Source organism: Streptomyces sp. NPDC046379 (assembly GCF_055587785.1).
Map to the genome: position 1 here is coordinate 112,485 of NZ_JBVJFP010000010.1, position 56,269 is coordinate 168,753.

The 56,269-nt window shown below is 71.6% G+C and carries 54 protein-coding genes and 1 pseudogene (1 of these 55 running past the window's edge); 10 read left to right on the top strand and 45 right to left on the bottom strand.

Features of this window, described 5'->3' with window-relative positions:
• The first annotated feature begins 214 nt into the window (after positions 1–214).
• A complete protein-coding gene (locus ACZ6KF_RS18960; protein ID WP_469239316.1) occupies positions 215–550 on the top strand; it encodes a hypothetical protein in 336 nt (111 codons plus the stop codon).
• Between the two features lie 250 nt (positions 551–800).
• Here the strand turns inward: ACZ6KF_RS18960 and ACZ6KF_RS18965 are convergent, their stop codons facing one another.
• The 6 genes from ACZ6KF_RS18965 to rpsB form a co-directional block, all read right to left on the bottom strand.
• Positions 801–947 (bottom strand): hypothetical protein, encoded by a 147-nt coding sequence (locus tag ACZ6KF_RS18965; RefSeq protein WP_356630024.1) that lies wholly within the window; start codon positions 945–947, stop codon positions 801–803.
• Positions 948–1,064: 117 nt separating this feature from the next.
• Entirely contained in the window at positions 1,065–2,189 is a 1,125-nt protein-coding gene (locus tag ACZ6KF_RS18970; RefSeq protein WP_356630026.1) for a phosphatidate cytidylyltransferase, read from the bottom strand.
• Positions 2,189–2,746, bottom strand: coding sequence for a ribosome recycling factor (gene frr / locus ACZ6KF_RS18975; protein WP_044388432.1), 558 nt, complete (start codon positions 2,744–2,746; stop codon positions 2,189–2,191). The genes ACZ6KF_RS18970 and frr overlap by 1 nt, the downstream gene beginning before the upstream one ends.
• Before the next feature lie 143 nt (positions 2,747–2,889).
• Positions 2,890–3,648 carry a UMP kinase gene (pyrH, locus tag ACZ6KF_RS18980; protein WP_356630029.1) on the bottom strand — a complete coding sequence of 253 codons (759 nt, stop codon included), beginning with the start codon at positions 3,646–3,648 and terminating at the stop codon, positions 2,890–2,892.
• A gap of 215 nt (positions 3,649–3,863) precedes the next feature.
• The gene (gene tsf, locus ACZ6KF_RS18985; protein WP_469239318.1) at positions 3,864–4,700 is read right to left on the bottom strand and encodes a translation elongation factor Ts; all 837 of its coding nucleotides are present in this window, start codon (positions 4,698–4,700) and stop codon (positions 3,864–3,866) included.
• Between the two features lie 157 nt (positions 4,701–4,857).
• The gene (gene rpsB / locus ACZ6KF_RS18990; RefSeq protein WP_356630033.1) at positions 4,858–5,775 is read right to left on the bottom strand and encodes a 30S ribosomal protein S2; all 918 of its coding nucleotides are present in this window, start codon (positions 5,773–5,775) and stop codon (positions 4,858–4,860) included.
• Positions 5,776–6,039: 264 nt separating this feature from the next.
• On the opposite strand from rpsB, the pseudogene ACZ6KF_RS18995 reads away from it, so the two are divergent.
• Positions 6,040–6,687, top strand: a pseudogene (locus ACZ6KF_RS18995) (M23 family metallopeptidase); the annotation flags it as partial.
• A gap of 142 nt (positions 6,688–6,829) precedes the next feature.
• Here ACZ6KF_RS18995 and ACZ6KF_RS19000 read toward each other — a convergent pair.
• The 17 genes from ACZ6KF_RS19000 to ACZ6KF_RS19080 all read right to left on the bottom strand — a co-directional run bounded on the left by ACZ6KF_RS19000 (position 6,830) and on the right by ACZ6KF_RS19080 (position 20,113).
• Positions 6,830–7,387, bottom strand: coding sequence for a TetR/AcrR family transcriptional regulator (locus tag ACZ6KF_RS19000; RefSeq protein WP_469159065.1), 558 nt, complete (start codon positions 7,385–7,387; stop codon positions 6,830–6,832).
• A 100-nt stretch (positions 7,388–7,487) separates the two neighbouring features.
• Positions 7,488–8,330, bottom strand: a complete 843-nt coding sequence (gene whiG, locus ACZ6KF_RS19005; protein ID WP_356630037.1) for an RNA polymerase sigma factor WhiG — start codon at positions 8,328–8,330, stop codon at positions 7,488–7,490.
• Between the two features lie 345 nt (positions 8,331–8,675).
• The gene (gene dprA, locus ACZ6KF_RS19010; RefSeq protein WP_469239418.1) at positions 8,676–9,806 is read right to left on the bottom strand and encodes a DNA-processing protein DprA; all 1,131 of its coding nucleotides are present in this window, start codon (positions 9,804–9,806) and stop codon (positions 8,676–8,678) included.
• 326 nt (positions 9,807–10,132) lie between these two features.
• Positions 10,133–11,755, bottom strand: coding sequence for a YifB family Mg chelatase-like AAA ATPase (locus ACZ6KF_RS19015; protein WP_469239320.1), 1,623 nt, complete (start codon positions 11,753–11,755; stop codon positions 10,133–10,135).
• A complete protein-coding gene (locus ACZ6KF_RS19020; protein ID WP_356630041.1) occupies positions 11,755–12,117 on the bottom strand; it encodes a YraN family protein in 363 nt (120 codons plus the stop codon). Before ACZ6KF_RS19020 ends, ACZ6KF_RS19015 begins: the two co-directional genes overlap by 1 nt.
• 107 nt (positions 12,118–12,224) lie before the next feature.
• Complete coding sequence (locus ACZ6KF_RS19025) at positions 12,225–12,533, bottom strand: DUF2469 domain-containing protein (RefSeq protein WP_005311352.1); 309 nt, start codon at positions 12,531–12,533, stop codon at positions 12,225–12,227.
• A gap of 56 nt (positions 12,534–12,589) precedes the next feature.
• Positions 12,590–13,117 (bottom strand): NUDIX hydrolase, encoded by a 528-nt coding sequence (locus ACZ6KF_RS19030; RefSeq protein ID WP_356630043.1) that lies wholly within the window; start codon positions 13,115–13,117, stop codon positions 12,590–12,592.
• Entirely contained in the window at positions 13,107–13,883 is a 777-nt protein-coding gene (lepB, locus tag ACZ6KF_RS19035; RefSeq protein WP_356630045.1) for a signal peptidase I, read from the bottom strand. The genes ACZ6KF_RS19030 and lepB (ACZ6KF_RS19035) overlap by 11 nt, the downstream gene beginning before the upstream one ends.
• Before the next feature lie 66 nt (positions 13,884–13,949).
• Complete coding sequence (lepB, locus tag ACZ6KF_RS19040) at positions 13,950–14,813, bottom strand: signal peptidase I (protein WP_469177188.1); 864 nt, start codon at positions 14,811–14,813, stop codon at positions 13,950–13,952.
• Entirely contained in the window at positions 14,755–15,891 is a 1,137-nt protein-coding gene (gene lepB / locus ACZ6KF_RS19045; protein ID WP_356630049.1) for a signal peptidase I, read from the bottom strand. The genes lepB (ACZ6KF_RS19040) and lepB (ACZ6KF_RS19045) overlap by 59 nt, the downstream gene beginning before the upstream one ends.
• Positions 15,884–16,600: a signal peptidase I gene (gene lepB / locus ACZ6KF_RS19050; RefSeq protein ID WP_469239323.1), complete on the bottom strand. Its 717-nt coding sequence runs from the start codon at positions 16,598–16,600 to the stop codon at positions 15,884–15,886. Before lepB (ACZ6KF_RS19050) ends, lepB (ACZ6KF_RS19045) begins: the two co-directional genes overlap by 8 nt.
• Before the next feature lie 45 nt (positions 16,601–16,645).
• Complete coding sequence (gene rplS, locus ACZ6KF_RS19055) at positions 16,646–16,996, bottom strand: 50S ribosomal protein L19 (RefSeq protein WP_143636014.1); 351 nt, start codon at positions 16,994–16,996, stop codon at positions 16,646–16,648.
• Between the two features lie 134 nt (positions 16,997–17,130).
• The gene (trmD, locus tag ACZ6KF_RS19060; protein ID WP_469177186.1) at positions 17,131–17,964 is read right to left on the bottom strand and encodes a tRNA (guanosine(37)-N1)-methyltransferase TrmD; all 834 of its coding nucleotides are present in this window, start codon (positions 17,962–17,964) and stop codon (positions 17,131–17,133) included.
• Positions 17,961–18,506, bottom strand: a complete 546-nt coding sequence (gene rimM, locus ACZ6KF_RS19065; RefSeq protein ID WP_356630056.1) for a ribosome maturation factor RimM — start codon at positions 18,504–18,506, stop codon at positions 17,961–17,963. Before rimM ends, trmD begins: the two co-directional genes overlap by 4 nt.
• Positions 18,507–18,588: 82 nt before the next feature.
• Positions 18,589–18,828 carry an RNA-binding protein gene (locus ACZ6KF_RS19070; protein WP_190063066.1) on the bottom strand — a complete coding sequence of 80 codons (240 nt, stop codon included), beginning with the start codon at positions 18,826–18,828 and terminating at the stop codon, positions 18,589–18,591.
• A gap of 2 nt (positions 18,829–18,830) precedes the next feature.
• Positions 18,831–19,250, bottom strand: coding sequence for a 30S ribosomal protein S16 (gene rpsP, locus ACZ6KF_RS19075; RefSeq protein ID WP_356630058.1), 420 nt, complete (start codon positions 19,248–19,250; stop codon positions 18,831–18,833).
• A 260-nt stretch (positions 19,251–19,510) separates the two neighbouring features.
• A complete protein-coding gene (locus ACZ6KF_RS19080) occupies positions 19,511–20,113 on the bottom strand; it encodes a hypothetical protein (RefSeq protein WP_356630060.1) in 603 nt (200 codons plus the stop codon).
• A gap of 494 nt (positions 20,114–20,607) precedes the next feature.
• Here ACZ6KF_RS19080 and ACZ6KF_RS19085 point away from each other — a divergent pair, with 494 nt between their 5' ends.
• The gene (locus ACZ6KF_RS19085; RefSeq protein ID WP_356630062.1) at positions 20,608–21,474 is read left to right on the top strand and encodes a class I SAM-dependent methyltransferase; all 867 of its coding nucleotides are present in this window, start codon (positions 20,608–20,610) and stop codon (positions 21,472–21,474) included.
• A 63-nt stretch (positions 21,475–21,537) separates the two neighbouring features.
• Here the strand turns inward: ACZ6KF_RS19085 and ffh are convergent, their stop codons facing one another.
• The 5 genes from ffh to nsdA form a co-directional block, all read right to left on the bottom strand.
• Positions 21,538–23,088: a signal recognition particle protein gene (gene ffh, locus ACZ6KF_RS19090; RefSeq protein ID WP_356630065.1), complete on the bottom strand. Its 1,551-nt coding sequence runs from the start codon at positions 23,086–23,088 to the stop codon at positions 21,538–21,540.
• 114 nt (positions 23,089–23,202) lie between these two features.
• The gene (locus ACZ6KF_RS19095) at positions 23,203–25,647 is read right to left on the bottom strand and encodes a [protein-PII] uridylyltransferase (RefSeq protein WP_469239324.1); all 2,445 of its coding nucleotides are present in this window, start codon (positions 25,645–25,647) and stop codon (positions 23,203–23,205) included.
• Positions 25,648–25,670: 23 nt separating this feature from the next.
• Positions 25,671–26,009, bottom strand: coding sequence for a P-II family nitrogen regulator (locus ACZ6KF_RS19100; protein ID WP_055725071.1), 339 nt, complete (start codon positions 26,007–26,009; stop codon positions 25,671–25,673).
• Complete coding sequence (locus ACZ6KF_RS19105) at positions 26,006–27,346, bottom strand: ammonium transporter (RefSeq protein ID WP_356630071.1); 1,341 nt, start codon at positions 27,344–27,346, stop codon at positions 26,006–26,008. Before ACZ6KF_RS19105 ends, ACZ6KF_RS19100 begins: the two co-directional genes overlap by 4 nt.
• A gap of 376 nt (positions 27,347–27,722) precedes the next feature.
• Positions 27,723–29,198: a transcriptional repressor NsdA gene (nsdA, locus tag ACZ6KF_RS19110; RefSeq protein ID WP_356630156.1), complete on the bottom strand. Its 1,476-nt coding sequence runs from the start codon at positions 29,196–29,198 to the stop codon at positions 27,723–27,725.
• A gap of 493 nt (positions 29,199–29,691) precedes the next feature.
• On the opposite strand from nsdA, the gene ACZ6KF_RS19115 reads away from it, so the two are divergent.
• Positions 29,692–30,354 (top strand): bifunctional DNA primase/polymerase, encoded by a 663-nt coding sequence (locus ACZ6KF_RS19115; protein WP_469158979.1) that lies wholly within the window; start codon positions 29,692–29,694, stop codon positions 30,352–30,354.
• Between the two features lie 297 nt (positions 30,355–30,651).
• Here the strand turns inward: ACZ6KF_RS19115 and ftsY are convergent, their stop codons facing one another.
• From ftsY to ACZ6KF_RS19140, 5 genes are all read right to left on the bottom strand, one after another.
• A complete protein-coding gene (ftsY, locus tag ACZ6KF_RS19120) occupies positions 30,652–31,860 on the bottom strand; it encodes a signal recognition particle-docking protein FtsY (RefSeq protein WP_356630075.1) in 1,209 nt (402 codons plus the stop codon).
• Between the two features lie 180 nt (positions 31,861–32,040).
• On the bottom strand, positions 32,041–33,459 hold the full coding sequence (locus ACZ6KF_RS19125) for a sugar porter family MFS transporter (RefSeq protein ID WP_356630077.1): 1,419 nt from the start codon (positions 33,457–33,459) through the stop codon (positions 32,041–32,043).
• Positions 33,460–33,685: 226 nt separating this feature from the next.
• A complete protein-coding gene (gene smc, locus ACZ6KF_RS19130) occupies positions 33,686–37,243 on the bottom strand; it encodes a chromosome segregation protein SMC (RefSeq protein ID WP_469239327.1) in 3,558 nt (1,185 codons plus the stop codon).
• A 265-nt stretch (positions 37,244–37,508) separates the two neighbouring features.
• A complete protein-coding gene (locus tag ACZ6KF_RS19135; RefSeq protein ID WP_129801581.1) occupies positions 37,509–37,715 on the bottom strand; it encodes a hypothetical protein in 207 nt (68 codons plus the stop codon).
• A 377-nt stretch (positions 37,716–38,092) separates the two neighbouring features.
• Entirely contained in the window at positions 38,093–38,374 is a 282-nt protein-coding gene (locus tag ACZ6KF_RS19140; protein WP_356630082.1) for an acylphosphatase, read from the bottom strand.
• A 166-nt stretch (positions 38,375–38,540) separates the two neighbouring features.
• Between ACZ6KF_RS19140 and ACZ6KF_RS19145 the strand changes: the two genes are divergently transcribed.
• Entirely contained in the window at positions 38,541–39,665 is a 1,125-nt protein-coding gene (locus tag ACZ6KF_RS19145; protein ID WP_469239329.1) for a CAP domain-containing protein, read from the top strand.
• A 20-nt stretch (positions 39,666–39,685) separates the two neighbouring features.
• Here ACZ6KF_RS19145 and ACZ6KF_RS19150 read toward each other — a convergent pair whose 3' ends face one another.
• Genes ACZ6KF_RS19150 through ACZ6KF_RS19165 form a run of 4 tightly spaced genes read right to left on the bottom strand, consistent with a single transcriptional unit; the run spans position 39,686 to position 42,814 of the window.
• Positions 39,686–40,927: a tyrosine-type recombinase/integrase gene (locus ACZ6KF_RS19150; RefSeq protein ID WP_469239331.1), complete on the bottom strand. Its 1,242-nt coding sequence runs from the start codon at positions 40,925–40,927 to the stop codon at positions 39,686–39,688.
• Entirely contained in the window at positions 40,927–41,121 is a 195-nt protein-coding gene (locus ACZ6KF_RS19155) for a helix-turn-helix transcriptional regulator (protein WP_469239333.1), read from the bottom strand. Before ACZ6KF_RS19155 ends, ACZ6KF_RS19150 begins: the two co-directional genes overlap by 1 nt.
• On the bottom strand, positions 41,118–42,515 hold the full coding sequence (repSA, locus tag ACZ6KF_RS19160; protein WP_469239420.1) for a replication initiator protein RepSA: 1,398 nt from the start codon (positions 42,513–42,515) through the stop codon (positions 41,118–41,120). Before repSA ends, ACZ6KF_RS19155 begins: the two co-directional genes overlap by 4 nt.
• A gap of 26 nt (positions 42,516–42,541) precedes the next feature.
• Positions 42,542–42,814, bottom strand: coding sequence for a hypothetical protein (locus tag ACZ6KF_RS19165; RefSeq protein ID WP_469239335.1), 273 nt, complete (start codon positions 42,812–42,814; stop codon positions 42,542–42,544).
• 677 nt (positions 42,815–43,491) lie between these two features.
• Here ACZ6KF_RS19165 and ACZ6KF_RS19170 point away from each other — a divergent pair.
• The 3 genes from ACZ6KF_RS19170 to ACZ6KF_RS19180 all read left to right on the top strand — a co-directional run bounded on the left by ACZ6KF_RS19170 (position 43,492) and on the right by ACZ6KF_RS19180 (position 45,707).
• On the top strand, positions 43,492–44,229 hold the full coding sequence (locus ACZ6KF_RS19170) for a GntR family transcriptional regulator (RefSeq protein WP_469239337.1): 738 nt from the start codon (positions 43,492–43,494) through the stop codon (positions 44,227–44,229).
• Between the two features lie 424 nt (positions 44,230–44,653).
• Entirely contained in the window at positions 44,654–45,070 is a 417-nt protein-coding gene (locus ACZ6KF_RS19175) for an Imm10 family immunity protein (RefSeq protein ID WP_469239339.1), read from the top strand.
• A 241-nt stretch (positions 45,071–45,311) separates the two neighbouring features.
• Positions 45,312–45,707 (top strand): winged helix-turn-helix transcriptional regulator, encoded by a 396-nt coding sequence (locus ACZ6KF_RS19180; protein WP_469177173.1) that lies wholly within the window; start codon positions 45,312–45,314, stop codon positions 45,705–45,707.
• Here ACZ6KF_RS19180 and mutM read toward each other — a convergent pair.
• The 8 genes from mutM to recG all read right to left on the bottom strand — a co-directional run bounded on the left by mutM (position 45,686) and on the right by recG (position 53,207).
• Positions 45,686–46,588 (bottom strand): bifunctional DNA-formamidopyrimidine glycosylase/DNA-(apurinic or apyrimidinic site) lyase, encoded by a 903-nt coding sequence (gene mutM, locus ACZ6KF_RS19185; RefSeq protein ID WP_356630087.1) that lies wholly within the window; start codon positions 46,586–46,588, stop codon positions 45,686–45,688. The two genes, ACZ6KF_RS19180 and mutM, sit on opposite strands and share 22 nt — an antisense overlap.
• Before the next feature lie 135 nt (positions 46,589–46,723).
• Complete coding sequence (gene rnc / locus ACZ6KF_RS19190; RefSeq protein WP_469158975.1) at positions 46,724–47,590, bottom strand: ribonuclease III; 867 nt, start codon at positions 47,588–47,590, stop codon at positions 46,724–46,726.
• A gap of 19 nt (positions 47,591–47,609) precedes the next feature.
• Positions 47,610–47,783 (bottom strand): 50S ribosomal protein L32, encoded by a 174-nt coding sequence (gene rpmF / locus ACZ6KF_RS19195; RefSeq protein ID WP_007493396.1) that lies wholly within the window; start codon positions 47,781–47,783, stop codon positions 47,610–47,612.
• Positions 47,784–47,785: 2 nt separating this feature from the next.
• Positions 47,786–48,430, bottom strand: coding sequence for a YceD family protein (locus ACZ6KF_RS19200; protein WP_356630091.1), 645 nt, complete (start codon positions 48,428–48,430; stop codon positions 47,786–47,788).
• Positions 48,431–48,645: 215 nt separating this feature from the next.
• Positions 48,646–49,716 carry a DivIVA domain-containing protein gene (locus ACZ6KF_RS19205; RefSeq protein ID WP_469159063.1) on the bottom strand — a complete coding sequence of 357 codons (1,071 nt, stop codon included), beginning with the start codon at positions 49,714–49,716 and terminating at the stop codon, positions 48,646–48,648.
• Between the two features lie 69 nt (positions 49,717–49,785).
• A complete protein-coding gene (gene coaD, locus ACZ6KF_RS19210) occupies positions 49,786–50,265 on the bottom strand; it encodes a pantetheine-phosphate adenylyltransferase (RefSeq protein WP_356630160.1) in 480 nt (159 codons plus the stop codon).
• 26 nt (positions 50,266–50,291) lie between these two features.
• Complete coding sequence (gene rsmD, locus ACZ6KF_RS19215; protein WP_356630093.1) at positions 50,292–50,879, bottom strand: 16S rRNA (guanine(966)-N(2))-methyltransferase RsmD; 588 nt, start codon at positions 50,877–50,879, stop codon at positions 50,292–50,294.
• Between the two features lie 162 nt (positions 50,880–51,041).
• Complete coding sequence (gene recG, locus ACZ6KF_RS19220; protein WP_469239422.1) at positions 51,042–53,207, bottom strand: ATP-dependent DNA helicase RecG; 2,166 nt, start codon at positions 53,205–53,207, stop codon at positions 51,042–51,044.
• Positions 53,208–53,462: 255 nt separating this feature from the next.
• Between recG and ACZ6KF_RS19225 the strand changes: the two genes are divergently transcribed.
• Positions 53,463–55,307, top strand: coding sequence for an HSP90 family protein (locus ACZ6KF_RS19225; protein ID WP_469239341.1), 1,845 nt, complete (start codon positions 53,463–53,465; stop codon positions 55,305–55,307).
• A protein-coding gene (locus ACZ6KF_RS19230) for a tetratricopeptide repeat protein (RefSeq protein ID WP_469239343.1) crosses the window boundary here: on the top strand, positions 55,304–56,269 show its 5' portion. 2,040 nt of this gene lie beyond the right edge of the window; 966 of the gene's 3,006 nt are visible here — the first part of the coding sequence; it begins with the start codon at positions 55,304–55,306; the stop codon falls past the right edge of the window. The genes ACZ6KF_RS19225 and ACZ6KF_RS19230 overlap by 4 nt, the downstream gene beginning before the upstream one ends.

Sequence of the window (56,269 nt, forward strand, 5' to 3'; positions counted from 1 at the left end):
GTGAAACGTCATGCATCCAGGCCACTCGCAGCTGCTGCTCGGTAGCCCTTCCCGCCAAACCAATCGGAAGAGCTAGAACGCGACAGCCGGACGCGACGTCCGGCGCATTGCTGAATACGTGACGTGACGGAATGAAAGGGGGTCTGCCATGCGATGGCTGCAACCCGTCCCCATCTAGGAAGGACCTGGAGGGGACGGTGCATGGAGGTAAAACATGCACCCGTCCAACCCGAACAACGGCGGCAACGCGACACCGAGCGGGGGTGAGGAACCGACCGGAGCCGCTTATGTCAAGATCACGACGGTGCCGAACGGCCCTTCTCTGACGGCCTCCGTGCCTGAGAAGGAAACCGACCGGATGTTGAAGACGGCGGAACTTGTCGTCGGCATCGGCGGAAGCGTGATCGGTCCCCTTGCGATGGCCAAGACGCTGGAGTTGATCGGTCCGGGAATGCCGTGGCATGCCCAGGTCGCTCTTCTCATCCTCGCGGCGTTGTTGCCAATGGCCTGCTACTGGCTGACGGTGCGTCGCCGTCGTCGCCGGGGTTAGCCCCAAATATTCTCCGCCGCCCCTGAGAGCCCTCCGCGCCGGATGTGGAGGGCTCTCAGACGTGTTGCCATCCACCATCCGACGGTCCGACGGCCCAATGACGGCCCGACACTGCTCAGGCCCACTGCGCAGCCAAAAATGCGCTGGCCAGACGACCGAACCTCTGACTAAACGCCAGTTCTCCGGGCTTGGGCATGGTCCTACCAGTGTCGCAGATCGAAAACGCCGACCCGGACGCCCGCCCGCCGCGCTAGAGATCGCCCAGCAGATCCGTGATCGCGGAGAACCAGCCCTCACGGTGGTCCTTGCAGTACTTGTAGCGGCTCCTGCGGATCCGTATCCGCGGCTGCCGGACCGGGACGCCGCACGCGCGGCAGGGTCTCGTCCGTCTGCTCATCGTCGCTCTCCCCCTGTGAACGCCTGCAGTCACTCGTGCAGGTACCAGCCGGAACCCGTGAACGCGGCGAGGGCCCCCCGCCCCGAAGGACGACGGGCCCTCGCCCACTGCCGTCGGTCAGCCGCTGCCCACGAACAGCACCAGCAGCAGCCACACCACCGGCGCCGTCGGCAGCAGCGAGTCCAGCCGGTCCATGATGCCGCCGTGCCCGGGCAGCAGGGTACCCATGTCCTTGATGCCGAGGTCCCGCTTGATCATGGACTCGCCGAGGTCGCCCAGTGTGGCGCTGGCGGCGACCGCGAGGCCCAGGAGCAGGCCCTGCCACCAGGCGCCGTCGTCCACCAGGAACTGCATGCACAGCGCGCCCGCCGCCATGGCGAACGCCACCGCGCCGAGCAGCCCCTCGCGGGTCTTGCCGGGGCTGATGCGCGGCGCCAGCTTGCGCCGGCCGAACCGCCAGCCCACCGCGTACGCCCCGGTGTCGCTGACCACCGTCAGCAGCAGGAACGTCAGCACCCGGCGCGGGCCGTCGTCCGCGGCGAGCATCATCGAGACGAACGTCGCCAGGAACGGGACGTAGAACGCGGCGAAGACGCCCGCCGTCACGTCCCTGAGATAGTTCTCCGGCGGTGCGGTCATCCGCCACACGAGCACCGCCAGCGCCGTGAGCGCCATGGCCACCCACGCGCCCTCGGCGCCCCGCGCATAACCGGCGACGACCATCGCCGCGCCGCCCACCGCGAGCGGCACGAGCGGCACGTGGATCTGCTTGCGCTCCTCGAGCCGCTTGGTCAGCTCCCACAGCCCGACGGCCGCGGCGACCGCGATCACGCCCACGAACACGGCCTTGACGACGAACAGCGACACGACGATCACCGCGCCGAGTCCGACGCCGACCCCTATCGCCGCGCCCAGGTCCCGTCCCGCGCTCTTCTTCTGCGGTGCGGGGGCCGGCTGCGGGGCGTCGGGCATGGGCTCCGGATTCTGCGGGGCCGCGCCGTGGTGCGGCGCCGGCCGGCTCTGGTCGCGGAAGGAGGGGCCGCCCGGCCGAGCGGCCCCCCTCTCGTCATCCTGGTCTCCGCCGTGGGCGGACACGTCGGGCACGATGGGCATGGGGCGAGTCTGCTGCGCGGCGAGCGCATCGTAGGCGGGACCCGCCGGGGCGACCCCCTGGAGGGGCCCCCGGTCGGACGGCCCCCAGTACCCAGCGTGCGGCGGCGCCCCCCAGGAAGAGTCGTTCATCAGACCTCGAGAAGCTCCGCTTCCTTGTGCTTGAGCAGCTCGTCCACCTGGGCGACGTACTTCGCGGTGGTGTCGTCGAGCTCCTTCTCCGCACGGCGGCCCTCGTCCTCGCCGACCTCGCCGTCCTTGACCAGCTTGTCGATGGCGTCCTTGGCCTTGCGGCGCACCGAGCGGATGGACACCTTGGCGTCCTCGCCCTTGCCCTTGGCGACCTTGATGTACTCGCGGCGGCGCTCCTCGGTCAGCTCGGGGAACACCACGCGGATGATGTTGCCGTCGTTGCTCGGGTTGACGCCCAGGTCGGAGTCGCGGATCGCCTGCTCGATGTTGCGCAGCGCGCTCTTGTCGAACGGGGTCACGACGGCCATGCGCGGCTCCGGCACGGAGAACGAAGCCAGCTGGTTGATCGGCGTCGGCGCGCCGTAGTAGTCGGCCACGATCTTGTTGAACATCGCCGGGTGCGCACGGCCGGTGCGGATCGCGGCGAAGTCCTCCTTGGCGACCACGACGGCCTTCTCCATCTTCTCCTCGGCCTCGAGGAGGGTCTCTTCGATCACCACTTGCTCCTGCGTGTCTTGAGTAGGCCCGGCTGCGGTTCCGTGGCTGCGGTCGGCGGCCGGCTGCGTCGCGTCTTCTTCCTGCACGTTTCCCGACCGGCGGGACATTGTCCATCCCCCGGCCGGGCAGCGTGGTTCACCGGTCAGTCCCGGCTGCCCTGGTCACCCACGAGCGTGCCGATCTTCTCACCCTTGACGGCGCGGGCGATATTGCCCTCCTTCAGCAGCTCGAAGACCACGATGGGCAGCTTGTTGTCGCGGCACAGCGTGACGGCGGTGGCGTCGGCGACCTTGAGGTCCCGGGTGATGACGTCGCCGTAGCCGAGGGAGTCGAACCGGACCGCGTCCGGGTTGGTCTTGGGGTCGGAGTCGTAGACACCGTCGACGCCGTTCTTGCCCATCAGCAACGCCTCGGCGTCGATCTCCAGGGCGCGCTGGGCGGCGGTGGTGTCGGTGGAGAAGTACGGCATGCCCATACCGGCGCCGAAGATCACCACGCGGCCCTTCTCCAGGTGCCGTACGGCGCGCAGCGGAATGTACGGCTCGGCGACCTGCCCCATGGTGATGGCGGTCTGCACCCGGCACTGGATGCCCTCCTTCTCCAGGAAGTCCTGGAGGGCGAGGCAGTTCATCACGGTGCCGAGCATGCCCATGTAGTCGGAGCGGGCCCGGTCCATGCCGCGGACCTGGAGTTCGGCGCCGCGGAAGAAGTTGCCGCCGCCGATGACGATGGCGATCTGCGCGCCGTCGCGGACGACGGCCGCGATCTCGCGGGCGATGGCGTGCACCACGTCCGGGTCGACGCCCAGGCCCCCGCCGCCGGAGAAGGCCTCACCGGACAGCTTCAGCAGAAACCGGCCGGGTACTTTGCCGTCGTCGCTCTTCTGGGCCTGCGTCGTCATGGGGTTCTCGCCTCTTCATACGTGGTGCACATACGAAGAAGGCCATTGCCGGTGGTGGGTTCACATCCCCTACGCGGCAATGGCCTCCTCGTCAGATCTGCTGTCGTCCGTGACCCGCCGGGCGCCGGCGCGCACGGCACGGACGACTGCGGTCGACCCTAGCGGTATTCCTCACGGCGTTCCGCCCGGGTCCGCGAGTCGCTCGCGGTTCGGACTCAGATGCCGACCTTGATGCGCGAGAAGCGCTTCAGGGTGACACCGGCCTCATCCAGGACCTTCTGGACCGACTTCTTGTTGTCGAGGGCGTACGGCTGACCGAGCAGCGTGGCGTCCTTGAAGAAGCCGTTCAGGCGACCCTCGACGATCTTGGCGATCGCGGCCTCGGGCTTGCCCTCGGCGCGGGTGGTCTCCTCGGCGATGCGGCGCTCCGACTCGACGACGTCGGCCGGCACGTCCTCCTTGGAGAGGTACTTCGGCGCGAAGGCGGCGATGTGCTGCGCGACGCCCTTGGCGACCTCGGCGTTCGGCTTGTCCAGCTCGACCAGGACACCGATCTGCGGGGGCAGGTCGGGCATGGTGCGGTGCATGTACGCGGTCACGAAGCCGTCCGCGAACTGCGCGAAGCGGTCCAGGACGATCTTCTCGCCGAGGTTGGCGTTGGCCTCGTCCACGTACGCCTGGACCGTCTTGCCGGGCTCGATCTCGGAGGCGAGCAGCGCCTCGATGTCGGCCGGGGAAGTCTTGGCGACGTGCTCGGCGATGGTCTTGGCGACGGCCTGGAACTTGTCGCCCTTGGCGACGAAGTCCGTCTCGCACTTCAGCTCGACCAGGACGCCGGAGGAGTTGTCGCCGGCGATGATGGAGACCACGGCGCCGTTCTCGGCGGAGCGGCCCTCGCGCTTGGCGACGCCCTTCTGGCCCTTGATACGGAGCGCCTCGACGGCCTTCTCGACGTTGCCCTCGGCCTCGTCCAGCGCCTTCTTGCAGTCCATCATGCCGGCGCCGGTGAGCTCGCGGAGCTTCTTGACGTCGGCGGCGGTGTAGTTCGCCATGAGTCTGTGAGTCTTTCTCGAAGTCTGGAGGATCGGAGATCTGCACGGTCTGCGATCCACATGTAGATGCAGATCCGCGACTCGATGCTGACCTACGGGTGAACGGCGGGGGCGGAGTTCATGTCACCGCCCCCGCCGTCAACGCTGACGTCGGCGGTCAGGCCTGCTCGCCCTCGGCGGCCGGAGCCTCGGCGGCCGGAGCCTCGGCGGCGGGGGCCTCCTCGGCGGCGGCCTCGGCAGCGGGGGCCTCGGCAGCGGGGGCCTCGGCCGGCTTCTCGGCGCTGTCCTCGCCGTCGGCCTTCTTCTCGCCCTCGAGCAGGTCGCGCTCCCACTCGGCCAGCGGCTCGCCGGCGGCCTTCTCGCCCTTGCCCTCGGTGGCGACACCGGAGCGGGCGATGAGGCCCTCGGCCACCGCGTCGGCGATCACGCGGGTGAGCAGGGTGACGGAGCGGATCGCGTCGTCGTTGCCCGGGATCTTGTAGTCGACCTCGTCGGGGTCGCAGTTGGTGTCGAGGATGGCGACGACCGGGATGTTGAGCTTCCGGGCCTCGCCGACCGCGATGTGCTCCTTCTTGGTGTCCACGATCCAGACGGCGCTGGGCACCTTCTGCATCTCGCGGATACCGCCGAGGGTCTTCTCCAGCTTGGCCTTCTCGCGCGAGAGGACCAGCAGCTCCTTCTTGGTGAGGCCGGAGGCGGCCACGTCCTCGAAGTCGATCTGCTCGAGCTCCTTGAGGCGCTGCAGACGCTTGTAGACGGTGGAGAAGTTGGTGAGCATGCCGCCCAGCCAGCGCTGGTTGACGTAGGGCATGCCGACGCGGGTGGCCTGCTCGGCGATGGCCTCCTGCGCCTGCTTCTTCGTGCCGACGAACATGACCGTGCCGCCGTGGGCGACGGTCTCCTTGACGAACTCGTAGGCGCGGTCGATGTACGACAGCGACTGGAGCAGGTCGATGATGTAGATGCCGTTGCGCTCGGTGAAGATGAAGCGCTTCATCTTCGGGTTCCAGCGACGGGTCTGGTGACCGAAGTGGACGCCGCTCTCCAGCAGCTCCCGCATCGTGACGACGGCCATGGCCGTATCTCCTTGAATTTCTCGGTTGTGCCGCGGCTGCCGGACGGCTGCCGCGCCTGACGCCCGCTGTGCGCCGTTGCCGCGAAGGACCGAGGGGCGCTGATACCGGGGAGGTACCGGGGCGTGCGAAGTCGACCCGGTGGCCCGGGTCGCCACGAGAAGTGTACGGGACCGTCGCACCGCCGGGTGACGCGGCTGTCCACAACCTGCGGGCGGTCCACAGGCTGCGGCCCTGCTCGCCCGGGGTGCGGGACGGTGGCCGTCATGTGTTCCGTACCTGCGTACCGATGGGCGACGAGGGGTGCGGCGGGGCTGTTGCCGTTCCTCGTCCTCGCGCTGCTGACCGCTGTCGCGATCCTCCCGGCCGGGGCGGCCCCGGCCCCGCGGGTTGCTTCCGCACCGCCCCGGGCCCCGGCCGTATCGGCGCCGCGGACGCCGAGCCCACCGCCGCCGCCTGTGCCTGCGGTCGGCCGGAACTGGCCGGTGGGGGTGCGTCCCGTGGTGTCCCGGGGCTGGGAGCCGCCGCCGACGCCGTACGCCCGCGGTCACCGCGGGGTCGACCTCGCGGCGCCTGCGGGGGCGCCCGTCCGTGCGGTCGCGGCGGGGCGGGTGACCTTCGCGGGCCGGGTGGCCGGAAAGGGCGTGGTCGCCGTGACCCTGACAGGCACGGGTACGCCCGCGCTGCGCACCACGTTCGAACCCGTACGGGTGACCGTGGTCAAGGGCGACGAGGTGATTCCCGGCCAGATGATCGGCACGGTCGAGGCGACCGGCTCCCACTGCACGACGCCCTGCGTCCACTGGGGCCTGCGGCGCGGGGAGGCCTATCTGGACCCGCTGTCCCTGCTGCCGCCGTGGCTGCTGCGCCGGGGGCCGTCGAGACTGCTGCCGGTACTGGGGGTGCCGCTGCCCGGCCGACCCGCGGACCGGCGCAGGGGCCGTGAGACCCGTGGCCCGGGGCAGCGACCGCGAGCCCCTCGGCCCGGCGCAGGGGCCGTGAGCCCCTCGGCCCGGCGCAGGGGCCGTGAGCCCCTCGGCCCGGCGCAGGGGCCGGTCAGCCCCGCACGCCCCGCAGGGCCATGGCCACCGCGGCCTCGGTGATGGCCCCCGGATCCTCCGCCGCGCCCAGCTCGATACGGCGCACCGCCGCGTCCACGACGCCCTGGAGCAGCATCGCCGCGAGTCGCGGCTCGGTATGGCCCAGGTCTGCCAGCGCGGCGCCGATCATCGCCACCAGGCCCCCGTGCGCGGCACGGATCTTCTCACGGGCGCCGGCGTCCAGCTCGCTCGCGGAGATCGCGACGACGGCCCGGTGCCGGCGGTCGCCGACCAGTTCCAGCTGCTTGCGGACATAGGCCTCGACCTTGCCCTCGGCCTCGTCGGCCGCAGCCATCGCGGCCTCGACCTCGGCCGCCCAGACCGGGAAGTCGACGGCGCACAGTTCCTCGACCACGGCCGCCCGCGAGCGGAAGTACTCGTACACGGACGACCGCGCCAGTCCCGTGCGCTCGGCGAGGGCCGGGAAGGTCAGCGCCTCCGTACCGCCCTCGGACAGCAGGGAGCGAGCCGCGTCCAGCAGGGCGGCTCGTTGCATCGACCGGTGCTCGGCCACGGAGGCCGCTCGAATCCTTGGCACGACGTCCACTGTACGGAGCCACTCCGGCGAGCGGGAGTGACGCGCACCGCTTTGGACCGGTACGGGCGGACGCGGATCACCGGCCGAAGCCGGCCAGCTTCGCGCGCAGCTGGAGCACCGACTTGGTGTGGATCTGGCTGACCCTGCTCTCGGTGACGCCGAGCACATTGCCGATCTCGGCGAGCGTCAGGCCCTCGTAGTAGTACAGCGTGACCACGGTCTTCTCCCGCTCCGGCAGCGTGTTGATCGCCCGTGCCAGAAACCGCCGCAGCTCCCGGTCCTCGGCCACCTCCACCGGGTTGTCCGCCGTGGTGTCCTCGAGCGTGTCCATCAGGCTCAGCCGGTCGCCGCCCTCGCCGCCGACGTGCAGCAGCTCCTCCAGGGCCACGACGTTCGCCAGCGACAACTGGCTGAAAACCGCGTGCAGTTCCTCCACCGCGATGTCCAGCTCGGCGGCCACCTCGCTCTCGCTCGGAGTACGCCGCAGCCGGGCCTCCAAGGTCGCGTACGCCCGCTCCACGTTCCGCGCCTTCTGCCGCACCGACCTCGGGATCCAGTCCAGCGCGCGCAGCTCGTCGATCATCGCGCCCCGGATCCGGGTGATCGCGTACGTCTCGAACTTGATCTCCCGGTCGATGTCGAACTTCTCGATCGCGTCGATCAGCCCGAACACGCCGGAGGAGACGAAATCGGCCTGCTCGACGTTGGGCGGCAGGCCGACGCTCACCCGTCCCGCCACATACTTCACGAGCGGCGAGTAGTGCAGGATCAGCTGCTCCCGCAGCCGCTCGTCCCCCGTCGCCTTGTACGACCGCCACAGCTCGTCGAGCGTCGAGGGAGCGGGCGGCCGCACGCTGCCACCGTCGCGGGCGGCTGGGGGGATCGCCGCCCGGTCGGACCCGGAGGTGTGCTGGGGCATTCGTCGCCTTGTGCCGTTCTGCCGTGAGGGTGCTGCCTGGGTGACCTGTCGGTCCTTGCCGTCGGTTCGCCGTCTGGTGGTTCTGTCCGTTGGTCCTGCCGGCTCTGCTGCTTGCGCCGGTGCTGATTCTGTTGGTTCGTCCGAGATCCTCGTGAGCGTAGCGTGACTGAAGAGTCGCGGTGTGCGAAGAACGGCCGGACGCCGGTACCGGGATGCGTTCGACCGGCCGCACCACCGGGTCACCGCGGTCGCTGTGCGTCATCGCCGGAAGGCGTCAACTCCGCGATTCCACAAGGGCTTCCGGCAGGACCGCGGCGGTTCCCCCGGACGGCCGAACACGCTGGGTCAGCGGGCGGCGCGGCCCTCTCGAACGGACGTCACCGCCTGGCGTGTCAACTTCCAGTCATCGCCGTGTCGTTCGACGTAACCAAGCGCTCTGAGTTCGTACAGTCTCGCGATGGCGTCGTCCTGTGTGGTCAGCGCGACCCGCGCGATCTCGGCCGGCCCGGCCGCCGAGGAGCCCGGCAGCGCGGCGAGAACCCGGCGGGCGGCCGGCTCCAGCAGGTCGCGCGGCAGCACCGGGCCGCGCCGCTCCGGGGCCAGCTCGCCCACTTCCCCGACGAGTTCTACGACCTCGGCGGCGTCGGTGACCAGCTCGGCGCCACCGCGCAGCAGCTCGTGCACACCGGCGGACAGCGCGCTGGTGGCGGGCCCCGGCACGCCCATGGTGTGCCGCCCCAGCCGCTGCGCCGCCCGCGCGGTGACCAGGGATCCGCTGCGGTGGGCGGCCTCCACCACCACGGTGCCCCGGGTCAGCGCGGCGATGACCCGGTTGCGCAGCACGAACCGGCTGGGTGTCGGATGCTCGCCGGGCGGCAACTCCCCGACCACCAGGCCCTGTTCCGCGATCCGGCCGATCAGCTGGGCGTGTCCGCGCGGATAGGGCCGGTCGACGCCGCAGGCGAGTACGGCGACGGTGGCGCCGCCCGCGCCGAGGGCGCCCCGATGGGCGGCCCCGTCGACGCCGTAGGCTCCGCCGGAGACGACCACCCAGCCGCGCTCGGCCAGCCCCGCGGCGAGGGTGACCGCCATGTGCGACCCGTACTCGGTGCACGCCCGCGCGCCGACGAGGGCGACGGATCGGAGCGCCCACATGCGCAGGCCGGCCGGCCCGCGCACCCACAGCCCGAGCGGCCGGGCGTCCCCCAGGTCGTCGAGCTGCCCGGGCCACTCGGCCGCACCCGGGCACACGAACCGCACCCCCGACGCCCGCGCGACCGCGAGGTCCCGTTCCGGCTCGGCCCGCGCGGCCCGCGCCCGTATCCCGGCCCACCGCCTGGCGCTCACCCCGGGCAGCGGCCTGCCCCCGTCCCGCAGTCGCCGCACCACCTCACCGGCCCCCAACTCCCGCACCCACCGTCCGCCCGCCTCGTCCCCGGGCTCCAGGACCCGGGTGAGGAAGACCCGGGCGAGCAGCTCGGGACGAGGCGCATCCGCGCCGGACCCAGGGGCGGGCTCGGTGCCGGCCCCAGGGGCGGACCGGGTGCCGGACTCGGGAGCGGGCCCGGTGCCGGACTCAGGAACGGACCGGGTGCCGGACTCAGGAACGGACCGCGTGCCGGACTCAGGAACGGACCGGGTGCCGGACTCGGGAGCGGCGGTCCAGCCGCCGGTGCGCGGCTCGCAGTCGGCCCGCCCGGGACCAGGCTGCTCCCCGGAAGCCCAGGCCCCGCCGCCGCGTGCCACGTCCCCTCCCGACCGGTCGCCGTCCCACGCCCGCGCGCCCCGCGCCTCACCCCCGCTCACGTCAACGCCCCGATCGCCATGGGCACCCCCCGCGGCACCCCCGTGCGCAGTTGCAGTGCCAGGGCCACGTCCGTGGCGTCGGGGCGGGAGTGGCCGACCAGGTCGGCGATCGTCCAGGCGACGCGCAGGACCCGGTCGAGTCCGCGGGCCGTCAGCGCCCCCCGCTCCAGCGTGCGCTCGGCCTCGTCCATGGCGCCCGGCGCAGCCTGCCACCGGCTGCGCAGCTCCCGGCCGGGCACTTCGCTGTTGGTCCGCCACGGAGTCTCCGCGAGCCGCGCCGTGGCGCGCTCCCTGGCCGCCCGCACCCGGTCGGCGACCGTCGCGCTGGACTCGCCGCGCGTCCCCCGGTCGACCAGCTCGGCCCGTGTCACCCGGTCCACCTCCACCCGCAGGTCGACCCGGTCGAGCAACGGCCCGGACAGCCGGGCCTGGTACCGGCGGACCGCCGAGGGCGGGCACTCGCACAGGTCGCCGGTGAGGGAGTAGCGGCCGCAGGGGCAGGGGTTGGCCGCGAGGACCATCAGGAACTTCGCCGGGAACCTCACCACCCCCGCGCTGCGGGCGATCACCACGTGCCCCGACTCCAGCGGCTGCCGCAGCGCGTCGAGGGCCTGCGAGCCGAATTCCGGGGCCTCGTCCAGAAAGAGCACCCCGCGGTGCGACAGGGACACCGCGCCGGGCCGGGCGACGCCGTGGCCGCCGCCGACGAGCGACTGCATGGTGGCCGAGTGGTGCGGGGCGCAGTAGGGGGCGGCGTCGATCATCGGCTTGTCCGGCGGCAGCAGACCCGCCACCGAGTGCACGGCCGTGACCTCCAGCGACTCCTCCCGGCCGAGCCGGGGCAGGATGCCGGGCAGCCGCTCCGCCAGCATCGTCTTGCCGGCTCCCGGCGGCCCTTCCAGGAACAGATGGTGACCGCCCGCGGCGGCGACCTCCACCGCCGTGCGCGCCGCGATCTGGCCCACGACGTCGGCCAGGTCGTGTCCGGCGTCGTGCCCGGCGTGCGTGCCGTGCATGCCGGTGGCCGCCCCGGCGCCCGGCACCCGCAGCCCGGCGAGCAGCGGGTCGGGGCGTCCCTCGTCGAGGGGTTCCTCGTCGGGCACCGGTTCGTCGGCCAGGACCGCGATCAGCTGGCGCAGGCTGCGCACCCCCAGCACGGACACCCCGGGAACCAGCGACGCCTCGGCCGCCGCGCACTCCGGCACGACGACCTGCTCGTAACCGGCGTCCGCCGCGGCCAGCACGGCCGGCAGGATGCCCCGCACCGGCCGCACCCGGCCGTCCAGGCCCAGCTCGCCGATCATCACGATGTCGGCGAGCACCCGCGGGTCGATCCGCTCGCTCGCCCCGAGAACGGCACAGGCAACAGCGAGATCGAAACCGCTGCCCGCTTTGGGCACCGAAGCCGGGCTGAGTCCCACCGTCAGCTTCTTCTGGGGCCACTCGGCCCCGGAGTTCACCACCGCGGCCCGGACCCGGTCCCGGCTCTCCGTCAGGCTCTTGTCCGGCAGGCCCACGAGCGTGAACGCCGCGACTCCCGGTTCGAGGTCGGCCTGCACCTCGACCACCACGCCCTCGACGCCCACGAGGGTGACCGAACAGGTGCGGGCGAAGCCCATCACGCCACCCCCCGCGCGTGCTCGACCACCGGGGCGCCGCGGTCCGGCAGGACCACCCCGACCAGGTCGATGCGGACCCCGCCGGGCGGCGCTCCGCCGTGCGACTGGATCCAGCGCTCGGCGAGGTCCCGCAGCCGCGCGGCCTTCTCCGGGGACATCGCGGCCATGGGGTGCTCGAAGGAGCCGCCCCGGCGGGTCTTGACCTCGCAGACGACGAGCGCGTCGCCGTCCCGGGCGACGATGTCGATCTCGCCGGTCCTGCCGCAGCGCCAGTTGCGCTCCACCACCGTCATGCCGGCCTCGGCCAGTCGCCTCGCCGCCAGATCCTCGCCGTACCTGCCCGTCGCACTTCGTGCGTTCATGTCGGCACCACCTCCGGCGCCAACCGTCACGCATCCGGACCCGGCGAGTGGATCTTGGTGGGCTACCCGCCGGTTGTGGACAACCCCACCACCTGTTCGGGTGACGATCAGCTGCCGGGCAGTTCCAGGTCGCTCTTGTTCAACTCCTCGATGTTCACGTCCTTGAACGTGAGGACGCGGACCTGCTTGACGAACCGGGCCGGCCGGTACATGTCCCACACCCAGGCGTCCGCCATGGACACCTCGAAGAACACCTCACCCTGGACCGAGTGCACCTGCATCTCGTAGTCGTTGGTCAGATAGAAGCGCCGCTCGGTCTCGATCACGTATTTGAACAGACCGACGACATCGCGGTACTCCCGGTAGAGCTTGAGCTCCATCTCGGTCTCGTACTTCTCGAGGTCCTCGGCGCTCATGGCATGTTCCCCTTCAGCCGTGCGATCCCCCCATTGTGCGCCAGTCCCGTGGACCCCTAGGCGATTTCCGTGTCAAGGATCTCGGGCCTGGCCGGAGGACCTTCGTCGAGCAGCCTGCTCAGCAGCTCGGCGAGTCTGGTCGGGTACACCGTCTCACGCGCGTCGGCCAGTTCCCGACAGGTCCACCAGCGCGCTCCGACGACGCTGCGCCGCTCCAGTTCGGTGAGCGCGGCCGGCTCGGTCGCGGTCTGCGCCGTACGGGCCAGGTAGTACCACTCGTCCTGGTCCCAGCGCCGCCCGGCGAAGGGGAAGGAGCACCGCCGCCGCCACAGCACCGGCCCCAGCTCGACCTCTGTGATTCCCGTCTCCTCCGCGAGTTCCCGCAGGGCGGCCTGTGCACGGGTCTCGTCGCCCTCCAGGCCGCCGCCCGGCGTGAACCACCAGTCGTCGGCCGGGTCGTCCGGCTCATGGCCGTGCAGGAGCAGGATCCGGTCGTCGGGGTCGAGCAGTACCACGCGGGCCACCTTGCGCACCTCGTCGGCCGGCCCGTCGTACGGCGTGCCCGTACTCGGATCAGCTTGCACCGGCGGGCTCCGTCCGGTCCTTTCGGCGGCCCGCGCCGGCCAGCTTGGCGATCGGGCCGTACGCCGCGCCGCCGAGCACCAGCACCGCCCCGGCGCCGATCAGGTAGCCGATCGTGCGCAGCGGCCCCGGGGCGGACAGGGGGCCGAGTGCCTCGAAGCCGGTCGGGCGCGTCAGCATGCCCTCCATCGGCCAGACCACTGCGTCCACCCGCGCGGAGACCGCGTCGCGCGCCACGCTGCCACGGGCCGCGTCCGTGAGGTGGGCGGTGGAGTCCAGCGAGCCGTGCCGCTCGTCGCCGAGCAGGAACAGCCGCCCCTCGGGCACGGTCACCTCGCGGAAGGCGTACGCCCCGGTCACCCGACCGTCGTCGAGATAGGGCTCGTCGATCTGCCGCCCGTCGACCGTGAGCCGGCCGTCCCGGCAGCAGGACACCCGGTCCCCGCCGACCCCGACCACCCGCTTGATCAGCGGCGCGTCACCCCAGTCGGTGTCCCGGAAGACCACGACGTCGCCGCGGCGCACCTCCGCGCCGTCGACGCGCTGCGCCAGCACCCGGCCGCCCGCGTCGATCGTCGGCGCCATGGAGTTGGTGGGCACGGTGTAGGGCCGGTAGACGACGGCCGCCCAGGCGAAACCGCCGAGGAACAGCACCAGGCCCAGCGCGACCGCCAGCCCGGACAGTCGCTGTCCGAGCCGGCCGCCCGCCGGGCCGTCGCTCGCTGTGCCGCCGCGCGGGGCCGTACGTATCGTGCTCTCGCCACCCATGGATCCGCACCCTACCCGGCGGTACGGGAGCCGGTCAGCCCCGCGCGTCCGCGCACCGGACCCCGCTCAGCGGGTCGGCCGGACGGTGATCCGGCGCCGGCGCCACAGCGCCACCGGCAGCACCGCGGCGAGCGCCAGCGCGTTCGGAGCGGCGACCTGCGCCGCCGCGGCGGAGGACGCCCCCGCGTCCAGACCCGGCTGGTCGAAGGTGGGCGGCACCGGCAGGGTGCCCCAGCGGTCGACCGGCCAGGCCTTGAAGACCGCGCGGCCGACGACCTTGTCCACCGGGACCATGCCCTTGTTGGCGTCGGCCTGGTTGTAACGGGAGTCGCGGGAGTTCTGGCGGTGGTCGCCCATCACCCAGATGTAGCCCTCGGGCACCTCGACCTTGAACTGGCCGCCCTGGTCGTCGTTGCTGCACGGCGTGTTGCCGGGGTAGACGTAGGGCTCGTCGAGCGCCTTGCCGTTGACCTTCAGCGGGCCGGTGTTCCGGCATTCGACGGTGTCGCCGCCGACGCCGATGACCCGCTTGATCAGGTCCTTCTCCTCCGCGGACGGCATCAGGCCGATCCAGCTCAGGAAGGTCTGGAAGGCGTTCGGGTCGGCCACGGGCTCGCCCGCGAGCCAGTTGTCCGGGTCGTGGAAGACGACGACCTCGCCGCGCTCCGGCTCGGAGCCGAACCACGGGGTCAGTTTGTCGACCAGGACCCGGTCGCCCTTCTGGAGGGCGTTCTGCATCGAGTCGGAGGGGATCGAGAACGCCTGCACCAGAAACGTCTTGATCAGCAGCGCGAGCACCAGGGCGATGCCGACCAGGATCGGCAGCTCCTTCCAGAAGGAGCGCTGCGTCCTCCCCTCGGACGCGCCGCCGTCAGGGCCGTCGGGCCCGTCCGGCGTGTGGTCCTCGGGGCCGCTCTGTTCGTCCGTCACCGTGCCGTCCTCGACTGACTGGGGGGCTGCTTCCACGGAACGTCCGCGGGGCTCCTCGCCGTCGTGTCCGGACCGTGCGCCTACCGCCACATCCCCCACGCCAACTCCTTACTCCGTGCCGCTGCCTGCCCCAGACGCGGCGCAGGCCCACCACTCCCATAACGAGCGGGAGTTCCGCAGGGGTCGGGAGCCGGATCGTTCCGTTCGGATCGTCGGGGGCAACCCTATGCGACGGCTGCGGCGCGGCGGTCGTCCCGGATGCCGAGTCGGACAGGGAAGCGAAGGTTTTCGGTTCTTCCAGGGTGGTCCAGTGGTCGAACGGCCAGGCGATCACGACGGCCCGGCCCACCACCTCGTCCACGGAGACGGTGCCGCCGTAGTCGGACTTCTGGTGGTAGCGGGAGTCCGCGGAGTTGGCCCGGTGGTCGCCCATCACCCACAGCCGGCCCCGGGGGACGGTGACGTCGAACTCCGTCGCGGACGGCTCGTTGCCCGGGTACAGGTAGTCCTCGACCAGGGGGACGCCGTTGACGGTGACCCGCCCCTGCTCGTCGCAGCACCGCACCCGGTCGCCGCCGACGCCGACCACCCGCTTGATCAGGTCCTGCTCGTTGTCGGAGGGCAGCAGGCCGATGAAGGTCAGGCCCTCCTTGACCTGCTTGACGACGACCGGGTCGTCCTTCTTCTGGGCGGGCTGTTCGTCCTTGAGCCAGCCGCCGGGGTCCTTGAAGACGACGACGTCGCCGCGCTCCGGCTCGGAGCCGAACCACGGGGTCAGCTTGTCGACCAGGACCCGGTCGCCGATCCGGATCGTCTGCTCCATGGAGCCCGAGGGGATCACGAAGGCCTGGACGAGGAACGTCTTCAGCACGAGCGCGATGAGCACGGCCACGCCGACCAGGAGCGGTATCTCCTTGATCGCCGAACGGCGCCGGCGCCGCTTGACCTTGCGCTGGAGCTTGCGACGCTCCGCGCGCGTGCGCCCCCCGGGCGGGCCGGAGGCGCGGCGGGTGCCGGTGGGCAGCAGATTCTCCGCGGGACCGCTGGGCGCGCCGCGCGGCTTGCCGCGGTTACCCATGGCCGCCGTCCGCCGCGGGCACGCGCGCGTAGGCGCCGGGACGGTCGAGCCGGCCGACGCGGCCGAAGGGCCAGGCGATCCAGTCCGCGCGGCCGATGACACCGGTGACCGGAATCATGCCGCCGCCGGGCGAGCCCAGGTGGTCGCGGGAGTCGCTGGAGGCGCTGCGGTGGTCGCCGAGGACGAACAGCGACCCGTCGGGCACCACGACGTCGAAGGGCACGGCGGACGCGCTGTCACCGGGGTACAGGAACGCCGACTCGTCGACGGACCGACCGTTCACCCGAAGCCTCCCCTCCGTGTCGCAGCACACCACGCGGTCTCCCCCCACCCCCACGACGCGTTTGACGTAGTCGGCGTTCCCGAAGTAGCCGGTGCCGTCGAACACGACGACGTCCCCGCGCCGCGGCTCGGCCCCGAAACGGTACGCCAGCTTATTTACGAGAACCCGGTCGCCGATCCTCAATCCGCGCTCCATCGACCCGCTGGGGATCTCGAACGGCTGCACGACGAACATGTTGAGCAGCAGCAGGAACAGCAGGCCGGTCAGCGCGGTCAGGGTGAGCCGCCCGGCCGGCAGCAGGTCGGCGAGCCGGGCCGCCAACGCGAAACGCGACCGGTCCTCCCGGCCCGCTGTGTCCGAGGTCTCCTCGGTGTCGTCGGGCCGGGAGGAGCGGTCGCGCTCCGTCGGCTGTGCTTCGGTGTCCATCGGGGCCAGATGTTATCCGGCCCCCCTGTGGACCCCGGGAGGCGCTCAGTTGTCGCGCTTCTCCTTGATCTTCGCGGCCTTGCCGCGCAGCTCGCGCAGGTAGTACAGCTTCGCGCGACGGACGTCACCGCGAGTGACGAGCTCGATCTTCTCCACGATCGGGGTGTGCACCGGGAAGGTGCGCTCGACGCCGACGGAGAAGGAGACCTTGCGGACCGTGAAGGTCTCGCGCACGCCGGAACCCTGGCGGCGGATCACGACGCCCTTGAACTGCTGCACACGGGAGCGGTTGCCCTCGATGACGCGGACGTGGACGTTGACCGTGTCGCCCGGGCGGAAGGCGGGGACGTCGCTGCGCAGCGACGCGGCGTCGACGGTGTCGAGCAGGTGGGACATTTCGTCTGCTTTCTTCGCTGATGCCACAGGTCATCAACGGCATCTAGGTGTTCGGATCGGTGGTGTGCGGATCGGGGCGGGCGTCGTGTCCCCCTGTGGCAGGGGCGCACGCCGGACGGGCGCACAACAGCGGCCTATTCTTCCACGCCGCCGGTCCTGCGCCAAAATCGGCCGTACGGTTCCCCCTGCGGGTCCGGCTCCCAGCCCAGGATGGACAGCATCTCGCGGTCCTTCTTGTCGAACGCCTTCGGGTCGCAGCGCTCGATCAGGTCGGGCCGGTTGGCGGTGGTGCGCCGCAGCGCCTCGTCGCGCCGCCAGCGGGCGATCTTCCCGTGGTGGCCGCTGAGCAGGACGTCGGGGATGTCCCGGCCGCGCCACAGGGGCGGCTTGGTGTAGACGGGGCCTTCCAGGAGGTTGGCCATGGCGCCGGGCGCGAAGGAGTCGTCGCGGTGGGACTCGGCGTTGCCGAGGACGCCGGGCAGCAGCCGGGCGACGGCCTCCGTGACGACCAGGACGGCCGCCTCGCCGCCGGCCAGCACGTAGTCACCGATGGAGACCTCGTACACCGGTATCCGGGTGGCGTACTCGTCGACGACCCGCCGGTCGATGCCCTCGTAGCGGGCCGGCGTGAAGATCAGCCAGGGCCTCTCGGCCAGTTCGACGGCGAGTTCCTGGGTGAAGGGCCGGCCGCTGGGGGTGGGCACGATCAGGGCGGGCGCGCGGGAGCCGGTCTCGTAGCCGTCGGCGAGGACGGAGTCGAGGGCGTCGCCCCAGGGCTCGGTCTTCATCACCATGCCGGGGCCGCCGCCGTAGGGCGTGTCGTCCACCGTGTTGTGCCGGTCGTACGTCCACTCCCGCAGGTCGTGCACGTGCACGTCGAGCTGCCCACGCGCGCGCGCCTTGCCGACGAGGGAGACGTTCAGCGGTTCGAGGTACTCGGGGAAGATCGTGACGACGTCGAGTCTCATGCCTCGTCGTCCCTCGACGAGGCGATCTCCGCGCGGTCGTCGATCAGTCCCGGCGGCGGATCGACGACCGCCCGCTGCTCCTCCAGGTCGATCTCGGTGACGATCTCCTGGACGAACGGGATCAGCGCCTCGGTGCCGTCGGGACGCTCGACCACGAACAGGTCCTGCGAGGCCAGGTGGGAGATCTCGGTGATGCGGCCCACCTCGACGCCGTCGACGGTCACCACGTCGAGGTCGATCAGCTGGTGGTCGTAGTACTCGTCCTCGCCCTCGGGCAGTTCCTCGGGATCGACCTCGGCGATCAGGAGGGTGTTGCGCAGCGCCTCGGCGGCGGTGCGGTCGCGCACGCCTTCGAAGCGCAGCAGGAGCCGGCCGCTGTGCACGCGGCCCGTCTCGATGGTGAGCGGCCCGACCGAGGCGGGGTCGGTGGCCAGGACGGCGCCGGGGGCGAGCCGCAGCTCCGGCTCGTCGGTGCGTACCTCGACGGTGACCTCGCCCTTGATGCCGTGGGCGCGGCCGATGCGAGCGACTACCAGCTGCACTTGTTCAGATCTCCTGTCATACGACCGCGGGCCGGGGACGGCCCAGTGGCCCTCCCCGGCCCGAGCCGGTGCTGCGTTTGCGTCAGCGGACGTCGTCCACGTCGACGAGGTCGACCCGGATGCCGCGGCCGCCGATGGCGCCCACGACGGTGCGCAGAGCGCGTGCGGTGCGGCCGTTGCGGCCGATCACCTTGCCGAGGTCGTCCGGGTGGACCCGGACCTCGAGCACACGTCCGCGGCGCAGGTTGCGCGAGGCGACCTGCACATCGTCGGGGTTGTCGACGATGCCCTTCACGAGGTGCTCGAGAGCCTCCTCGAGCATGCTCAGGCCTCGGCCGACTCGGACTCGGCCGGAGCCTCGTCCTTCTTCTCCGCCTTCTTCTTCTGGGTGATGGCCTCACCCTTGCCCTCGTCGTCACCGCCGAGAGCCTCGAACGACGGGCGCGTGGCCTTCGGCTCGGCGACGAGCAGCGGCGCCGGGGCGGGCTCGCCCTTGAACTTCTGCCAGTCGCCGGTCTTCTTCAGGATGGCGAGCACGGGCTCGGTCGGCTGGGCGCCGACAGAGAGCCAGTACGCCACGCGCTCGCTGTCGACCTCCATCACCGACGGGTTGTACGTCGGGTGGTACTTGCCGATCTCCTCGATGGCCCGGCCGTCACGGCGGGTACGGGAGTCGGCGACGACGATGCGGTAGTGAGGCGAACGGATCTTGCCCAGACGCTTCAGCTTGATCTTGACTGCCACGGGAGTGGGTTCTCCTGGAATTGACGTGGTTGGGCGCGCGGAGATGCCGCGTGGGGTTGCGGTACCCGAGTGCCCGATGGACGCGTCAGCCGGAGGAGAGAGGGGTCCTGTGCGGCTGTCGAGTACAGCTGGCCATTCTGCCACACCCGAAGGGCCGCTTCCGACCCGGGGGTACGGGCGTGCGGGCAGGGCTCAGCCGCACCCGGCGCCGCGAAACCGCGGGGGTGCCGAGGGCCCGGCTGCCACGAGCAGCCGGGACCTCACCTGACGGCCGCGCCCACGACCTCCGGGATGCGGAACGGCTTCCCGCAGCCGCCGCAGACGATCGGCGCCTGGGCCAGCACCGACGGGACGACGCGGACGTTGCGCCCGCAGTCGCAGACCGCCTTGACCCGGACGCCCCCGCCGGACGAGCCGTGCCGGGCCGCCGGTCCCCGGAAGGTACGGGAGGTGTCCGCGGACGTGGCGGCCATGTGGGCCTTCAGCGCGCGCTGCAGGCGCTCGATGGTCGGACGGTAGCGCCGCTTCGCCTCGGGGTTGAGCGTGACCAGCGAGAAGCCGCTGCTCGGGTGCGGCTCCTCGGGGTGGTCCAGGCCCAGCTCCTCGGCGATCGCGAGGAATCTGCGGTTGTGGTATCGGCCTGCGCGCGAGGTGTCGCGGATCCCGCGGGCGGCGGCGATGCCGTGGACTGCCTCGTGCAACAGCCGTTCGAAGGAGAGTTCGTGACCGCAGGCGGACGACGACTCCCCGATCAGGGACTCCGGCGCGGCAAGGTCCGGCAACTCGGGGTGGTGCCGCTGGATGTCGGCCCACGCCTGCGCCAGCTCTGCGGCGAGAACAGGTGGTGTCTGTGTCGTGCTCACGTAATCACAACGAGCGGAGGTGCCCCTGTGTTCCTATTCCGGGGCATCCCAAATAATTTGCACGTACCCGTCAGTTGCCGCTGATGCGTCCTGACGAGGGCGGGTGCGCTGATCTGCGGAGAAGCGGAACAGCTCCTACCAAGCTGGTACGTAGTCCGACGTACGACCCGGCGCGTATGCCCCGCGCACGCGCCGGGGGCCGTCATGCCCGCGCCGGCGCAAGAGTCGTTTCGGTCGCTCGCGCTGTCCCCCAGTATGCGCGCATCCCCACGGCGACGTTACCGGGTCCGTCCCCACCTCCCGGCACCAGCCCCGCGCACGTTGCCGGAATGTGAATTCTCGCCACTCCCGCGAACACCTCGCAAACAGTCTCCTTGGACCACTGGACGCCGTCGCGGGCGGGGAGTTACCTGACATACGGGGGAAGAGCGAGCGCATGTCACGGGGGGCCAGGGGGGACAGCTGCAGACTCTCGGCGGATTGGGGCGCTTTCGATGACACCTACGCTCGTGCGGCAGCACCTGCCCCACACGGGACCCGTGTCCCGGGTGGACCCGACTGCACGCGCGCGTGACTGGTCCGAGATCCAGGAGCGGATGCTCGTACCGCTCTACGAGGCCGTCTACGAGCGACTGGAAGTGGGCGCCGGCACGACCGTGCTGGGCCTCGACTGCGGATCCGGACTGGCGCTGCTGCTGGCGGCCGCCCGCGGCGCCGACGTCACCGGCGTCGAGGCCGGCTCCCCCGAACGGCTGGCCATCGCCCGGGAGCGGCTGACTCCCGGAGCGGAAACGAACGGCACACGCGCGCATGCCGTCACCCGACTGGTCGACGGCACGCCCGCCGACCTCGACGACCCCGCGCCGGACGGCGAGTACGGCCTGGTGACGGCCTTCGAACCGATCGGCTGCCGCGAGGGCGACGCGGAGGAGCTGGGCGAGCGGCTCCGCGCCGCGGCACCGCTCGCCGGACGCGGGGCGCCCGTCGTCCTGGCCGGGTGGGGGCCGCCGGAGCGGTGCGCCACCTCGGGCGTGCTGCGGGCGGCCGGCCGGCTCGCGGACCCGCTCCCGGGCGGCGACCGCGCGCGACCGGCCCGGCGCGACGAGCTGGAGCAGGTCGCCGAGCAGGCCGGCCTGGTGCCGGACGGCTCCGGCCGCGTCGCCTGCCCCTTCGGCTACGCCGACCTCGACAGCGCGGTACGCGGACTGCTGTCCACCGGCCTGTTCGACCCGGCGATCACCGCGACCGACGAGGAACAGGTCGACAAGGAACTGCGCGAGGCGCTGCACCCGTACCGCCGCCCGGACCGCACGGTGTGGATGCCCAACGTCTTCCGCTATCTGATCGCCCGCAGGCCGTAGCGGTGGCCGAGGGCGCATGTACGTCGCCGGGGGCGCCCCCGGCGACGTACGGCACGGGCGCCGTCAGCCCATGAACTTCTTGAACTCGTCCGGCAGCTCGAAGTCCTGCGGAACCTGCTGGCCGGGCACGCCGAACGCACCGCCCTGAGCGGCGGCGGCGCGCCGGGCGGCCTCCTCCTGCTCCTGCTGCTTGCGCTTCATCGGGTTGCCGGAGCGCTGCTTGCCCTTGGCCTTCTTCGGCTGCTTCTTGGACCGGCCGGGGCCGCCGCCCATGCCCGGGATCCCCGGCATGCCGGGCATGCCGCCGCCCTGGGCCATGCGGGACATCATCTTGCGGGCCTCGAAGAACCGCTCGACCAGGTTCTTGACCGCGCTGACCTCGACGCCGGAGCCCTTGGCGATACGGGCGCGGCGCGAGCCGTTGATGATCATCGGGTCCTGGCGCTCGGCCGGCGTCATCGACTTGATGATCGCGGCCGTGCGGTCGACGTCCCGCTCGTCCAGGTTCTGGATCTGGTCCTTGATCTGGCCCATGCCGGGCAGCATGCCGAGCAGCTTCGAGATGGAGCCCATCTTGCGGACCTGCTCCATCTGGGCCAGGAAGTCGTCCAGGGTGAAGTCCTGGCCCTTCTTGGACGCCAGCTTGGAGGCCATCTTCTCGGCCTCTTCCTGGCTGAACGTCTTCTCCGCCTGCTCGATCAGGGTGAGCAGGTCACCCATGTCGAGGATGCGGGAGGCCATCCGGTCCGGGTGGAAGGCGTCGAAGTCGTCCAGCTTCTCGCCGTTGGAGGCGAACATGATCGGCTTGCCGGTGATCTGCCGGATCGACAGCGCCGCACCGCCACGGGCGTCGCCGTCGAGCTTGGAGAGCACCACGCCGTCGAAGCCGACGCCGTCGCGGAAGGCCTCGGCGGTGTTGACCGCGTCCTGGCCGATCATGGCGTCGACGACGAAGAGGATCTCGTCGGGCCGGGTCGCGTCGCGGATGTCCGCCGCCTGCTGCATCATCTCCTGGTCGATGCCGAGGCGGCCGGCGGTGTCGACGACCACGACGTCGTGGACCTTGGACTTCGCGTACTCGATGGAGTCCCTGGCGACCTCGACCGGGTCGCCGACGCCGTTGCCCGGCTCGGGCGCGTAGACGGCGACGCCGGCGCGCTCGGCGACGACGCTGAGCTGGTTGACGGCGTTGGGGCGCTGGAGGTCGCAGGCGACCAGCAGCGGGGAGTGGCCCTGGTCCTTGAGCCACTTGCCGAGCTTGCCCGCGAGGGTGGTCTTGCCGGCGCCCTGGAGACCGGCGAGCATGATCACGGTCGGGGGCTGCTTGGCGAAGCGCAGGCGGCGGGTCTCGCCGCCCAGAATCGTCACCAGTTCGTCGTTGACGATCTTGAGGACCTGCTGGGCCGGATTCAGCGCCTTGGAGACCTCGGCTCCGAGGGCGCGCTCCTTGACGTTCTTGATGAACGACCGGACGACCGGCAGGGCGACGTCCGCTTCCAGCAGAGCGATGCGGATCTCACGCGCCGTGGCGTCGATGTCCGCTTCGCTCAGCCGGCCTTTTCCGCGGAGGTTTTTGAAAGTCGCGCTGAGGCGGTCGGAGAGAGTATCGAACACGGCGGCGTCGGTCCTCGAGATCGGGGGCGGTGAGCATCTTCCAGGGTATCCGGCCGTGCGGCGCATTCGTCCCCGCCTGCCGCACCCGGCCGGCGGGGACGTGGGTGTGGGATCTCACCCCCGCAGCATCTCCTCCAGCTTCCGGGCCACCGACACCGCGTCCTCACCCGGGAGCGGAACACCCTCGGCGGTCGTCGCATAAAAGGCGTCGACCGCGTTGGACCCGAGCGTGCTGACGTGCATGCTGCGCACCCGCACCTGCGCGTCCTCCAGCGCCCGCCCGATCCGGAACAGCAGCCCCGGCGCGTCCTGCGCGCGGACCTCGATCACCGTGGCGAGGCGGGACGCGGCCGGGGCCACGGTCACCCTCGGCGGGGGCGCGACCACGCCGCGGCGGCGCGGGTAGGCGGCGTCGCGCTCGGCGAGACGGCCCGCGATGTCCAGGGAGCCGTCGAGCGCCCGCACCAGGTCGGCGCGGAGACGGGCGGCCTGGGGCAGGGAGCCGTACTCGGCGGCGACCCGCCAGTCCAGCAGCAGCACGGAGCCCTCGACGCCGTCGGGGAGGTCCATGGCCCGCAGCTCGGCGGTGCGGACCGTCAGCCGGTGCATGGCGAGCACCCCGGCGACGGCGGGCAGGACGCCCGGCTGGTCGGGGACGGCGATCTGGAGTTCCACGCCCAGCGGCTCCGGGTCCCCGGAGGGCTCCTGCTCGGCCGGGACCTCGGTCTGCGCCCGCAGCGACAGCACCGGTCCGCCGGTGCGGAAGGCCTCGATGGCGAGACGTTCCTGTTCGGCGGTGGGCGCGGCGGCCTCGGGTTCGTCGGGCATGTCGCCCGCGAGCACGGCGGAGACCCGTTTGACCAGGTCGGCGACGAGGGAGCCGCGCCAGGAGGACCAGGCGGCGGGGCCGGTGGCGAGGGCGTCGGCCTCGGTGAGGGCGTGCAGCAGTTCGAGCGTGCTCTGGGTGCCGACGGCCTCGGCGACGGCGCGCACGGTGGCCGGGTCCTCCAGGTCGCGCCTGGTGGCGGTCTCGATGAGCAGCAGGTGGCGGCGTACGAGGGTGGCAAGGACGGCGGCGTCGGCGCGGTCGAAGCCGATGCGGACGGCGACGTCGCGGGCGATGATCTCGCCGGCCACCGAGTGGTCGCCGGGCCAGCCCTTGCCGATGTCGTGCAGCAGCGCGGCGACCAGCAGCAGGTCGGGGCGGCTGACGCGGCGGGTGAACTCGGAGGCGCGTACGGCGGTCTCGATGAGGTGCCGGTCGACGGTCCAGATGTGCACGGCGTTGCGCTGCGGCCGGCAGCGCACCCGCTCCCAGTCGGGCAGCAGGCCGGTGATCAGGCCCTCCGCCTCCAGGGCCTCCCAGACCTCGACGGTGGGGCGGCCGGAGCCGAGCAGGGTCACGAGCTGTTCGCGGGCCTCGGCGGGCCAGGGCGTGGGCAGAGGGCGCGCGGTGGCGGCCAGACGGCGCACGGCGTGCAGGGAGAGCGGCAGTCCGGCCTGTGCGGCGGCGGCCGCGGCACGCAGGGGGAGCACGGGGTCGCGCTCTGGGCGGGCGGCGCGGGCGAGTACCACCTCGCCGTCCTGCTCCACGACGCCCTCGGCGAGCGGCGACCGTTCGGGGACCGGTTTCCCGCCGAGCATGGCGCGCAGCCGGGGCCGTACGGCGCGCGCCCGCAGCACGCGCCCCACTTCTCGCCAGGTGACGTCGCTGGCGTAGGAGATGACGCGGGCGGCCTCGTAGACCTGGCGGAGCAGGGTGTCGGCGTCGAGGAGGCCGAGTTCGGCGGCGACCTGGTCCTGTTCCTGGAGGGACAGCCGGTCGGTGGCTCGGCCGGTGGCGAGGTGCAGGGCGTCGCGGACGTCGAGCAGCCGGCGCCGGGCGTCGGCGAGGCCCTCGCGGGGGGCGTCGGCGAGCCAGGAGGCGGCGACGGCGCGCAGGGCGGTGGCGTCGCGCAGGCCGCCGCGGGCCTCCTTGAGGTCGGGTTCGAGGAGGTACTGCAGCTCTCCCTGGCGGGCGGCGCGCTCGGCGCACAGCTCCTGCAGTTCGGGGAGGCGTTTGGGTGCCTGGTTGCGCCAGTCGGCGAGGACCGTGGTGCGCAGGGCGGCGGTGAGGCCGAGGTCGCCCGCGAGGTGCCGGGCGTCGAGCAGGCCGAGCTGGACCTTGAGGTCCTCGCCGGCGGTCTTGCGGGCCTCGGCGGGGGTGCGCACGGAGTGGTCCAGGGCCAGGCCGAGGTCCCACACCGGATACCAGATGCGGTCGGCCAGGGCGGCGATCGCGTCGGGTTCGGCGCCGTCGTGCAGCAGGAGCAGGTCGAGGTCGCTGCGGGGCGACAGTTCGCCGCGTCCGTAGCCGCCGACGGCGACCAGGGAGACTCCGCGCAGTCCCGCGGCGCCGGCGTCGAAGAGGCCGGCGAGCCATTGGTCGGTCAGCTCGGCGAGGGCGGCACGGCGCGGCGGCCCGGACCGCGCCCCCTCGGAGAGGAGGCGCAGCCGGGCCGCCGCGTAGCCGCTGGGTCCCGAGTCCTCTGCATCCGCACGTACGTCCGTACTCGTCACCCAGCGACTCCTGTTCTTCGTGATCAGAGCGCGTCGGGACCGCGCTCGCCGGTGCGGACCCGGACGGCCGTGTCGACCGGGAGGGACCAGACCTTCCCGTCGCCGATCTTGCCGGTCCGGGCGGCCTTGACGATGACGTCGATCAGCTGCTCGGCGTCGTCGTCCTCGGCCAGGACCTCGATACGGATCTTGGGGACCAGGTCGACCGTGTACTCGGCGCCGCGGTAGACCTCGGTGTGGCCCCGCTGCCGACCGTAGCCGCTGGCCTCGGTGACCGTGAGTCCGTGGACTCCGAAGGCCTGGAGGGCCTCCTTGATCTCGTCGAGCCGGTGGGGCTTGACGACGGCGGTGATGAGCTTCATGCGTCCACCTTCTTGTTCTCGGCGTCGGCGACCGGGGCGGGGGCGGGGGTCCGGGCGGCGCCGCCGCCGGCGCCGCTGAAGTCGTATGCGGTCTCGGCGTGCTCGGCCTGGTCGATGCCGGCGACCTCGTCGTCCTCGGGGACCCGCATGCCGATGGTCTTGTCGAGGAGGAAGGCGAGGATCGCGGAGACGACCAGCGAGTAGGCGAGGACGCCGAAGACGCCGGCGCACTGCTTCCAGAACTGGTCGAGGCCGCCGCCGTAGAAGAGGCCCTCGACGTCGGACTGGCCCTTGCCGGTGGCGAAGAAGCCGACGAGCAGGGAGCCGAGGATGCCGCCGACGAGGTGGACGCCGACGACGTCGAGGGAGTCGTCGTAGCCGAACCTGTACTTGAGGCCGACCGCCATGGCGCACAGCACACCGGCGATGACGCCGATGGCGATCGCGCCGAGCGGGGAGACCGCGCCGCCGGCCGGAGTGATGGCGACCAGGCCGGCGACCGCGCCGGAGGCGGCGCCCAGCGTGGTGAACGCGCCGTGGCGGATCTTCTCGTAGGCGAGCCAGCCGAGGACTGCGGCGGCGGTGGCGACCTGCGTGTTGACGAACATCAGCGCGCCGACGCCGTCGTCGTTGCCGAGCCACGAGCCGGCGTTGAAGCCGAACCAGCCGAACCACAGCAGACCGGCGCCGAGCATGACCAGCGGGAGGCTGTGCGGGCGCATCGGGTCCTTCTTGAAGCCGACGCGCTTGCCGATGACGAGGATGACGCCGAGCGCCGCGGCGCCCGCGTTGATGTGGACGGCCGTGCCGCCGGCGAAATCGATCACGCCGAGCTCGAAGGCCCAGCCGCCGGCGCCCCACACCCAGTGCGCGACCGGGAAGTAGACCACGGTGGCCCACAGGGCGACGAACAGCGCCCAGGCGGAGAACTTGACGCGGTCCGCGAGGGCGCCGCTGATCAGGGCGGGCGTGAGGACCGCGAACATCAACTGGAAGACCAGGAACACGAACACGGGGATCGTGTAGCCGTCCCACAGCTCGGTCAGGCCGATGTCGCTGAGGCCGACCCAGTCGGAGTTCCAGCCGATGACGGAGCCGGAGTCGGTGCCGAACGCCATGGAGAAGCCGTAGAGCACCCACAGGACGGTGACGATCCCCAGGCTGATGAAGCTCATCATCAGCATGTTGAGGGTGCTCTTGACGCGGACCATGCCTCCGTAGAAGAAGGCCAGGCCCGGGGTCATGAGCATCACCAGGGCGGAACAGATGAGCATGAAGCCTGTGTTGGCGGACGACAGTGTCGGTGCGTCCGCCGCAAGCGTGATGGCTGGTGCCATCGGCGTCTCCTCGTCGTTGGATACGGCCCCGTGCGGGCGAAGCCTTGAGCGGTCATGAGGGGTGGGCCGGTTATGCGCCATGAGATTGGCGCAGCGCGGTTTCGGTGGAGGCCCCTCGTTGTTTCGCGGTGGTGACGAAGGCGTGTGGCGTGTTACGCGTCGATGAACTGCCTGCTGCCGGGCCGCACGATCGTTATCGTGGCGCAACCTTCGGGTCGAGGCTCTCCGCGCACGGCGCGGCGGGCGCCGTCCGGAGCATGGGAAACCGGCCGCGGGCGGCCTTCCGATGACCTGGCATGGGGGGAGCCGAGTCGGGCAGTTCGGGAGGGCCGGCCGCGGCCGGGTCAGGGGGCCTGGAGGGCGTGCCGGGCGGTGCTCAGACCGCTTCGGCGGCCTCCGGCATCTCGGCCGCCAGCTTCTCGGCGAGGTCGACGACCTCTGCGAGATCACCGAAGTCGCGGGCGGCGGTGTCGACGGTCTTTCGGATACGAGTGTTGACCCGCTCGGAGCGGACCTCCTTGGCGACGCGCATGGCCTGTTCCGCGTAGACGGTGCTCTGCTCGGGCTGGCGCTGGAGCAGATGGACGGTGGCCATGCCGATCAGGTTGAGCGCGTACGACCGCTTGTGGTCGTTGTCCTCGGCGAACAGCTCCACGGCCCTCCGCATCAGCGGTTCGGCCATGGAGGCGTAGGTGGGGCTGCGGCCGGCGACGTAGGCGAGGTCCCGGAAGGAGTGGGAGTTCTCGGCGTAGAGCTCCGCCTCGGAGAAGAAGCGGATCCAGTCGGGGTCGGGCTCGTCCCAGTCGTCGGCGTCGGCGAAGGTGTCCTCGGCCATGCGCACCGCGCGCTTGCACTTGCCGGGCTGGCCCATGTTGGCGTAGGCGCGGGCCTCCATCGCATACAGCATGGCCTGGGTGCGGGGGCTCGCGCAGTCCCGGCTACCGTACTGCGCGAGGTGGATCAGCTCCAGGGCGTCGTCGGGCCGGCCGAGGTGGATCATCTGGCGGCTCATGCTGGAGAGGACGAACGAGCCGAGCGGCCGGTCGCCGGCCTCCTTGGCGGCGTGCAGGGCGAGCACGAAGTACTTCTGGGCGGTGGGCTGGAGGCCCACGTCGTAGCTCATCCACCCGGCCAGTTGCGCCAGTTCGGCGGCGACCTTGAACAGCTTGCGGTTGGTGTCGGCGGGCTGGGGCTCCTGGAGGAGGTCGGTCACCTCGTGCAGCTGGCCGACGACGGCCTTGCGGCGCAGGCCGCCGCCGCACTGGGCGTCCCATTTCCGGAACATCACGGTGGTGGTCTCCAGCAGTTCCAGCTCGGGCCGGGAGAGCCGGCCTCGCGCGCGGCTGGAGGGCACGGCGGAGGGCTCCGGCTGCGGGGAGTGCGGAGCGGGGACGAGCCAGCGCTGCATGGGTTCGATCAGCGCGGGCCCCGCGGACAGGGCGAGCGAGGTGCCGAGGAAGCCGCGGCGCGCCAGCATCAGGTCGCTGCGGGAGAACTCGCCGAGCAGGGCCACCGTCTGCGGGCCCGTCCAGGGGAGGTCGACGCCGGTGGTGGAGGGCGCCTGGCGGGCGGTGCGCAGGCCGAGGTCCTCGATGGAGACGACGCAGCCGAAGCGCTCGGAGAACAGCTCGGAGAGGATCCTCGGGATCGGCTCGCGCGGGTTCTCGCCGTCCAGCCAGCGGCGTACGCGCGAGGTGTCGGTGGAGATGTGGTTGGCGCCCAACTGGCGTGCCCTGCGGTTCACCTGGCGCGCCAGCTCGCCCTTGGACCAGCCGCTGCGCACGAACCACGAGCCCAACAGCTCGTTCGGGCGCTTCTCAGCGTTCGTCCCGCCTCCGCCGCTGCCGCCCACTGGAAACGCCCCCATCCGTAAGCCTGTCGCCGTCGCACCGCTCGCCGCCGCCGCACCGCTGTCGCCGGTGCAGCCGCGTCAAGTGCGCCAAGCCCTATCAGAATGCCCGTGATCCGGGCCATCCGTACGGCAGTTGCCTCTCTTCGAACGGGAATCCGCATTGCCTCCGGCATACCCGTTACGGCACTTGCCCCGAGCTTTGTGCACTCACCGTAACCTCACGATCACCCGTCCAGCCATGGTGAATGCGTAAACGCCACCATTCGCCACCCCTTCGAATGAACTCAGGGTGGCCTTCTCGCGATTCACTTGACACGGAACGGACGGGAGTGGGCGGCCGGGTGCACGCCGGGGCGCGCTCGGCCGGGCGCACCACCAGGAGTGCTTCGGGGCGCTGCCCGTGAAACCGAGCCCGGACGGGAAGGCGGAAACAGAGAGTCACGCTCCGCTTCCGTCTCGTAACCACCGCTGTGTCGGACCCGTTGGAGGGGGTATGGGCTTCACGATCGGCAGCAGTCGGGGGATCCGCGACATCCGGTCCGGTTCGCGGCGCCGCGGCCGCTCGACGGAGTGCACCGCCGTGGCCGAGTACACCGGGCTGTGGGGCTGGGACGTCGCGCCCGGCGCCAGGGCCGCCGCGGGCGTCTGCTCCTGCGGCCTCGCCGGCTGCCGGGCGCCGGGCGCGCATCCGCTGGACTTCGCGCCGGAGGTGCCGGCCGGGGCGACGCTCGACGAGGTCACCGAGGCATGGGGCGAGGTGCCGGGCGCGGCGGTGCTGCTGCCGGTGGGGCGGGCGTTCGACGTGATCGAGGTGGCCGAGTCGGCGGGGCGGCGGGCGCTGGTCCGGCTGGAGCGGATGGGCCTCCCGCTCGGGCCGGTGACCGCGACGCCGGACGGTCGCGTCCACTTCTTCGTCGCGCCGGGCTCCGCCGCCGAACTGCCCGCATTGCTCTACCGCATGGGCTGGGACGACCCGACGCCGGACCTGCGCGGCCTCGGCCCCGGCGCGTACATCACGGCCCCGCCCTCCGACCGGGCCGGCCTCGGCCCCGTCCGCTGGCTGCGCCCGCCCGACCTGGAGTCGGCCCGCAAGCCCCCGGCGGCCCGCCTGCTCCTGGGCACGCTGGCGTACGTGGCCCACCGCTCACGGGGCTGACCGGGTCGGGCGGGCGCGGGCGACCGCGCGGTCTCCCGTACGACGACCCGCGCGCCCGCCCGCGCGGCACGACGGCACGACGGCACGCCGGCCTCGCCTCACGGCGGCAGACCCCTCCTCGCCGCACGACGACGCGCCGCCGACCACGTCGTACGACGCCTCCCCGCCGCCCCAGCCCTGCGGTCGCTCCCGCCACACCCGCAGTAAGGACACCTCGCCCGAACGGCGAAGCGCCCGCCCCGTCGTCCTTCCGCTTCGGGGGCGGGCGCTTCGCAGCGCGTGGGGTCCGGTGCGGGGTCACTCCCCGATGAGCGCGTCCACGAACGCCTCCGGCTCGAACGGCGCGAGGTCGTCCGCGCCCTCGCCGAGGCCGATCAGCTTCACCGGAACGCCCAGCTCGCGCTGCACGGCGACGACGATGCCGCCCTTCGCGGTGCCGTCCAGCTTGGTCAGCACGATGCCGGTGATGTCGACGACCTCCGCGAACACCCGGGCCTGGACGAGACCGTTCTGCCCGGTGGTCGCGTCGAGGACGAGCAGCACCTCGTCCAGCGGGGCGTGCTTCTCGACGACGCGCTTGACCTTGCCCAGCTCGTCCATGAGGCCGGTCTTGGTGTGCAGGCGCCCGGCGGTGTCGATGAGGACGACGTCGGCCCCGATCTCCTTGCCCTCCTTGACCGCGTCGAAGGCCACCGAGGCCGGGTCGCCGCCCTCGGGGCCGCGCACGGTGTGGGCGCCGACGCGCTCGCCCCAGGTCTGGAGCTGGTCGGCGGCGGCGGCGCGGAAGGTGTCGGCGGCGCCGAGGACCACGCTGTTGCCGTCGGCGACCAGGACGCGGGCGAGCTTGCCGGTGGTGGTGGTCTTGCCGGTGCCGTTGACGCCGACGACCATCACGATGCCCGGCTTGCGGCCCTCGGGCTCGGTCTTCACGACGCGGTCGAGGTCGGTGCCGACCAGCGTGAGCAGCTCCTCGCGCAGCAGGCCGCGCAGTTCCTGGGGCGTGCGGGTGCCGAGCACCTTCACGCGCTCGCGCAGCCGCTCCACCAGTTCCTGGGTGGGCTGCACGCCGACGTCGGCGGTGAGGAGGGTGTCCTCGATCTCCTCCCAGGTGTCCTCGTCGAGGTGCTCGCGCGACAGCAGCGTGAGCAGGCCCTTGCCGAGTGCGTTCTGGGAGCGGGACAGCCGGGCGCGCAGGCGCACCAGGCGCCCCGCGGTGGGCTCCGGCACCTCGATGACGGGGGCCGGGATTTCTTCGACGGGCGGTTCCTCGACGGCGATCGTCGAGCCGCTGCCCGGGAGGTCCACCTCCTCTATGGTCCGGCGCGGTTCTTCGCGCGGCTTCTCGGCCTCGTCGCCGACGTGCGGCTCGGCCGGAGGGGCGGTGATGTCGGGCGTGGTGGGCGGCGGCGGGGGCAGCGGCTTCCTGCGCCTGCTCCCGACGACGAGCCCGCCGATCGCGCCGAGCACGACCACGGCGATGACTACAGCAAGGATGAGGATGTCCATAACGCGTCCAGTATCGGCCATGCCGTGTCCCGAACCCCTTTCACGGGGCCGGGCGCTGCCCGCCCGCTCACGCGTACTGCCCCGGCTCAGCCGACGAGCCGGGGCAGTGTGCGTGGAGAACGAGGAGAGGGGCAGCGGGGACTTGGCCCTTCTCCCCGAGCCGTGGGGAGGAGGCGGAGGTCAGCCCATCTCCTCCAGGCGCTTGCCCTTGGTCTCCTTCACGTACCGCAGCACGAACGGGATGGAGAGCGCGGCGAAGGCCGTGTAGATCACGTACGTCACGGACAGGTTCCAGTCGGCCAGCGACGGGAAGCTCGCGGTGATGGCCCAGTTGGCGACCCACTGGGCGGCGGCGGCCACGCCGAGCGCGGCGGCGCGGATCTTGTTCGGGAACATCTCGCCGAGCATGACCCAGACGACCACGCCCCACGACAGGGCGAAGAAGAGGACGAACACGTGCGCGGCGATCAGGGCGACCCAGCCCTGCGTCTCGGGCAGCCGGCCGTCGACCAGGTCGAAGGAGAACGCCCATGCCTCCAGCGCGAGGCCGATCACCATGCCGACCGAACCGATGATGGCGAGCGGGCGGCGGCCGATGCGGTCCACGAAGAGCATGGCGATCACGGTGCCGACGATGTTGATGATCGACGTCGTGAAGGAGTAGAAGAACGAGTCCGCCGGGTCCACGCCGACCGACTGCCACAGCGTGGAGGAGTAGTAGAACGCGACGTTGATGCCGACGAACTGCTGGAAGACGGACAGGCCGATGCCGATCCAGACGATCGGCTTGAAGAAGAAGGAGCCGCCGAGCAGGTCCTTGAAGCGGGACTTGTGCTCGCTCTTCATGCCGGTCTCGATCTCGGCGACGCGCGCGTCGAGGTCGATGTCCTGGCCCTCCACCTCGGCGAGGATCTCGCGGGCGCGCTCGTGCTTGCCGACGGAGATCAGAAAGCGCGGGGACTCGGGGATGGCGAAGGAGAGCAGGCCGTAGAGGACGGCCGGGACGACCATGACGCCGAGCATGACCTGCCAGGCCTCCAGGCCCATCAGCTCACCGCGCTGGTCGCCGTCGGCGGCGTTGAGCAGGCCCCAGTTGACCAGCTGCGACACGGCGATGCCGACGACGATCGCGGCCTGCTGGAAGGAGCCGAGGCGGCCCCGGTACGCGGGCGGGGCGACCTCGGCGATGTAGGCGGGGCCGATGACGGAGGCCATGCCGATGGCGAAGCCGCCGACGACGCGCCAGAAGGCGAGGTCGTAGAGCGAGAAGGGGAGCGCCGAGCCGACGGCGCTGACGGTGAAGAGGGCGGCGGCGATCTGCATGCACCGGATGCGGCCGATGCGGTCGGCTATCCGGCCCGCGGTGGCGGCGCCGACGGCGCAGCCGATCAGGGCGATGGCGATGACCTGCGCCAGCGCCGCGGAGCCGATGTCGTAGCGGTCCCGGATGGCCTCGACGGCGCCGTTGATCACGGAGCTGTCGTAGCCGAAGAGGAATCCGCCCATCGCGGCGGCGGCCGCGATGAAGATGACGTGCCCGAGATGATCGGGATGAGCCGTACCGGCTCCGGACTTGGGTGCCTGCGCTGTGCTGGTCACGTGTAACTCCTCGGGCCACCGGCTGCGCTGCCGGTGTGGGGATCAGCCCTTCGAGGTCCACCTGAAGGTACCTGAAGGTAAAAGCAACGTGGCAGAGACTATGCCTTCAACTTTCGAAGTCAATAGGGGGGTCGGTGTGAAGTCCTCGGTGTGAATGTGGTCAGTGTGTTCAAGTTTTGAATGGATGACGTCGGCCCAGGTCAAGACGGGTGTAATGGGCACGCACTTAGCGCAGGCGCTGGCTGATGACCTTCGACACACCGTCGCCCTGCATGGACACGCCGTACAGCGCGTCCGCGACCTCCATCGTCCGCTTCTGGTGCGTGATGACGATGAGCTGAGAGGTCTCCTGGAGCTCCTGCATGATCCGGATCAGCCGCTGGAGGTTGGTGTCGTCCAGCGCCGCCTCGACCTCGTCCATGACGTAGAACGGGCTGGGCCGCGCCTTGAAGATCGACACCAGCAGCGCGACGGCCGTCAGCGACCGCTCCCCGCCCGACAGCAGCGACAGCCGCTTGACCTTCTTGCCCGGCGGGCGCGCCTCGACGTCCACGCCGGTGGTCAGCATGTTGTCGGGGTCGGTCAGCACCAGCCGCCCCTCGCCGCCCGGGAACAGCCTGCCGAAGACGCCCTCGAACTCGCGCGCGGTGTCCCGGTAGGCCTCGGTGAAGACCTGCTCGACCCGCTCGTCGACCTCCCTGACGACCTGGAGCAGGTCGGCGCGGGTCTTCTTCAGGTCCTCCAGCTGCTCGCTGAGGAACTGGTGCCGCTCCTCCAGCGCCGCGAACTCCTCCAGCGCCAGCGGGTTCACCTTGCCGAGCTGCTGGTAGGCCCGCTCGGCCGCCTTCAGCCGCTTCTCCTGCTCCGCGCGGACGAACGGCCGGGGCCGGTTGCGCGGGTGGTCGGGGTCCTCCGGCAGTTCCTCGCCCTCGGCGGGGGGCGAGGGGGGCACCGGCTGGTGCGGTCCGTACTCGGCCACGAGCCCCGCCGGTTCCACACCGAGTTCCTCCAGCGCCTTCGTCTCCAGCTGCTCGATCCGCAGCCTCTTCTCGGCGCCGAGTACCTCCCCCCGGTGGACCGAATCCGTCAGCTTGTCCAGCTCGGCCTTCAGATCACGGCCCTGGGTGCGCGCGGCGCCCAGTTCCTGCTCGCGGCGGGCCCGGGCGGCCTCGGCGGCGGTGCGCTCCGCGTCGGCGCGGGCCAGGGAGACCTCGACGTGCGCGAGCAACTGGCGCGCGCCGGAGGCGACGGCCTGGGCGACGGCCGCCTCGTGCCGCAGCCGCGCACGCCGCTGCTCGGCACGCGCGCGTGCCTCGCGTTCGGCGCGCGCGGCCCGGTCCAGCGCGTCGGCCCGCCCGGCGAGCCCTTTGACCCGCTCCTCGTGCGTACGCACCTGGAGCCGCGCCTCCATCTCGGTCTGCCGCGCGTTGGCCCCGTCGGCGGCGAGCCGGTCCCGCACGGAGGTGTCCGGCTCCTCCTCGAACGGCATCTCCTCGGCGACGGCCAGCCGCTCCGCCAGTTCCTCGGCGTCCGCGAGCGCCTTGTCGAGCGCCTCCTGCGCCCGCGCGGCGGCGGCGACGCTGCGCTCGGCCTCGCCGGCGGCGGCCCTGGCCTGCCCGGCGAGCCGGCCGAGCTGCTGGGCGACGGCCGACTTCTCCCGGTCGGCGGCCCGGCGCCGCTCCCCCAGCTCCTCGACCAGCGCGGCGGCCTCGGTGCGCCGCTCGGCCGCGGCCCGCTGCGCCTCGGCCAGCTCCTCGCACCGCACGGCCAGCTCGGCCAGCTCGGCCGCGGCCTCGTCGACGGAGGCCTGCACCTCCAGCAGGCTCGGCGCCCCGGCGGAACCGCCCTGCGCGAAGTGCGCCCCGAGCAGATCGCCCTCGGCGGTCACCGCGGTCAGCGCGGGCCGCGCGTACACCAGCTCCTCGGCGTCCTCCAGGGTGGGCACGACGACGATCCCGCGCAGCAGCCGCCGTACGGCGGGCATCAGCTCCGCGGGACCGCTCACCAGGTCGGCCGCGTACGGCGGCCCGTCCGTCCCCGTGCTCTCGCGCGGTAGGTCGTCGGGCGCGCCCGACAGCAGCAGCGCCGCCCGTCCGGCGTCCTGCTTGCGCAGCAGCCGGATGGCGTCGGCCGCCGCGGTCGGCGTGGTGACCGCGAGGGCGTCGGCGGCGGCGCCGAACGCGGCGGCGAGCGCAACCTCGTGGCCGGGTGTCACGGTGAGCAGTTCCGCGGCCGGGCCGAGCAGTCCGGTGAGCCGGTCGCGGGCGGCGAGCAGGGCGCCGGTGCCGTCCTTGCGGCGCAGTCCGAGGGCGAGGGTGTCGTGCCGGGCCCTGGTGGCGGCCCGCTGCCGTTCGGCCGCGCCGGCCGCCTCGCGGGCCGCGGCGAGGTCGCTCTCCGCCTCGGCGAGCCGGCGTTTCGCCGCCTCGTGCCGCTCGGCGAGTTCGGTGTCGCCGGCATCGAGGCCGTCGACCTCGGCCTTGAGCGCCTCGTACTCCTCCTGCGCGCGTACGGCCCGTTCCTGGGCCTCGTCGCGGGCGGCGGCCAGCCGGTCGATCTCGGCCTGGGCGGAGGCGGCGCGCGAGCGGGCGGCGTTGACCTGGCCGTTCAGCCGGGCCAGGCCCTCGCGGCGGTCGGCGATGGCGCGGGCCGCGTCCTTCAGCCGGCGCTCCTCCAGCGCCAGCTCGCGTTCCAGTTCGGCGCGGTGCGCGACCGTGTCGTCCAGGGCGCGCTGGGCGGCTTCGAGGGCGGCCTCCAGTTCGGCCTCCTGCTCGCGGATGCGCTGGGCCTCGCGCTCCATGTCCTCGGGGTCGCGGCCGCGGCGTTCCTCGAGTGGGGCGGAGGTGGCGCTCTTCACCCGCGCGTCGGCCAGGGAGACGGTGCCGCGCACCCGCTCGGCCAGCTGGGACAGCTCGTACCAGGTCTGCTGGGCGCGCTGGAGGCGCGGGGTGAGCTGCCGGACCTCGTCCTCCAGGAGGGCCTCGCGCTGGAGCGCCCGGCGCAGCTCCTGCTCGGTGGCCTCCTTGCGTTCCTTGAGCGCGGCCTCGTCGGCGACCTCCGCCTGGAGCGCCTCCCGCAGCCGGACCAGGTCGTCGGCGATCAGGCGCAGCCGGGCGTCGCGCAGGTCGGCCTGGATGACGGCGGCGCGGCGGGCGACCGCGGCCTGGCGGCCGAGCGGCTTGAGCTGGCGGCGCAGTTCGTCGGTGAGGTCCTGTACACGTGCGAGGTTGGCCTGCATCGCGTCCAGCTTGCGCAGCGCCTTCTCCTTGCGCTTGCGGTGCTTGAGGACGCCGGCCGCCTCCTCGATGAAGGCGCGGCGGCCCATGGGGTCGGCGTGCAGGACGGAGTCGAGCTGGCCCTGGCCGACGATGACGTGCATCTCGCGGCCGATGCCGGAGTCGGAGAGCAGTTCCTGGATGTCGAGCAGACGGCAGGTGTCCCCGTTGATCTGGTACTCGCTGCCGCCGTTGCGGAACATGATCCGCGTGATGGTGACCTCGGCGTACTCGATGGGCAGCGCCCCGTCGGAGTTGTCGATGGTCAGCGACACCTCGGCGCGGCCGAGCGGCGGCCGGCCGGTGGTGCCGGCGAAGATGACGTCCTCCATCTTGCCGCCGCGCAGCGACTTGGCGCCCTGCTCGCCCATGACCCAGCTGAGCGCGTCCACGACGTTGGACTTGCCCGAGCCGTTGGGCCCGACGACACACGTGATGCCCGGCTCGAACCGGAGTGTGGTCGCCGAGGCGAACGACTTGAACCCGCGGAGGGTCAGGGCCTTGAGGTGCACGCCGCCGGACTCTACCTTCCGGGGTTGTCCCACTCCATGAACCCGCGGTTTCGCCGCTGCACGCGCAGGGCACACCAGACGTTAAGACGCTGAAAGGATGCGCGGAGAAGGAACGGCTCCGGGGGCGGACGCCGGAAGGGCGCGGAGAAGGGCGCGAAGCGCGCGGGGAAAGAAAGAAGGGACGCCGAAGCGTCCCTTGCAACTTCTGACACCTGAGCGGTTGGTACGGTCCGCCCGACCACTGTGTCGTTGTGCGATGCAGTGATCAGGTGAGCGCAGGCTCCGCCTGGTGTGCGTCGACGCTCTCCATGATCCTGTCGTGGTGAGAAGCGGCAGCCGCCAGCGCGTCGTTCTCGGCCTGGATCCGTACGAGTTCGGATTCCAGGTCCTGGACGCGCTGCTGGAGCCGTCGCATCTCGGCGAGGAGTCGAGGGTCGGAGCCGCCGACGTAACCGAGAAGCGCCTTTGCCATGATGGATGGTCCTCCACAATGAGTGACCGACCGATGCGGTGTGGGTCGTGAGGGATTCGCACCCGCGGTGCTTGGCACTGTGGAGTTGTGCTGCCGTTCATCCATGCCAAACAGCCAAGGTGCGCGGGGCTTTCAGCGTCTCACCAAAAAGTTTGACGGTCAACACGATCACGCCCCGTATTGGGGGCAACCCGGGCGAACACGGCGTGAAGCGGTGGTGTCGCGGCATATGCGGGGCCCGGGGGGCGTGGCGGCCATCCTGGCGCGCGGAGCCCTCGTCGGCAAGACCCCGGCCGCAATCACCTGCTTCTTTCCGTCCGGGGCAGCCACCGCGGGCATGTCCGTCGCCCGCCGTTCCGGCCGGGCGCCGGGCCGGGTCAGCGGATGGCGAAGCCGTCGTAACCGCCGCGCGGTGTGTCCCAGATCTCTGTCACGCCGTCCACGCGCCCGGGCGTGTCGTCACTCCGGAGCCAGTCGAGGAGTCCTTCGCAGCCGGCGCGAGGGCCTTCGGCGACCACCTGGACGCGACCGTCCTCCAAATTGAGAGCAAAGCCACTCAGCCCGCCGATCTCCAGCGCCTTGGCCCGCGTGAACCAGCGGAAACCCACACCCTGGACGCGTCCGCGCACCCAGGCGACCAGTCGCACATCGTCGCTCATGGAGGCAACCTAACGGGCCAATGTCTCTTGGGACACTTCCTCCCCGTGCGCCATGCGGTACCGTCCAGCCCCAATGAAACTCATCTGAAACTCACTCGATCGTGTGGGTTTTGTTGATCAACCGCGACAACGCGAGAGTCGCCGCGAGGACGAGGAAGGCCAGGACATGGGACGCCACCGACGCTCCGCCGCCGGCCGCGCCGCCACGGGCCGCGCGACGGAGGCCACTGCGGCGCACGGCTCCGCCGCCGGGAGCCAGGACCCGCGGCACTCGTACCCGGGCGACCGGCCCGAGCCCGGCATCGCGCCCTATCCGAGCCCGGAGGCCTACGCCGAGGCCGTGACGCGCAGCGACGCGTACCTCTTTGCGACGGACGCCACCGGTCCCACGGGTCCGGCGGCGGGCTCGCCGGAAGACGGCGGGTACCCGGCCGAGGGCGGCGCCTCGCGCGGACGCGCCCACCGCCGCAGGAAGAAGGCCGCCACGCCGGTACGGACCGGGCTGCTCGGCGTCTCCGCCGCGGTCGCGCTCGGCACGGTCGCGGTCGCCACCGGCGTCCTGCCCGGCGGCGAGAGCTACACGCTCGGCGGGAGCGGCGCCGACAAGGTGCAGACCAGCGACACCCCCGGCAACACCGGGACGCAGCAGGGCGGCGCCTCCGCCAGCATCGAGACCGGCGCCGCGGCCGGCGGCACGACGACGAGCCCCGGCACCGGGCGCTCCGCGTCGCCCTCGGCGTCCCCGTCGAAGACGTCGAAGACGTCGGCCGAGCCCAGCACCGAGGCCCCCTCCAAGAAGCCGAGGACCGAGCCGTCGGCGAAGAAGCCGAAGCCGGCGCAGCCGACCCGCACCGCGCAGCAGACTCCGCCGAAGGCCACGCCGAAGCCCGAGGCTCCGGTGACGGTGTCCGCCGAGGCCGCCGCCGAGGCCGAGGTGCTCCGCCTGGTCAACGAGGAGCGGGCGCGGGCGGGCTGCAGCCCGGTCGCCGCGAACAGCGCGCTCGCCGGCCTCGCCGGGGACTTCAGCCGCGCCATGGCCGAGCAGGGCTTCTTCGACCACACCGACCCGAGCGGCGCGACCCCGTGGGACCGTGCCGAGCAGGCCGGCATCACCAACCTGGGCGGCGAGAACATAGCCCGCGGCCAGGCCGACGCGGCCTCCGTCATGGAGGCCTGGATGAACAGCCCCGGCCACCGCGCCAACATCCTGAACTGCGACTTCAAGACCCTGGGCGTCGGCGTGCACCACGGCTCGGGCGGGCCGTGGTGGACGCAGAACTTCGGCTACTGAGATAACCGCAGGTCACAGACCTAACTCAGCCCTTGGGCCGTCTCCGGGCCGTCGTCCGTAGGTTCCTCGACCTGGAAGACGCCATCCACGGCGGCCCGGGTCCGGGTCTCACTGGACGGCATCAGGTGCGTGTACGTCCGCAGCGTGAAGCCGGGGTCATGGTGGCCCAGGTACTCGCTGAGAGCCTTGATGCTCTCCCCCGCGTCCAAGAGCACCGAGGCGTAGAAATGCCGCAACGCGTGCATACCGTTGTCCCGCCCGGTCTCCAGGCCCGCGGACCGAAGCGCCGGCCGCCACACGCGGTCGTTGAAGCGGTTCCGGTCGAGGGCCATGCCCATCGAGCCGGTGAAGATGAGCGAGGCCGTGACCGGAGGGCCGTCGAGCGTCTTCCACGGCAGGGTGACCTCCACGGCCGGGTGACGCTTCAGGTGCGCAGCCAGCGCGAAGGCCACCGACTCAGGCAGAGGCACGTCACGCTCCTTGCCGCCCTTTGGCGGAGCGAACACTGGCCGATGACGCTGCAAGAGCTTGACCTGCCGAACCACATGCATCACCCCGCCAAGGAAGTTCACGTCTTCCACGGCCAGGCCGAAGACCTCACCCTGTCGCAGGCCACACCCGGCGGCGACGTTCACGAGAGCCCGGTAGCTCTCCGGTAAGGCCGCGCGAACCGCCATGACCCGCTCGGCAGGCCAGGGCTTGACCTTGCGAGGTTCGAGCCGAGGAGCCCGCACAGACCGGGCACTGCACGGGTTGAAGCGAATGATCCGGTCCTCTACCGCCGCCGTGAAGACCGTGGAGACGTGCGCGAAGATCCCGCGCCGGTATCCGGCCGACAGCCCACGGTCCTCAAGCGCGCGAAGCCACAGCCGAAGGTGCGACGGAGTGAACGAGCCCATCGGCCGCGTACCCAGGTGAGGGATCGCGTGGAGCCGCAACCGGCTCTCGACAGACTCCCGCGTCAGAGGGTCCGTGATCTGCGTGGTCATCCACTCCCTGGCGTACTGCTCGAACGTGACCTTGCCAGCGTCCGGACTGACGTAGTCGCCGCGCGACATGTCCGCCTCGATGTTGGCGAGCCACTGTTCCGCCTTGCGCTTCTGTTTGTCCGGGAAGCTCTTGGACTTCTCGGAGCCGTCCGGCCCGATGTACCGGGCCCGGTAGCGCAGGCCGACGCCGAAGCGGTCGGTCTTGACCTTGACGGGTTTGCCGTCCGAGCCGGTCTCGGTCTTGTACCAGCGGTCTTGGATGTGTCCGGCCATCAGGCGGCCCCTTCCATCAGGTCTTCGACCCAGGCGCGGACGTCTTCGGGGTCGAAGCGCAGGTGCCGGCCGACCCGGAAGCCGCGGGGGCCGGTGCCCTTGCGCCGCCACTGGTAGACCGTCTCGACCGGCACGCCGAGCAGGTCGGCGACGTCGATCGGGGTCAGGTAGCGGGAAGGCAGCGGGCGTTTCATGCGCACACCTCCCAGTCGTCCAGGTCGGGCATGTCGGCGAGGGCTTCGCGTGCGGTCTGTCGGTTCAGTCGGATCTCCTTCGCGATCGAGGCAGCCAGCCAGGACTCACCGGGCGTGTGGCCCTGTCCGGCGTAGGTCCAGTGGGCGAGCACGAGCGTGGAGCCCTCCGAGTCGTCAAGGTCCTCAGACAGACCCCGCTCCCGGCGTTCCTGACGGGCGCGGTAGTCGGCGCGCACCTCGCGCAGCGCGGACAGGGTGGTGGAGTAGCGGCGGGACTTGGTGGAGAAGTGGCCGCGGAAGCCGAGCATGTGCGCCCACCGGGCGAGCAGCCGGTCGGGGTAGGCGTCATCGAGGGTCCAGCACGCTTCGATCAGCCGCCGCGTGTGGTCGGGCAGCGGCAGCCGGTCCAGCTCCGCCAGCTCTCCGATACGCCGGTCGACGGTGCCGGTCGTCTCGGCCGCCTTGGTGGCGTACTTGGCCACGTAGGAAGCCACCGCCTGTTCGGTCAGTTCCTCGTGCCCGAGCGCACCGATCGGCTGCACGTCCACTTGCGAGCCCCACCGCAGCACGCGGGCCGGGTGGTCGCCGGAGGCGGGCACCGGCACCGAGACGCGACCGGCAGCCGCCCTGATCGCATCCCCCAGGAGAGCGACCGTGGCCCACGCCGGCGGAGCGGTGTCGGCACCGTCCGGGCCGTCGAGGCGGACCACGGCGTGGAAGTGCACCGAACCGCGTTTCTGGAACTCGGCGACCTTGCCGAAAGAGACCCGGCACACCTCTGTGAGCGCTGCTTGGGTCAGGCCCGCGCGGGCGGCGATCTCCCGGCGCAGGTAGATCGTGAACCGCCGCCACAGGTCCCCGGCGAAGTTGTTCCACAGCACCGCCCCGGCATAGTCGTACCGGGCCGGGTCCAGGGCCGTGCCGAGCGCCGGATCGTCCTCGGTGTGCTGGGCGCCGCACCGGCACCGGCCGGACGCGGGGCGGTTGTGGACCGGACCGAACGAGGGCGCGGTGAGCGTGGCGAAGACGCGGGGATGGTCCCGCACGGTGGCGGGCACGTCCTTGCGCTCGTCACCCGTGATCCCCGCACGGATCAGGTGATAGGTGTCCCCGGCGTACGTCCAGGCGCAGGACGGGCAGCGCGAGGCACGCCGGTTGCCGCAGGCCACCCGCAACATCCCGCCCGGCTCGTGCTCGGTGCTGTAGGAGTACAGGACGTCACCGGTCTTCGCATCGCGGGTGACGGTCTGGCCCATCAACCGGATCGGATTCGCACAGCCGCCCGTGCGGCGGATCTGCTCCTGCCAGCGCTCGAAGCCGGGCGAGTTCGCCACCCGCAGCAGATCCGCCAGAGTGATGGGGTCGGTGCCCAAAGAGGCCGCAGCACCAGCCACGGCCTCCGGGGCGACGGGGAACACCGTCACGCAGCCACCCCCGCCGACACGGACGCGGGCAGCGGCTCGGGACCAGTCCAGCCACCGAAGGCCGGGTCACCGGGGCAGATCGTCTCACCGTCGTGCGTGAGCACCGTCATCCCGTCCACCGGCACCCGCGTCCACAGCGGGAAGCGCTCCGACCCACAGCCGGGGCAGGCCGGACGGGGCAGGCCCCGATCCGATGTGACAGCGATGCGAGCCCGCAGCGCAGCAACGTAGGCCGCGTGCCGCTCCTTGGCGTGGTCGCTGATCTGCACGGAACTGATCGACTTGGACGTGTGCTCTACGAGACCGCTGCCCGAGCAGTAGTCGCAGAACACCGCGAGTGGAGAGTCTTCACCCGCGAAGCCGGAACCGTTGCAGTTGGCACAGTCCGCCCACGGGCGAGAGGTCAGGAAGTACAGGCACTCCGCCGGGTCAGCGCACCGAGCGGACATGCAGGCCGGGCAGCCACGCTGAACCGTGACGCGCGCACGGAGGAGAGAAGCAGGCATTATGGAGGTTCCCTTCGCGGGAGCCGGGGGCGGCGGATCTTCTTGGCGGTTGAGCGCCGCCCCCAGCAACGGTGACTACAGGCCGTTACTTCTCGTTCTTACGGTCGGCGAGCTTGCCCTTACCGTGGCTCGCCGCGTGCCCGTGGTTCTTGGACTGGGCACCTCGGAACGTTCGTGCAGTGTCGGTGTAGTCACAGTCACTGTCGTTGCAGACGATCTCGTACTTGCTCAGACGACTGTTCGAGGACTTGAAGAACATGAGGGCTTCCCTTCGCGGCATAGGGGTGGCGGATCTTCTTGGCGGTTGAGCGCCATCCCTGAGGATCGAGCGGTCCGTGCCGGATCACGCCTGTTGGAGCGCGAGGCACAGCTCTATAGTGTTTTAGAGCACCCCGGGAGTCAAGGGGTGTTCTAGAGCACTTTAGAAGGGAGCTGTTCACATGACCGGGAACTCGCCCGCTTTGCCGCCATACCGGCGCATCGCGGCGCAGATCAAAGGTCGGATCGAGCGTGGCGAGTTGCAGCCCGGGGACCGGATCCCGTCGGTCCGCGAGATCGTGCGCGATGAAGGCGTCTCAGTGGCTACCGCTACGCGAGTTGCGTCCGTTTTGCGGGCAGAGGGATACGCAGAGACCATCTCAGGGATTGGAACGGTGGCGCGTATGCCGAGCAAACTGACGACCGGACCCGATCGACTTCAGTTGCAGCGAACCACAGGCAGTGGCTTCAAGCCCGGTGAGCGGGTGGAAATCATCAGCGCTGAGATGGTGCCCGCGGACGCCGAGGTGGCCGACGCGCTGGAAGTAGAGGTAGGGACTCAGGTAGTCCAACGCCGACGCCGGTACCTGGACGAGGACGGAGTGGTTGCCCTGTCCACTTCATGGCTTCCAGGAGAGATGGCCGAGGCCGCGCCAGAGCTGATCTCGACCGGCCCACTGCCGAAAATGACGTTCGGCCTGATTGAGGACCGGACCGGCCGGCGGGCAGTCAAGCGCCGGGACACGGTATCGATCGAGGCGCTCCCGGAGGACGTTGCCTCGCTTCTCGACCTTGAGCCTGGCACCGCAGTGCTCAGCATGGCCAACCACTACTGGGATCAGCACGGACAGATCACCGAGTACGCCCGTGACTACATGGGGCCAAGTCGCGTCCTCGCAGCGGAGTACGACCTTCAGTAAGGCAGCGCCATTAGCCGGGAGGCAACCGAAGGCGGCCCGGTTACAGGTTTCTCTACCTCATCAAGCCCCGGCTGCGCTCCGCTCCGCCGGGCGCGCTTCCCGGCTCCGCTCCGCCCTGCGCTCCTGCCTTCGGCCCGCTCCGGGCGCGCTGCGCCGACGCGCGCCCTGGTAAGGGTTGGCCGGCGGCATGAGGTCAGAACACGTCGTGGCTGGGGCGGTCGGCTCCACGGCTTTAGGCAGCCACTTTGGGGCGAGCCTCGAAGATCATGGCCCCAACGTCGTGCTTTACCGGGCAGGTCCACAGACTGCCCGACGCGCCGGAAGCTTACGGGGCCATGATCACTCGCCCCAAAGCAGCTCCCGCCCAAAGCCGCTCCGCCGACCTCACGTCATCGGCCGCCGCAGGCCCTGGTAAAACACGCGTGTGACCTACAGATTCACGGCGAAGATCGCTTACGGATGCCACGAGCCGGGGCCGGACATCTATGCCCTGACTGCCGGAGTTGCCGAGTCAGAAGGCGGAGAGAGCTTCGCGCTTGAGTTTCAGTGCGGCTTCGAGGAACCCGATGCGCAGAACATCCGCAACGGCTGCGACTCCTACTGCGTTGTCACCCCCGACCAGGGCACCGCGTACGGATGCGTGCGCACGGTGGAGCTGGAAGGAGACATCCTGCGGGTCACGTTCGACCCCGATACCTTGGAAGCCCTGTTCCTGGATGATCCGGTAGTGGAGGCAGTGCTACATGCACCGGCCGCGGACATAGCTCGCATGAGGGAGGCACTCACGCGCATCCTCACCTACGGCCGACCGGACGCGCTCCCGATCGTGGTCGGGGTCTGAACTACGGTCGTCGCTCGGGCCGTCTCCGGGCCGTGCGGGGGTGCTCAACGACGACCAACGCTGACAACCACCGACAGCTAAGTCGCAGGTCGCAGCGTTGATCGATTACGGGGCCGCAGGTCAGAGACCCGGCCCACCACTTCTTCGGCTACTAGCGCTACGCGACGCGCACCGGGCCGGCACGCTCACCAGCGGTTAGCGTGCTCTGCCGGTCAGCGCTGTGCGGGCGTACGCTTGCGGTATGACGACCACGCACGAGTGCACGGAGGACGAGCGCCTCCCGTACGACGTGTTCTCCCGGGCCTGTCCGTCGCGCGGGACGCTGGAGCACATCACGGGACGCTGGGGCGGGCTGACGCTCGGCGCCCTGTACGAAGGCTCGCTGCGCTTCAACGAGCTGCGCCGCCGGGTGGACGGCGTGAGCGAGAAGATGCTGTCCCAGACCCTGCACGCGCTGGAGCGCGACGGCCTGGTGCACCGCGAGGCCCAGCCCACCAACCCGCCCCGCGTCGACTACGAGCTGACGCCGCTCGGCCGCGAGGTGGCCCGGCGGCTGACCTCGCTCATCCAGTTCGTGGAGGGACGGATGGACGAGGTGCTCGCCGCCCGCGAGACCTACGACGCCCGGCGCGGCTGAACGGCGCCCGGGCCGCTTGCCACCACCGTCACGCGCGGGGGCCGCTGGCACTTCGGGCAGAAGTAGCTGGAGCGGTTCATCCACGGGCGGCGGCGCATCGGGGTGCCGCAGCGCCGGCAGGGCAGCCCTTCGCGGCCGTACGCGTCGAGGGAGCGGTCGAAGTAGCCTGACTCGCCGTTGACGTTGACGTACAGGCTGTCGAAGCTGGTGCCGCCCACGGCGAGCGCCGCGTTCATGACGTCCCGGACGTGGCCGAGGAGCTGGAGCGTGCGCGGGCGGGTGAGGCCGGCGGTCGGGCGGTCGTAGTGGAGGCGGGCCCGCCACAGGGCCTCGTCCGCGTAGATGTTGCCGACGCCGCTGATCAGGGACTGGTCGAGCAGGGCGCGTTTGATGGTGGTCCGCTTGCGGCGCAGCGCCCGGTGGAAGGCGTCCTCGTCGAACAGCGGGTCCAGCGGGTCGCGGGCGATGTGCGCGATGACGTCCGGCAGCCCGTCGGTTCCGGTGTCGTGCAGCGAGAGGCCCCCGAAGGTGCGCTGGTCCACGAAGCGCAGCTCGGTCCCCAGGTCGTCTCCGAAGCGGACGCGGACGCGCAGGTGCTTCTCGTCGGGCGCGGTGTGCGGCTGGACCAGCAGCTGGCCGCTCATCCCGAGGTGCGCCAGGACGGCCTGCCCGGAGTCCTCCAGCGGCAGCCACAGATACTTGCCGCGCCGGCTCGGCGTGCCGAAGCGGTGACCGTCGAGACGCCGGGCGAAGTCGTCGGCGCCGGCGAGATGGCGGCGGACGGCGCGCGGGTGCAGCACCTCGACGCCGGCGACGGTCCGGTGGGCGACCCACCGGTCCAGACCGCGGCGTACGACCTCGACCTCGGGCAACTCGGGCATGGACTCCCCCGTGGAATGAGCCGAGCGCCCGTCCCCGGGCGGGGCGGGCGCTCTGGCCGTTGCTGTGCTCTGCCGGCGCCGACACCGGCGCCGGCGGAGCCGGACGACCGGCGGGCCGACGGGCCGACGGGCCGATCAGTCGTCGGCCCCGGCCTCGACGGTCACCCCCGCCTCGACGGCCGCACCGGCCTCGACGGCCGCTCCCGTCTCGACGGCGGTGGCGGCCTGTGAGGCGGCGGCCGCCTGGGCGGCCTGCGCCGCCGCGGCGGACTTGGCGCGCTCGTCCGCGGCGGCCCGGATGGCCCGCCAGGCGGACTCGGCGGCCTGCTGCTCCGCCTCCTTCTTGCTGCGGCCGGTGCCGGTGCCGTACGAGACGCCTCCGACGCGGGCGGCAGCAGTGAAGGTCTTCTCGTGATCGGGGCCGGTCTCCGTGACCAGGTACTCGGGAACGCCGAGCCCTTCGGTCGCGGTCAGCTCCTGGAGGCTGGTCTTCCAGTCCAGGCCGGCGCCGAGGTTGGAGGACTTCTCGATCAGCGGGTCGAACAGACGGTGCACCAGCTCCGCCGCCGATTCCAGGCCCTGGTCGAGATAGACCGCGCCGATCACCGCTTCGAGGGTGTCGGCGAGGATGGACGCCTTGTCCCGGCCGCCCGTGCCCTCTTCACCGCGGCCGAGCCGGATGAAGGAACCCAGGTCGAGCGTGCGTCCCACGTCCGCCAGCGCACGCGAGTTGACCACCGCGGCCCGCAGCTTGGCCAGCTGGCCTTCGGGCAGGTCGGGGTGGGTGCGGTACAGCGTGTCGGTGACGACGAGGCCGAGCACGGAGTCCCCGAGGAACTCCAGCCGCTCGTTCGTCGGCAGACCGCCGTTCTCGTACGCGTAGGAACGGTGGGTGAGCGCTCGCACCAGAAGGGCGGACTCGACCTGGTAGCCGAGCCGCCCTTCCAGAAGCGTGTGGGACGAGGCCTGCTGGTCCGCAGAGTTTTTCTTCGGCGTGGACACAGTGCCTCTCACCAGCCGCTCAGACCTCGAGGACCTGGCGCTTGTTGTAGGTGCCGCACGACGGGCACGCGATGTGCTGCAGCTTGGGCTCGTGGCAGCGCTCGCACGCAACCAGGGTGGGGACCGCAGCCTTCCACTGCGACCGGCGGTGGCGCGTGTTGCTGCGCGACATCTTCCGCTTCGGAACAGCCACGGCTACTTCTCCTGCTTCTCGTCGACGCCCGCTTCGGCGCCGCTCATCTCGTCCTTATCGCCGGATTCGAGCGAACCGGCGATTCCCTGCAGTGCCGCCCAACGGATGTCGACGGCGTCGTGGTGGTGGTCCGGGTCGTCCGCCAGCCGCACTCCGCACTCGGAGCACAGACCCGGGCAGTCTTCCTGGCACACCGGCTGCATCGGCAGTGCGAGCACCACCGCATCGCGCAGCACGGGTTCGAGGTCGAACAGGCCGTCCTCGATGAAGAGCCTGTCCTCGTCTTCCTCGGCGTCGTCGGCCGGTTCCGCCTTGGGGCGGCCCCGGTCGTCGGCGTCAGGGTACGAGAACATCTCCTGGAAGTCCGCTTCGAGCTCCTGCTCGAGCGGCTCCAGACACCTTACGCACTCCCCCTCGGCCCGTGCACGGGCGGTGCCCGTGACGAGCACCCCCTCCATGACCGACTCGAGCCGGAGGTCCAGCTCGACCGGGGCGCCTTCCGGCACTCCGATGACGTCCTTCAGACCGAGGTCCCTGGGGGCGTCGACCGTGCGGGTCAGGCGCTGCAGCGCACCAGGACGCCGTCCCAGCTCGTGCGTGTCGAACACGAGAGGGTTGCGGTGGTCGAGGCGGGCGTTCAGAGCCATTCCTGCTTTCGATCCTTGAGCTGGGGACGCCGCCCTTCGGTGTTCCCGGGCAGCGCTGATCGCGGAGGTACACACGACCGAAGTGACAGGATACTGGACCTTTCGCTGTCGGCCCAATCGGGCCGCCTCGGGCCCTCGGTCCGGTCGCGGCCCGGCCGCGGTGACCGTCCCGTGGCCCGGTTGCGGCCGTCCCGGAGCCCGGTCCGGGTCGGGCGTCAGCCGTTGCCGCGGCCCTGTTCGTACGCCCTGAGCTGCTCGGCGCTGATCATGCCGGTGTCGAAGAGACTGGTCTCGTCGAGCTGCTGCGGCGCCTGCGCGGGGGCCGGGTCGTAGGCGGGCTGCTGCGGGTAGCCGGCGTAGGGGTCGGCCTGCTGGTAGCCGTACGGGTCCTGCGCGGCGTACTGCTGCTGGTAGCCGTACGGGTCCTGCTGGGCCTGCGTGTGCGCCTGTGCGTGGGTCTGCGGCTGGGTCTGGCCGGGGTAGGCGTCGGCGTAGGCGTCCTGGGGCGCGTACGGCTGCTGGGCCGGGACCGGCGCGGGCTGCGGCTGCCGGTCCGGGGCGGGTTCGGCGGTCAGCGCGGCGAGGTCGGCCAGGTAGTCGGCGTCGCTGGTGTGCTGCCGGGTGGTGGTGTCGTCGGCGAGGGCGCCGAGGTCGTCGCTGGCGATCCGGCCGTGCAGCTTCTGCCGGCCGCGGCCGACGGCGTCCAGGGTCTTGGCGAGTACCGCCTCGAAGGCGCCGAGCTTGGCGTCGACGTACGCGTCGGCCGTGCGGCGCAGGGTCTCCGGGTCGTGGCTGCGCTCGGGGGCGTCCTCGTCCGCGTAGCCCTGCTCGTCCAGGCCCGGACCGGTGCCGAGCAGCTTCTCCCGGCCGCGGCCGACCGAGCCGAGGGTCTTGGTGAGGACCACCTCGAAGTTGGCGAGCTTGGAGTCGACGTAGTCGTCGGCCTCCGCGCGGATCTCCTCGGCCTCCTGGCGGGCCTCGGCGAGGATGCGGTCGGCCTCCTCCTGCGAGCGGCGGGCGATCTCGGTGCCGGAGATCAGCGAGCCGCGCTCGGCGTGCGCGCTCTCGATGATCCGCTCGGCCTCCTGGCGGGCCTGCTCGACCAGTTGTTCCCGGCCGCCGATCAGCTCCTGGGCCTGGGCGAGCGAGTCGGGCAGCGCGGCGCGCAGCTCCTCCAGCCGGGCGAGCAGATCGGCGCGGTTGATCACGCACGAGGCCGACATGGGCATGGCCCGGGCACTGGAGACCGCCGCGACGATCTCGTCGAGCTTCTTCTGCACGTCCACCGGTTGGCTCGCCACTCTCTACAGCTGTGTTGGAGACGGACGGGACGACTGTAAGGCCATGAGGCGCCGTCAGTCCTGCCTGAGCCGTTCGGCCAGCGCGCTCAGGACCACCGGGGGCACCAGGTGGGAGACGTCGCCGCCCCAGGTCGCGACCTCCTTGACCAGGGAGGAGGACAGGAAGCTGTAGGTGGGGTTGGTCGGCACGAAGAGGGTCTCCACGCCGGACAGGCCGTTGTTCATCTGGGCCATCTGCAGTTCGTAGTCGAAGTCGCTGACCGCGCGCAGGCCCTTGACGATGGCCGGGATGTCCCGCTCCTTGCAGAAGTCGACGAGGAGGCCGTGGAAGGCCTCGACGCGGACGTTCTCGTACTCGGCGGTGACCTGGCGGATCAGGTCGATCCGCTCGTCGATCTCGAACAGGCCCTTCTTGGCCTTGTTGATCATCACCGCGACGTACACCTCGTCGTAGAGACGGGAGGCGCGGGAAATGATGTCGAGGTGTCCGTTGGTGATCGGGTCGAACGACCCGGGACAGACGGCACGGCGCACTTGAGGTCCCTCGCTCTCCGGTCCGGTCATGGTGCGTCTTCGCACGTAGAGGCGGCGAGACCGTACCAAAACGTTCCCTCGCCGTAACGACGGGCCCGGAGCGCCTCGAAGCCGTCCGGCCAGTGGAAGACGCCGCCTCTGGTGCTGCGCTCCACGGTGACGAGGGCTTCGGCGGCGAGCCACCCCTCCGAGCGGAGTGTGAGCAGGATCTCCCGAAGATCGTCGTCCGACACGGCGTACGGCGGGTCGAGGAAGACCAGGTCGTACGGCTGGGCCGGGGGCGCCGTGCGGATGATCTGCTCGGCCTTGCCCGCCCGCACCTCGGCGCCGGGCAGGCACAGGTTCCGGACGTTCTCCCGGATCGTGCGGACCGCCTTGGCGTCGGCCTCGACCAGGAGGGCGTGCCCGGCCCCGCGGGAGAGTGCCTCCAGGCCCACGGCGCCGGAGCCGGCGTACAGGTCGAGGACGCGTTCGCCGGACAGGGGGCCGCCGAGGAGGGACTGCCAGGTGGAGAAGAGGCCCTCTCGCGCGCGGTCAGAGGTGGGGCGGGTGCCGGTCCCTGGCGGGACGGCCAGGCGGCGTCCGCCGGCTGCGCCGGCGATCACGCGGGTCATCTTCGGTCCTTGTCCGATGCGGGCGGGGTTGGCGGGGTGGTGCTCGACGGGGGCGGTGTTCGGCGGGGTGGGCTCGACGGGGACGGTGTTCGGGACGGTGTTCGGCGGGGTCGTGGAACCAGTCTGGCAGGCGTGGTGGTGGGGCGCCGTTCTCGTGAGCGGTCATCCCTTCTCCAGGTACCGCTCCCGCTCGTCGTCCAGCAGCGCGTCCAGCGCCGTGCGCAGGGCCGGGTGGGACGTGAGGTCGGGGTCCGCCGTCACGAGGGCCGTCGCCTCCTGTCTCGCCTCCGCGATGATCTCCTCGTCCTCGATCACGGCCAGGACCCTGAGACTGGTGCGGGCCCCCGACTGGGCCTGGCCGAGGACGTCGCCCTCGCGGCGCTGCTGGAGGTCGATGCGGGACAGCTCGAAGCCGTCGAGGGTGGCGGCGACCGCGTTCAGGCGCTGGCGGGCGGGGCTCGCCTCGGGCATCTCGGTGACCAGCAGGCACAGGCCGGGAGCGGAACCCCGGCCCACGCGGCCGCGGAGCTGGTGGAGCTGGGAGACGCCGAAGCGGTCGGCGTCCATGATCACCATCGCGGTGGCGTTGGGGACGTTCACGCCGACCTCGACGACCGTCGTGGCGACCAGGACGTCCGTCTCGCCGGCGGCGAAGCGGCGCATCACGGCGTCCTTGTCGTCCGGGGCCATCCTGCCGTGCAGGACCTCCACCTTCAGGCCCTCGAGCGGGCCGGCCGCGAGCTGGTCGGCCACGTCGAGGACGGCGAGCGGCGGGCGCTTGTCGGCGCCCTCGGCCTCGGCGGCCTCCCGCTTCTTCGGGTCCTCCTCCTCGTCGCCGATGCGGGGGCAGACGACGTACGCCTGGTGGCCGCCTGCGACCTCCTCGCGCACGCGTTCCCAGGCACGGGCCAGGAAGTGCGGTTTGTCGGCGGCGGGGACGACATGGCTGGCGATCGGGGAACGGCCTGCCGGGAGCTGGTCGAGGACCGAGGTCTCCAGGTCGCCGAAGACGGTCATGGCGACCGTGCGCGGGATGGGGGTGGCCGTCATGACGAGGAGGTGCGGGGGCTGTTTGCCCTTGCCGCGCAGGGCGTCGCGCTGTTCGACGCCGAAGCGGTGCTGCTCGTCCACGACGACCAGGCCGAGGTCGTGGAACTGGACCTTGTCCTCGATGAGCGCGTGGGTGCCGATGACGATCCCCGCCTCGCCGGTGACGAGGTCGAGCAGCGCCTGCCGGCGGGCGGCGGCGCCCATGGAGCCGGTCAGCAGCACGACCTTGGTGGCGTGCTCGGAGCCGCCGAGCATCCCTCCCTCGGCCAGCTCGCCCATCATCTCGGTGACCGACCGGTGGTGCTGCTGCGCCAGCACCTCGGTCGGCGCGAGCATCGCGGCCTGCCCGCCCGCGTCGACCACGGCGAGCATGGCGCGCAGGGCGACCAAGGTCTTTCCACTGCCCACCTCGCCCTGGAGCAGGCGGTGCATGGGGTGGTCGGTGGCCAGGTCGTCGAAGATCTCCTGGGAGACCTTCCGCTGGCCCTCGGTGAGGGTGAAGGGGAGGCGGTCGTCGAAGGCCGCGAGGAGGCCGTCGGGGCGGGGTCTGCAGGGGACCGCCGGGAGCAGCGCGTCGGTGTGGCGGCGGCGGGCGAGGGCGACCTGGAGGACGAAGGCCTCGTCCCACTTGAGGCGGTCGCGGGCGTCGGCGACGTCCGCCTTGGTGTGCGGGCGGTGGATCTTGAGCAGGGCCTCGGGGAGGGAGACCAGGCCCCGGCCCTCGCGGAGGGACCCGGGCAGCGGGTCGGCTGCCTCCTGGGCGCTGGGCAGGACGGTCTGGATCGCCTTGCCGATCTTCCAGGACTCCAGTTTGGCGGTGGCCGGGTAGATCGGGATGAGGGCGCCCGCCCAGGACTCGGCGGTCTCCCCGGCGGCCTCGCCCGGGTCACCGGGGTCGCCGGGGTCACCGCGCAGCAGTTCGTAGGCGGGGTGGGCCAGTTGCAGCCGGCGGTTGAAGACGGAGACCTTGCCGGCGAACAGCGCGCGGGTGCCGGGCAGGAGTTCCTTGTGGGGTTTGTGGACGCCGTTGCCGAAGAAGACGAGTTGGAGCCGGCCGCTGCCGTCGGTGATCGTCACCTCCAGGCGATGGCCCTTGCCGCGCGGCGCCCTGCTGGAGGCGAAGGTGTGCAGGCGGGCGTCGGCGACCTGGGCGACCACGGTGACGTGCTCGTCCATGGGCAGGTCCGCGAGGTGGGTGAGCCGGCCCCGCTCCTCGTATCTGCGCGGGTAGTGGTGCAGGAGGTCGCCGACGGTGTGCAGGCCGAGGTGCTCGGCCATCACCTTCGCGGTGGCGGGGCCGAGCACCTTCTTCAGTGGTTCGTCCAGTGCGGGCACGGTTCCATTGCACACCACGGCACTGACAACGCCGCGGCGCTCTGGGTTCCAATGCCGTATAAGTCCGAGGAATCCCCTGGTCAGGCGGTTCGGTAGGGCTCTAGGATGACGCGCTCCGGCCATCCCTTCGCGGTCACGGCCTCACCCGGACCGCCCGACCCCGCGCCGCCGGCCGTCTCTCCCGGCAGCGCTGTGACGATGGACTCCCAGACCTCGCAGTCATCCCAGGCATCCCCTTCACCTCACACCTTCCAGGTCGACCTGCGTGGTCTGGTGGACCTGCTCTCCCATCACCTCTACTCCAGCCCCAAGGTCTACCTGCGCGAACTGCTGCAGAACGCCGTGGACGCGATCACCGCCCGGCGCGCGCTGGATCCCGGCGCGCCCGCGCGGGTGCGGCTGTTCGCCGAGGCGGGCGCGCTGCGGGTGGAGGACTCCGGCGTGGGGCTCACCGAGTCCGACGTGCACGACCTGCTGGCCACGATCGGCCGCAGCTCCAAGCGGGCGGAGGCGCTGCACGAGGCGCGTTCCGGGTTCCTCGGGCAGTTCGGGATCGGACTGCTGGCGTGCTTCGTGGTCGCCGAGCGGATCCGCGTGGTCAGCCGCAGCGCCCGTACGCCGGACGCCCGGCCGGTGGAGTGGACGGCGGCGGACGACGGTTCGTACACCGTGCGCACGCTGCCGGACGACGCCCGGCCCGAGCCGGGCACGACCGTGCACCTGGTGCCGCGGCCCGGCGCCGGGGAGTGGCTGGCCGAGGAGCGGGTGCTGGAGCTGGCGCGGGAGTTCGGCTCGCTGCTGCCCTACGACGTCCGGGTGGGCGGGGAGGCCGTCACCGACCTTCCGGCGCCCTGGGACCGGCCGTACCCCTCCCCCGCGAACCGGCGGGCGATGCTGGCCCGGCACTGCCACGACCTGTTCGGCTTCACCCCGCTGGACTCGATCGACCTGAACGTGCCGCTCGCCGGGATCCGGGGGGTGGCGTACGTGCTGCCCTCGGCGGTGAGTCCCGCGCAGCGGGCCCGGCACCGCGTCCACCTCAAGGGCATGCTGCTGACCGAGTGGGCCGAGCAGCTGCTGCCGGACTGGGCGTTCTTCGTGCGCTGCGTACTGGACACGGACAGCCTGCGGCCGACGGCGTCGCGGGAGGCGCTGTACGAGGACGAGACGCTGGCGGCTGTGCGGGACGCGCTCGGGGAGCGGATCAGGTCCTGGCTGACCGGGCTGGCCGCGGGCGATCCGCAGCGGCTGTCGGCCTTCCTGGCCGTGCACCACCTGGGCGTGAAGTCGCTGGCGCGGCACGACGCGGAGATGCTGCGCATCATGCTGCCGTGGCTGCCGTTCGAGACGACGGACGGGCGGGTGTCGCTGGCCGAGTTCGCGCTGCGGCACCCGGTGGTGCACTTCACGCGGACGGTGGAGGAGTTCCGCCAGGTCGCCCCGATCGCGTCGGCGCAGGGCATCGGCGTGGTGAACGGGGGCTACACCTACGACGGCGAGCTGGTCGAGGCACTGCCGTCGGTGCGGCCGGGGACGGTGGTCTCCGAGCTGGACGCCGACACGGTGACCGCGCACCTGGAGGCCGTGGACCCGGCCGAGGAACTGGCGCTGTCGGGATTCCTGGCGGCCGCGCGGGCGGCGCTGGACCCGCTGGGCTGTGACGTGGTGCTGCGCGCGTTCCATCCGCTGTCGGTTCCCGCGCTGCATCTGAGCGACCGGGAGGCGCGGCACGAACAGGCGCGCGCGGAGGCCGAGGAGCGGGCCGACGACCTGTGGGCGGGCATCCTGGGCTCGCTGCGGGGCGGGGCGCCCCGCGCGCGGCTGGTGCTGAACCATCTCAACCCGCTGGTGCGGCGGATCGGTTCGCTGCGCGAACCGGAACTGGTCGGCACGGCGACGGAGTCGTTGTACGGGCAGGCCCTGCTGATGGCGCAGCGCCCGCTGCGGCCGGCCGACTCTGCGCTGCTGAACCGTGCCTTCATCGGCCTCCTGGAATGGGCCACCCACAGTGACACGGACTCCCCGGGGGAGGGGCACCGATGAGTGAGATCTCGGACTTCGAGGAACTGCGCCGGGCGATGGCGGAGAACGCCGAGCAGCCGGAGGGGCCGGCCCGCAACGCGCGCGCGGAGGTCCTGCTCGCGCAGGCGGAGCGGCTGAACATACCGCTGGCCGTGATCGAGGCGCTCGGGCATCAGCTGAAGGTCTACAACTACAGCTCCGAGAAGGACAAGATGTTCGTCCCGTTCGCGCGGCTGCTGCGGATGTGGGACGAGCGGCCCGAGGACTTCGACGCGTACGAGGCGCACTCGCTGCACTGGGTGTTCAAGTGGATGTCGAGCGGGATGCTCGGCCAGCCGCACATCCCGCTCGCCGCCATCGAGAAGTGGCTGGGCGAGATGGAGCACCGCTACCGGCTGGCCGGGTACTCGCAGCGGGCCGTGCGCAGCGCCGAGTTCAGCGTGGCCGCGCACGTCGGCGACCTGCCGCGCGCGGAGCGGGCGTACGCGGCGTGGCTGGCGGCGGACCGGGACGCGATGGCCGACTGTCACGCCTGCGAGCTGAACGGGCAGGGCTGGTGGCAGGCGGTGAGCGGACGGGACGCCGAGGCGCTGGAGCTGTGGGGACCGGTGCTGGAGGGGGAGTTCACCTGCGCGCACGAGCCGCACTCGGTGCTCTCGTCGTCGCTGAAGTCCCTGCTGCGGCTGGGCCGCGTCGACGAGGCGCGGGCCCATCACCTGCGCGGGCTGAGACTCGTGCGGCCGATGGAGAGCATGCGGGGCGCGTACGCGGACCACGTGGAGTTCTGCGCGCTCACCGGGAACGAGGCGCGCGGTCTGGAGCTGCTGGCGGAGCGGCCGGCGTACTTCACCGACGACGGGCATCCGCAAACCCGGCTGGACTTCCTGAGCGTGGTGGCGCTGCTGATGGACCGGCTCACCGCGCGAGGGCTGGGCGGCCGGCAGGTGCCGGGGCCGACGGGGCGGAGCTGGACGGCACGGGAG

Bases quoted from the DNA above. Each gene is read 5' to 3' on its own strand.
- rpsB (WP_356630033.1), bottom strand. From the start codon at position 5,775: ATGGCCGTCGTCACGATGCGGGAGCTGCTGGAGAGCGGCGTCCACTTC.
- ACZ6KF_RS19015 (WP_469239320.1), bottom strand. From the start codon at position 11,755: ATGGGCTTCGCCCGCACCTGTTCGGTCACCCTCGTGGGCGTCGAGGGC.
- rsmD (WP_356630093.1), bottom strand. From the start codon at position 50,879: ATGACCCGCGTGATCGCCGGCGCAGCCGGCGGACGCCGCCTGGCCGTC.
- ACZ6KF_RS19180 (WP_469177173.1), top strand. From the start codon at position 45,312: ATGACGACCACGCACGAGTGCACGGAGGACGAGCGCCTCCCGTACGAC.
- tsf (WP_469239318.1), bottom strand. From the start codon at position 4,700: ATGGCGAACTACACCGCCGCCGACGTCAAGAAGCTCCGCGAGCTCACC.
- rplS (WP_143636014.1), bottom strand. From the start codon at position 16,996: ATGTCCCACCTGCTCGACACCGTCGACGCCGCGTCGCTGCGCAGCGAC.
- trmD (WP_469177186.1), bottom strand. From the start codon at position 17,964: ATGAGACTCGACGTCGTCACGATCTTCCCCGAGTACCTCGAACCGCTG.
- ACZ6KF_RS18965 (WP_356630024.1), bottom strand. From the start codon at position 947: ATGAGCAGACGGACGAGACCCTGCCGCGCGTGCGGCGTCCCGGTCCGG.
- ACZ6KF_RS19155 (WP_469239333.1), bottom strand. From the start codon at position 41,121: ATGAAACGCCCGCTGCCTTCCCGCTACCTGACCCCGATCGACGTCGCC.
- lepB (WP_356630045.1), bottom strand. From the start codon at position 13,883: ATGGGTGGCGAGAGCACGATACGTACGGCCCCGCGCGGCGGCACAGCG.
- ACZ6KF_RS19150 (WP_469239331.1), bottom strand. From the start codon at position 40,927: ATGGCCGGACACATCCAAGACCGCTGGTACAAGACCGAGACCGGCTCG.
- ACZ6KF_RS19135 (WP_129801581.1), bottom strand. From the start codon at position 37,715: ATGGCAAAGGCGCTTCTCGGTTACGTCGGCGGCTCCGACCCTCGACTC.
- ACZ6KF_RS19200 (WP_356630091.1), bottom strand. From the start codon at position 48,430: ATGGCTCTGAACGCCCGCCTCGACCACCGCAACCCTCTCGTGTTCGAC.
- ACZ6KF_RS19170 (WP_469239337.1), top strand. From the start codon at position 43,492: ATGACCGGGAACTCGCCCGCTTTGCCGCCATACCGGCGCATCGCGGCG.
- ACZ6KF_RS19085 (WP_356630062.1), top strand. From the start codon at position 20,608: ATGACACCTACGCTCGTGCGGCAGCACCTGCCCCACACGGGACCCGTG.
- lepB (WP_356630049.1), bottom strand. From the start codon at position 15,891: ATGGGTAACCGCGGCAAGCCGCGCGGCGCGCCCAGCGGTCCCGCGGAG.
- recG (WP_469239422.1), bottom strand. From the start codon at position 53,207: ATGGCCGAGCACCTCGGCCTGCACACCGTCGGCGACCTCCTGCACCAC.
- whiG (WP_356630037.1), bottom strand. From the start codon at position 8,330: ATGCCCCAGCACACCTCCGGGTCCGACCGGGCGGCGATCCCCCCAGCC.
- ACZ6KF_RS19145 (WP_469239329.1), top strand. From the start codon at position 38,541: ATGGGACGCCACCGACGCTCCGCCGCCGGCCGCGCCGCCACGGGCCGC.
- ACZ6KF_RS18960 (WP_469239316.1), top strand. From the start codon at position 215: ATGCACCCGTCCAACCCGAACAACGGCGGCAACGCGACACCGAGCGGG.
- ACZ6KF_RS19105 (WP_356630071.1), bottom strand. From the start codon at position 27,346: ATGGCACCAGCCATCACGCTTGCGGCGGACGCACCGACACTGTCGTCC.
- ftsY (WP_356630075.1), bottom strand. From the start codon at position 31,860: ATGGACATCCTCATCCTTGCTGTAGTCATCGCCGTGGTCGTGCTCGGC.
- ACZ6KF_RS18970 (WP_356630026.1), bottom strand. From the start codon at position 2,189: ATGAACGACTCTTCCTGGGGGGCGCCGCCGCACGCTGGGTACTGGGGG.
- ACZ6KF_RS19140 (WP_356630082.1), bottom strand. From the start codon at position 38,374: ATGAGCGACGATGTGCGACTGGTCGCCTGGGTGCGCGGACGCGTCCAG.
- ACZ6KF_RS19225 (WP_469239341.1), top strand. From the start codon at position 53,463: ATGGACTCCCAGACCTCGCAGTCATCCCAGGCATCCCCTTCACCTCAC.
- lepB (WP_469239323.1), bottom strand. From the start codon at position 16,600: ATGGACACCGAAGCACAGCCGACGGAGCGCGACCGCTCCTCCCGGCCC.
- ACZ6KF_RS19070 (WP_190063066.1), bottom strand. From the start codon at position 18,828: ATGCTCGAGGAGGCTCTCGAGCACCTCGTGAAGGGCATCGTCGACAAC.
- mutM (WP_356630087.1), bottom strand. From the start codon at position 46,588: ATGCCCGAGTTGCCCGAGGTCGAGGTCGTACGCCGCGGTCTGGACCGG.
- ACZ6KF_RS19100 (WP_055725071.1), bottom strand. From the start codon at position 26,009: ATGAAGCTCATCACCGCCGTCGTCAAGCCCCACCGGCTCGACGAGATC.
- ACZ6KF_RS19020 (WP_356630041.1), bottom strand. From the start codon at position 12,117: ATGAACGCACGAAGTGCGACGGGCAGGTACGGCGAGGATCTGGCGGCG.
- ACZ6KF_RS19115 (WP_469158979.1), top strand. From the start codon at position 29,692: ATGGGCTTCACGATCGGCAGCAGTCGGGGGATCCGCGACATCCGGTCC.
- pyrH (WP_356630029.1), bottom strand. From the start codon at position 3,648: ATGACGACGCAGGCCCAGAAGAGCGACGACGGCAAAGTACCCGGCCGG.
- ACZ6KF_RS19025 (WP_005311352.1), bottom strand. From the start codon at position 12,533: ATGAGCGCCGAGGACCTCGAGAAGTACGAGACCGAGATGGAGCTCAAG.